Origin of the sequence: Planktothricoides sp. SR001 (assembly GCF_001276715.1) — a bacterium.
GTDB lineage: Bacteria > Cyanobacteriota > Cyanobacteriia > Cyanobacteriales > Laspinemataceae > Planktothricoides > Planktothricoides raciborskii.
Window position 1 is genome coordinate 18,554 of record NZ_LIUQ01000002.1, and the last position, 57,671, is coordinate 76,224.

Below are 57,671 nucleotides of genomic sequence, written 5' to 3' on the forward strand. Positions count from 1 at the left end.
ACGATCTGCCATTGGGCGATCTCCTCCATAGCGATCGCTAGAAATAGAATAAGATCCAGACTCATTCCAAGAACTGCGAGAATATTCTCGGTAAGTTGACCCACCTGGGTTGATTTCATAATCATCATAAGGGTTCCTTTTCCGGGAGCGTTCCAGTTCATCCCCGGAAAATGCTCGCCGCACAGAACCGAAGAAATCATCCTCCTCTGCCTCCTCCCGCGATCGCTGATAAACCTCTCGGTTCAACTCATAAATCGCATCTTGTAAATCCGACTGGGCCAAATCCATCCCGCGCTCATCATTGCGCTGTAAACTCTCGCGTAACTCGCGAACCAACGCCTCAATCCGGGGTCGATAAGAACTGACAAATTGAATCCCATAATCCAGAGTCGCTTCGCGTAATTGCCGTTGGGCACTCAAGATTAACCCTTCAATCCGATTGCGCTTTTCCACTCGTTCGCGGCGTTCTCGGTCAGTTTGGGCAAACAGCGAAGCATCCTGAATCATCCGATTGACTTCTTCCTCACTCAGAGTGGAAGCCCCTTGAATCACAACACTTTGCTCCCGCCCGGTCATTCTGTCCAGGGCGCTCACCTGCAAAATTCCATTGGCATCAATATCAAACGCCACTTGAATTTGTGGCACCCCTCGTGGGGCTGGGGGAATCCCGGTTAACTTAAAGCGACCCAAAGACTTATTGTCTGTCGCCATCTCCCGTTCTCCCTGTAAAATATGAACCTCCACCAGGGTTTGATTATTTTCTGCCGTGGAAAAGATATCAGAACGGCGCACGGGAATCGTCGTGTTGCGGGGAATCAATTTTTTCATCACCCCACCAATGGTTTCTAACCCCAAAGATAAAGGAGTCACATCCAATAGCAACACATCTCTGACTTCACCGCCGAGAATTCCCGCTTGAATAGCCGCACCGACGGCGACCACTTCATCCGGGTTAACGTTTTGATTCGGCTCGCGATCGATTAAGCTGCGGACTAGCTGCTGTACCAAAGGAATTCGCGTCGAACCACCGACTAATACCACTTCATCAATTTGCATCGGACTCAAACCCGCATCGGTCAGAGCTCGTTTCACCGGACGACGTAAGCGATTAATTAAATCCCCACATAAGCCTTCAAATTCTGCCCGGGTTAATCGGGTTTCTAAATGTGTGGGGCCTTCAGCGGTAGCGCTAATAAAAGGTAAATTAATCTCGGTGACAGGAACCCCGCTGAGTTCAATTTTCGCTTTCTCCGCCGCTTCCATCAGCCGTTGCAGGGCTTGGCGATCGCGCCGCAAATCCACCTCTTCTGTCTCCAAAAACTTTTCGGCCAACCAATCGACAATCTTTTTATCAAAATCATTCCCACCCAACTGAGTATCCCCAGCGGTAGATTTCACCTCAAACACCCCATCCCCGACTTCCAGAATCGACACATCAAAAGTGCCGCCTCCCAGGTCAAACACCAAAATCGTCTGACTCTCGTTGCGCTCCAATCCATAAGCTAAAGAAGCTGCGGTCGGTTCATTCAGAATGCGTTTAACCTCTAGACCGGCAATCCGTCCCGCGTCCCTGGTCGCTTGACGTTGAGAATCATTAAAATAGGCGGGCACCGTAATCACCGCCCCTGTCACGGGTTCCCCCAAATAGCGACTAGCTTCATCCGCCAACTTTCTGAGCACCATCGCCGAAATTTCCTCTGGGGCAAAGTCCCGCTGCAATCGAGGACATTTCATCCGAATATTATTTTGCTCATCGCGGCGAATCGTATAAGGAACTCGCTTAGAATCGCCAGACAGTTCTGTGTACTTCCGACCCATGAAGCGCTTGAACCCATAAAAGGTATTTTGGGGATTCAGAACTGCTTGCCGTCTGGCCAACTGTCCCACCAGGCGCTCCCCGTCTTTACTAAAGGCAACCACGGAAGGGGTCGTCCGCATTCCCTCGGAATTTGCGATTACCACTGGCTTACCGCCTTCCATCACTGCCACTACTGAGTTGGTTGTTCCCAAGTCAATGCCGACTACCTTTCCCATGTCGTTCTAATTACCTTTTACTGTTTCCTAAACGTTCGGAGCGCGATCGCATCGTCAGAATGCGTTGCACATCAATTTTATTTTTGTCTGGCTACATTTAGCGCCTAGACATTGAACTGATCCGCGAATTCTGAAAGCTCTGTGCATCCATAAGACTCGCGATCGATTTTTTATAGACGCTGATTTGATAATTATTGTATCCTGCCGTAGAAGTGTCATCTATTTCAAGAAGTCACTCTTGAGGGCAGGGGGGGTCAGATGTACGGCGATCGCTACCTAAACTTAACCAACATGGTGGGTAATTCCCACTCTCAGGCCATAGAAATTCTAGGATCCCGATGACAATCAGACCCCTGAATTACCCAAAATCCCCGCAGCCATGTTGTTTGAAACATCTTTACCGCTTTCATTCCACCATTGATTCCACCATTCATTCAGCGACTAAAAGACTAAAACATTGATTCTACTACCTCAACGCGCCATTCCTTATGACTCAATATGATTCAACATCTCAATATATTTTCTCCTAAATCGAAATCCTTTAAAAAATTCAACTTATCTTATTATCTTATGTAAAAAATGTAATATTTATTATGAAGCAGCAAAAATCATAATAAATATTATATCTTATGATTTAATCAAGATTCTTTTCATTGGGGCTATCCCTCCCTATTCTTTTATTCTCAGCCAAGGATAAGCACAAAGCACAAAGGATATTCGCGCAGCAAATACCAATCAAAATTAAATAACCAATATATTATATTCTGATCATATAGCTGCCAATCATCAATATATATCAAAAAATAAATGCTTAATTACTATTTTGTTTGTGCTTATTTATGTATGTCAAATATTAGTTTAGTAAAAAACAACCATGACCGACGATAAATTACCAAACCATAATATATATAATAGTTTTTGAGGTTTACGGTCAAACATGATTTTGATCGTAAACCTGATTTCTTGAATCTTGATCAATTTTTAAAGGTAAAATTAACTGATATCATTGTCAGAGTAATAGAATTTTCATCTAATTACCTAAACAATTTAATAATTACCCACAACAGCCTCCTTAAAAACTATTTTTTTAGCAATTGCTTTATAGTGGTCAGCAGTTCTGTAGGCCGAAATGGTTTAGCAATATAGGCATCAGCTCCTTGTTTCATACCCCAATATCGATCAAAATCCTCACCTTTACTGGTACACATAATCACGGGAATACTTTGAAATTCCGCAGTATTTTTAATCCACCGACACAGTTCATAGCCATTCATTTCCGGCATCACAATATCGGTGACAACTAAATCTGGAACTTGCTTTTGAATTTCTTTTTTAGCTTCGTCGCCGTTGATTGCCTCAATCACATTGAGGCCACTCTTTTTCAATATTTCTGATACCATTTCGCGTACCGTTGCACTATCGTCTACAATCAGAATTGTATTCATCTATTTCTCCTTAATTTACTGTTTGTTTTGGAAAATTTACATTGGCTAGAAAATGTATTATGATTTCTGCATCAGTATTTCCATCTCCAGTGATCCATCATTGCTATAAATTTTTATAGTTTTGGTAAGCAAGATGCCTAGGTTTCATTCCTCAATGATTAGCAGATATACAGGTTTTCAATGCTATCATATTTCTCAGCATGATTATGCTTCAGCCGTTTAATTTGGTTGGCTCTTGGTTCTGTTACTCAATGACTATTTATTTGATTTTTGATTGTTTTTCGGGCAATCATTGTTTGATCTTTTCTCCTTTTAATTGCAATAGATTAGTTATAAAAATGATAAATCTGACTCAATGTTAAACCTAGCCTTACTTAATTCATTTTCCTATTTTTTATTTTAAAAATCAAATAAAATCAGCAAATTTTATAAAAAATCAATACTTAAAATAATTCAAGCGTACCTCCGGCCTAGGAAATCTCATTACTAAAAGTGTATCAGTGATTAAAAAAAAACGGTCATCGTTTGGGTCCAGATGGTTTCAGAAAGTGATCGCCTCCAGAAAAATGCCGGATTGATGGATCCTAAATCAGTCACCCCCTGAATTCGGGGGCATCCATCAGAATGGCTTTCCGCAACAAACGCCGATGAGAATCTTTTGGCATGGATCCGGTGACAGAAGGGCGAGAATCTGGTCTCTCAGGGGTCTGACTCCGGTGGATTTTCCGTGAGTCTGAGATTTTTTGAGGAAAATCCTAAAAAAATCTGCAAAATGTAACGGATTGTAACATATAATAAAAACCGGAAAAATTAAAAAAATTTAAAAGGCAGTACCATCAAATGCGAGTTGCGATCGCGGGAGCAGGGTTAGCAGGACTTTCCTGCGCTAAATATCTCACAGACGCTGGTCATACCCCCATTGTCCTGGAACGAAGAGACGTATTAGGCGGCAAAGTCGCGGCATGGAAGGACTCTGATGGCGACTGGTATGAAACTGGTCTACATATCTTCTTCGGAGCCTATCCGAATATGTTGCAGCTATTTAAAGAGCTCAACATTGAAGACCGGCTGCAATGGAAAGAGCATACCATGATTTTTAACCAGCCGGACAAGCCAGGAACTTACTCTCGGTTTGACTTTCCGGATATTCCAGCCCCCTTCAATGGGGTCATGGCGATTCTCCAAAATAACGATATGCTCACCTGGCCGGAAAAAATTCGCTTTGGCATCGGTCTGATTCCAGCGATGATTCAGGGACAGAAATATGTCGAAGAGATGGACAAATACAGTTTCTCCGAATGGTTGAAAAAACACAACGTGCCGCCCCGGGTAGAGACAGAAGTCTTTATTGCCATGTCCAAAGCACTGAATTTTATCAACCCAGATGAAATTTCCGCCACGGTCATCCTCACAGCGCTCAATCGCTTTCTTCAAGAGAAAAATGGCTCTAAGATGGCATTTTTAGACGGATCCCCCACGGAAAGACTTTGTGAGCCTCTGGTGGATTATATTACCCAGCGGGGCGGGGAAGTGCATTTAAACGCACCCATCAAGCAGTTTTTACTCAATGACGATGGCACAGTGCGAGCCTTCGAGATTAGAGGCTTGAATGGTGCAGCGGATTATCAGGTGACTGCTGACCTGTATGTGTCGGCTATGCCGGTGGATCCACTGAAAACCATGCTGCCAGAACCGTGGCGGGGGATGGAGTTTTTCCAAAAGCTTGATGGTTTAGAAGGAGTGCCGGTAATCAACCTGCATCTGTGGTTTGACCGCAAACTGACGGACATCGATCATTTATTATTTTCGCGATCACCCCTACTGAGTGTTTATGCGGATATGAGCAACACTTGCCGAGGCTATGAAAATCCAGACCGATCGATGCTCGAACTGGTCTTAGCCCCAGCCAAAGAATGGATTAGTAAATCCGATCAAGAAATTGTTGATGCCACGATCGCCGAACTGGAAAAATTATTTCCAAATCACTTTGGGGGAGAGAAACGGGCGCAATTATTGAAATATCATGTAGTAAAAACTCCCCGTTCAGTGTACAAAGCCACGGCGGGACGACAAGCACATCGTCCTTCCCAGGTGACACCGATTGCGAATTTCTATTTAACCGGCGATTACACCATGCAACGCTACCTCGCCAGTATGGAAGGGGCGGTACTTTCTGGTAAGCTAACAGCGCAGGCAATTTCCAGCGTTCAGCAACCGAAGGTTAACCACCCTAGATCCGCTGATGACGATCGCCCATCAGGATCCGATAGTCAATCCTTAGTGGTCAATCGTTAAATATTGATTGTTGGTCGTTGACTGTGTACTGTTAAAAGTCAAGCGTTAATAGTCTACTGATCACGGATCATCGACAACGGACAAATAGAGACGCCATAATCAAGCGTCTCTTTCATAGCTGATAGCCTTCACCCTTCCAGCCTGCAATCAATGCTCCAACTGTCTCAAAGCCCTCGCATGAAAACTCTGGCTGCCCGAGAGGACGCCTACGAACTCTGTCGTCAAATTACTCAGACCTACGCGAAAACGTTTTATCTGGGTACTTTACTGATGTCAGAGTCGAAACGCCGAGCCATTTGGGCCATATACGCTTGGTGTCGTCGTACTGATGAACTGGTGGACGGTCCTCGATCGCGATTAACAACCCCCGAAACCCTTGACCAATGGGAACACCAGTTAGAATCTGTCTTTGCTGGTGATCCGGTAGAAGATACCGATGTGGCCCTAGTCGATACTCTGGAACGCTTTCAGATCGAGATTCAACCCTTTCGGGATATGATTGCGGGGATGCGTATGGATCTATCCCGCAGTCGCTACCAGACTTTTGAAGACTTGGAACTCTACTGTTACCGGGTGGCCGGGACAGTGGGATTAATGTCCCTGCCGGTCATGGGGTTGGATTCTTCGCCTCGCTCGGCGCCTTGGTCTGGGAGCAAAGAACTGTCTAATCCCGCTGAACGGGCGATCGCGCTTGGGATTGCCAATCAACTCACAAATATCCTGCGAGATGTGGGAGAAGATGCTCGTCGGGGTCGCATCTACCTGCCTCTGGAGGAGTTAGCTTTATTTGACTACACAGAGCAGGATTTATTGAATGGTGTAGTTGATGAGCGTTGGCGGGAATTGATGCGGTTTCAAATTCAACGAGCTCGTAAGTTCTACGTTGAAGCCGAAAAGGGGATTAGTACACTAAGTCGGGATGCTCGTTGGCCTGTTTGGTCAGCGACGATGCTTTATAGCAAGATTCTTGATGCGATTGAAAAGAATCAGTATGACGTTTTTCGGAAGCGAGCCTTTGTTCCTACTCCAGGCAAAATTACTTGTTTACCCGTGGCTTGGTTAAGAGCACAAGCGCTCTAAGCTGACAAACAAGCTGACAAACAAATGGTTTGATCTATCTCGCATTTTTGAAAATCAGAGGGTCGGGTTTTTCCGGTAACTCTTTAGAAGAGTTGCCAACAGAAAACCACAAAAACCCCTCAAATCGGCAAACGGTTCCTGTTTCAGGATGTTTTTATCATCATCACCAAAGTAGCGCTTAATCACCTAAGTCTTTGAATAGTCTTAGCTGATTAAGCGCTACTTATTGCCTGGAAGAAATCACCCTCGTGATGGGAAAGTTCTGGTGGCGATCGCGGGTCTTGTCCCCGATGAATCTTGACCGATAGAAAAATTAGGGATTCATGGCTTGAGCCGCTAACATTTTTTTGAGTTTTTCTAGGTCAGCAGCCCAGCGGGGATCCGGCTGAATGGCTTCAGGTTCAGGAGTGGTCTGAGTATTTCGCCGAGTCTTGTTGTTGTTTCCGCCCCGACGAGAAGAAGAAGAAGCAGAAGAACTGGCCGGTGCTTTATTAGCCCGTGGCGCTGGTTGTTCTTCTGCTTCGCTTTCATTCTTTTTCTTGGCACGCGGTAATGCTTTCTCAATTTTCAGCGCACTGTCTTGAAAGATATGCCCGTTAAATTGTTCAATAATTTTATCGGCCTCTTCATCGTTTTTCACGGTGACAAAACCAAAACCGCGACATTTACCAGTTTTGCGGTCTTTAATGACCTTAGTGGTGACAGCGGTGCCGCAATCTGCAAAAACTGCCTCTAACTCTTGGCGTTCTATTTCCTTGGGCAAATTGCCAACATAAAGACGAATTGACATAAAAGTTATCTCCTTTGCTTGGATTTTGATTGATTTAGGGAAAAAACTTTAACCATTACTTGGGTGTAAGTCAGTGAATTTAGTCCTTTTTCTTGTAAAAATTTCCCATACACAGGCACCCCTCTTATCTATAAGAACATAAGGGGGATAATTTTCGCAAGTGGCGAATTTTTATGGTTGTAATAATACATTGAAAATTAAACGATCGCAAAATTTCTGTGCTTGATTTGCTTGACTTCACTCTGGAGCATTCCCGGCTGGTGAAAGGGCAAGATTCGGGATTAAGAATAGGAGTGAGTTGGTTCACAACTATTCACTGATTTGGTCACATACCAGTAATTTTATACCAGTAATTTTAGCAGTCAGGTTTTAATAAACCTATTCATTACTGCAATAGATGCTGGTGAAAGAAATCTATTGTTATGAGGCAATAGACTTTTGTAATTATAACAGAAATGAGCCTATTTTTTCCTTTGAGCTTTTTCGCTCATTTTTGGCAAATGCTGTTCATATTTTCAACTGAAGTCGTGTAATTATTACCACACTTAAGACCCAGAGAAGCATATTCTCCGATTTTTGATCCAGTTTGAAAAAATGATACAAGAATGTTTAGCCATCACAAAAGCAGCCTTGAATTTTTTTTTCGGTGTTTAATCATAAATCACTGAAACCCAGGATTTTTGTGTTCTGGGGCTGTCGCTATACGTTGCTTAGTCACTTAGCCTCAGAGATGACCACTCATCTGTCTGAGTAATGAGCCGGTTTTTTCCCAATCGACATCTTACCTTTGCGGTGAATGATGGTTGATGGATAATTTTGTGAATCAGCGGACTTGGCGAGTATTTGACCATGTTTAAACTTATCACATTATTTGGGAATTTTTCTAGGGATGATGCATATTTTTTGCCTGGGTGCGGAAAAATTTTATCCTGGATCGGCGTAAAAACCCAACGGATTCGTTAATTTCTCATTTTAATTGTGGGTAAACACTTAACCTGTAATTGTGGATCTGTGATGGATATGTAAACAGCCAGTCTTGACTGGTTATGGCTTCTAATCGATGTTTTCCCATAGGCTAATAATCAATGGTGCGATCCTGAATTGGCTGCAAAAGCTTTGATATCTGTACTCTTCGAGCCTAGATTTAGGCATGGGGGGACACAGCGGGGAATTTTGTTAAAAATTGTAACACTGTTTGGGAAAAAGTTAGTATTTTTGCTTGAAGTTGAGGGACAACTGGCCATGATGCTTAGAAGACCGCACCCCCTTGCAGGTTGAGATAAACTCCCCAAATAGCGGCTATCGCGGCTAAAATCGTAGACCAAATCGGATGTCCCCCTGGGAAAGACAATCGTGAGCGTTGACTTTCAGCGATCGTTTCCATATTTTCCACATCAACCCAGACGGTGGCGCCTCGGCGAAACCAGCCGGTGATTTTTACCTGAGAACCCACCAGGTCAATGGGACGATTTTGCAACGGCCAAAGATAGGCAAATGGGCCTAATTTGGCGAAACAGTGCAATTTGATCAGTCCCTCGGATGATTGCAAGATTAAATCTTGAGCTAAAGCATTGCTAATCCCAGAGCGCCCTAATAATTTCCCTTCTAGGTAAATAGGTTGACTATCGATGGGTAAGCTGGTGGGATTAGTCAGTAGTTCTGATAATTCAGGCAAAGAAGATGTGGGTGGGGGTAGATCGGGAAAGAATTGATTAATCCGCAGTAAGATTCCCATACTGATGCCAATGGGCAGACAACTGAGTAGAGTTATCCGATCGCCCCATAGCCAGGTGACTTGCTCTATGCCCAAAATCCCACCGATCCCACCAATTGCCCAAAAACCTAAGCCGATCGCCAAACCCAAGGGTAAGCCAAAAAAGGGGATTACTTGGAGGATAAACCTTTGAATTGCGGATTTTTCCAGTTTTCCTTTGGGGGAAGCCACAAAATCTAACTCCGGTTCTAGCTGCCAAAACTTAGCATATAACGAAAGAATATAGAGGCGATCGCCCAATAATAAATGAGAATTATTCAGGGTCATCCAGGGGCGCCAAGGGTTAGACCGCTCCCATGTGAGCAGATTTTCCCAAGAAGTCCGACCGGCACAACTGCCGAATGTCACCGCTTGTCGGACACCCACTGGGGTCAGCAGTTCCCATCCTTCTAATAACCCACTGGTTTCTCCGACCGTTTGAATATTTTCTGCCATACCGATGGCAATTTTTAATAAAGCTCTGGATAAGCCGTTGGGGTTGCCGGTGAGTTGGGCGGCTGCGCGATCGCTATGATACAGTCGCAACCGGGAAAGCCATAAAACTGGCCAACGCAATAGCCAATAAAACCCATAAGCAACGGAAGAAATTAGGGTGGCACAGACCGTCATAAACTGACCTTGAGAGGTGGAGACTTTTTCCCAGGGTTGACCATCCTTAGCCACTTGGAGATAAATACTGTAAGGAATCTGTAACAATAACATGGCCAAGGACATCAGGGGTAAAGTGCCACTGAGAATATGTCCTAATTCCCCGGCATAGATGGCGGCAATTTCATCCGGTTCTAGTTTTTCTAATAGTCCCCGACTGACGACGATTCGCGCAAACCGGGGTAAGCAACCTAATGAGATGGCCATTGGTGCATCGGTGGGTAATAGCCCCAGCTTGCATTGGGGAATATTTTGCTCACGGGAAAACTGGAGCAGTAATTTGGAGGCTTCGGGACTGCGATCGCTTAAAGTTTTCCAGGACAACGGTTGCAGACCGTAGCACTTTTCCAGCAGTAAATCCATCAACCAGGGAGATGCCATGAATAACCCGATTAGACCGAGCAAAACTGTCCAAGTCTGGTCTTGATAAAACCATTGCACTGGCGAAAGCAAGGGCATTTTTAATAAAACATCATTTATTAGTAAGAAAGAAAACTCGACGAATTGGACCATGAGCCAAAATAGAGCGATCGCCGTGGTGACTTGCACTAGAAACAGTTGCCCTTGCTTCACTGGCTTCATTTTGCGCCAATTTTTTGCCCGTCCTGCTTGCCGCCAAGTAATTTCAGGGCTGGGGGCTGGGGGCTGGGTCTGGGTCAGACTCTGGGTCGGACTCGGATCCGCAGTCGGCGAATCCGATCCGTTTTGCATAAATCTGGGTTGCTGGGGAATTGGTGCCGCCGGTCGTGCAGGGGGCGGTGGGGGCGCCACAACCGAGACAGAATTTGGGGGCATATTCATCTTTGGCGGTAGGGGCGGTTTGGCCGGTCTTACCCCATTCGATAATCCTTGCCCCTTGAGTAAAGGAGATTTTGGCGGCGCTGGCGGTTTGGGAGGTCGCTTGACCCCAGACCCAGGGTTTTTAGGGGGCTGATTTTCTGTGGTGGGTTGAGATTTAGTTAATTTTCCCGAATTTGCCGGTCTGGGTAGGTTGCTGGGTTGAGGAGGTTTAGGGGTTACTGGCGCCGGAGATAAGGGGACAAAACCTGTCGGGTCTGCGGTGGGTGACGGGTTGACTGGGTTATTTGCCGGACTATTTGCCGGACTCTCAAAAGGCATAAAACCTGTGGGATCATTGATTAAGCCCGGATTCTTGTTTCCTGAATTGGGTGGCGGGGGGGATGCCGCTACGACATCCTGAGATGGGCTTAATTCCCGTAACTTGGCCATTGCCCATTTTTTCGCTGGGGCATTGGTTGTCGATTGGGTGTGAATCAGGGTTTGACAAAGTTGGCAAGCTTGATAGCGATCGCCTATCTGCTGATAAGCTTGCACCAAAGCGATCTGTGCCCGTAATCTTGTGGACTCGTGCAGTTCTGTTTCACAGATATTTTCTAAAGTGGCGATCGCGGTTTGGTAATCTCCTTGTTTTAAGGCTGCCAAACCAATCTCTAGATTAGAGTTGCCCATGATAATTAAGTTTCAGAATAATTAACAATTGATAATTAACAATTGTTAATTAAGAAATCATCAATTATCTTAATTATCAATTATCAATTATCAATTGTCAACTTACAAAGATTCTGGTTCTTGACCTGCCACCACTGGGGCTGTGGCATTCAGTTTTAATTCTGGATGGTCGCCTTGAACTTGATGTAAATTCCATTCATTTTTAAACAGTAGCACGGGACGCCCCCAACTGTCTTTGACCGTAACAGTGTTAAACAAACGGCCTACTTTATTTAAGGCTTCCCAACCATCCGCTACCCAACGGGCTACGGTAAAGGGCAACATTTCGATTCTGGTTTCGACCCCATATTCATTTTCCAGCCGAAACTGTACCACTTCAAACTGTAGCTGACCCACTGCTGCCAAAATGGGATCCCGTTTGGATTCGTCCGTAGAATACATAATTTGTACGGCGCCTTCTTCCCGTAATTCTGAAACCCCTTTGCGGAATTGCTTGAACTTGGAAGGGTTGGGATTTTTTAAATAGGCAAAGAGTTCGGGAGAGAAACAGGGGATCCCTTCGTATTCCAATTTTTCTCCAATATATATAGTGTCCCCAATGGCAAACATTCCCGGATTGTTCAGACCAATGGCATCCCCCGCATAAGCGACTTCGATGGATTCTCGGTCTTGGGCAAAGAGTTTCTGGGGACGAGATAACCGAATGCTTTTGCCGGTGCGAGCATGGCTGACAGTCATGTCTTTTTCAAATTTGCCGGTACAGACCCGCACGAAGGCCACGCGATCGCGGTGTTTGGGATCCATATTAGCTTGCAGCTTAAAGACAAAGCCGGTAAAGTTCGGGTGAGTGGGGGGAACGTCCCCAAGACTACTCCGACGTACCGTTGGTTTCAGGGCATATTCTAGAAAATTATCTAAAAAGAGCTTCACCCCAAAATTGGTTACAGCACTGCCAAAGAATACCGGAGTCATTTTGCCCGCATGAACCGCTTGCAGATCCAGTTCTGCTCCGAGTTCTTCGAGAATTTCCAGTTCTTCTTTCAGTTGATAATACAGTTCTTGTTCTAAGAGGTCTTCAATGCGCGGATCGCCGAGGTTGATTACGGTATCCTGGGCTTTTTTGCTGCCGTGGGCGGTGCGTTCAAATAAGTGAATCTGCCGACGCAGGCGATCGTACACTCCTTTGAAGCGATCGCCCATGCCAATTGGCCAGTTTACGGGATAGGTACTAATCCCCAGTTCTTTCTCAATTTCGTCCAGGAGTTCCAGAGGTTCCCTAGTCGGTCGATCCAGCTTATTCATAAAAGTGAAAATGGGAATTTCTCGCATCCGACAGACTTCAAACAGTTTCCGGGTCTGGGGTTCCAACCCTTTAGCGGCATCTTCCAGCATCACCGCATTATCCGCAGCGGCCAAAGTCCGGTAAGTATCTTCACTAAAATCTTGGTGACCGGGAGTATCCAGCAGATTTATATAATAGTTTTGATATTCAAACTGCAAAACTGTGGAGGTAATGGAAATTCCCCGTTGCTGCTCCATTGCCATCCAGTCTGAGGTAGCTTGCCGCTGGGCGCGTTTCGCTTTCACGGCTCCCGCTTCATTAATTGCCCCTCCGTAAAGCAACAGCTTTTCCGTTAGAGTCGTTTTACCGGCGTCGGGGTGGGAAATAATGGCAAAGTTGCGGCGTCTTTCTACTTCTTGTGCTATTTCTGTAATCAGTTCTTGGGTCATGCGGATACCTAGCTGGACATGGAGCATTACGCTATTCAAATTGTAGCAAAATTTCGCTTTTCGGTAAAATAAATTTTTAGCAAATTTTTTAGAATTAGTGATTTTTCCAAAAAAATTAAATGAATTATCTTTTTTTGCTCGGATTAATTGGTTAAATTTTGATGTTAAAATTCACAAGACACTGTGACAATTATGCTGGAGCATCCATGAATATTATTCCCACGGAAATCCCAGATGTATTAATTATTGAACCCAAAGTTTTTGGGGACGATCGCGGATTTTTTTTTGAAAGCTTCAATGAGCGAGTGTTTGCGGAAACAACGGGCATTAAAACTCAGTTTGTCCAAGATAATCACTCGCGATCGGGCAAAAACGTCCTGCGGGGACTGCACTACCAAATTCAACAAACCCAAGGCAAATTACTCCGGGTGGTTGCCGGTGAGATATTTGATATTGCCGTAGATATTAGAAAAAGTTCTCCCACCTTTGGTCAATGGGTCGGTTGTCTGCTGAGTGGGGAAAATAAACGGCAATTTTGGGTGCCACCGGGTTTTGCCCACGGCTTTTTAGTGGTTTCCGACTCGGCGGATGTGTTGTACAAAGCCACGGACTACTACGCTCCCCAGTACGATCGCTGTATTCTCTGGAATGACCCTGATATTGGCATCGAATGGCCGTTAAATGGTGCCGAGCCAATTTTATCGGCGAAAGACCAAGCCGGTCAACGGTTAAATTCTGCGGAGGTGTTCCCATAAGTCAGGGAATAACCGACATTTATGGACCGCTACGGTAAGGACGAATAAGCAAAAATTAACAAACAAACCGGGACAGAAATGAAAATTTTACTCGCTGGGATTAACGGTCAACTTGGCCAAGAATTACACCCGATGTTGGTGAAATTGGGGGATGTCACCTGGGTCGATCGCGAAACCCTGGATTTATCGCAACCAGACATGATTCGTCAGGTAATCGGTGAGGTCAAACCGGATTTGATCGTCAATGCCTGCGCTTATACGGCAGTGGACAAGGCGGAAAGCGAACCGGATCTGGCGATGGCCGTGAATGGCTCTGGGGTGGGGATTTTAGCGGCAGAAGCCCTCAAACTGGGCGCCCGGTTGATTCATGTTTCTACGGACTATGTGTTTGATGGCAGCCAAAGTCATCCCTACCAAGAAACGGATCCTACTAATCCCATTGGGGTTTATGGCAAATCTAAATTAGCGGGAGAAGAGGCCATTCAGCAAGTGGGGGGCGACTATATTATTGTCAGAACCGCTTGGGTCTATGGTGTCGGGGGAGTTGGCAATTTTGTTAAGACTATGCTGCGTTTGGGCAGTAGTCGGGACGAGTTGCGGGTGGTGACGGATCAAGTGGGCAGTCCCACTTGGACGAAGGATTTGGCTGAGGCGATCGTCTGTATGATTCAAAATTCCCCAGAATCCGGGATTTACCACTATACCAATAGTGGGGTTTGTAGCTGGTATGATTTCGCGATCGCCATCTTTGAAGAAGCCAAAGCCCTGGGTTTTCCCTTGCAAGTGCAACGGGTGGTGCCCATTACCACCGCTGAATATCCCACCCCGGCAAAACGTCCCGCTTATTCCGTTCTTTCTCATCGCAAAATCTCTGCTGTTATCGGTACTCATCCCCCCCATTGGCGGCAATCATTGCGTCTTATGCTGAAAGATTATCAAGATAATTAACAATTGATAATTGATAATTGTTGTTGGGTAGGGATTCTTTTGTTGCTTGTTGGAAAGTTGTTTGGCTGCTCCAAATAACCACCAACTAACAACCACCAACCACTAAGCTGTTTATACTCTTTATTTTGGCAAAAAACATGAAAGCAATCATTCTTTCTGGGGGCAAAGGCACCCGGTTAAGACCGCTGACTTATTCTGGGGCAAAACAACTGGTACCCGTGGCGAATAAACCGATTCTTTGGTATGGAATTGAAAGCATTGTTGCCGCTGGAATTACGGACATTGGGATTATTATTAGTCCCGAAACTGGAGAAGAAGTTAAACAGGTGACTGGGAATGGCGATAGCTTTGGCGCCAAGATTACTTATATTCTCCAAGAACAACCCGCAGGATTGGCTCATGCAGTCAAAATCGCCCAACCTTTCTTAGGTGATTCTCCTTTTATTATGTATCTGGGGGATAACATTATTGAAGGCAGCGTTGACTCGTTTTTGACCCAGTTTAATCAGCAAAATCTTGATGCTTTAATTTTGTTGCGGGCAGTGTCTAATCCCAGCGCTTTTGGGGTAGCGAAAGTAGATGAAAAAGGTCGAGTTTTACAGTTAATTGAAAAGCCCAAAGAACCCCCGTCTAATTTAGCATTGGTAGGGGTTTATTTATTTTCTAGTGCTATCCATGAGGCGATCGCACAAATCAAACCTTCCGCCCGGGGTGAATTAGAAATTACCGATGCGATCCAGCGGTTAATTGACCTAGAAAAACCTGTAGAAGCTTGTACATTACAAGGTTGGTGGCTGGATACCGGGAAAAAAGATGACCTCCTCGAAGCCAATAGAATTATTCTCGATACGCAAATTACTCCTTCTGTAGAAGGGGAAATAGATGACCGGAGTCAAGTAATTGGCCGAGTCAAAATTGGCGCCGGAACCAAAGTAATCAACTCTTCCATCCGTGGCCCAGCAATTATTGGCGAAAATTGTTATTTAGAAAACTGCTTTATCGGCCCTTATAGCAGTATCGCCAATGAAGCAACCTTAATTGATGCTGACCTAGAACATAGCGTTATTTTACGCGGGGCAAAAATCGATCGCATTCAGCAACGTTTAGTCGATAGTGTGATTGGTCGTCGAGCCAATTTAACGGTAGCTTCTCGCCGTCCCAAAGCCTTACGATTTATGATTGGCGATGACTCTCAAGTAGAGTTATTTTAATTGTTGATTGTTGTTCGTTGATTGTTGTTCGTTGATTGTTGTTCGTTGATTGTTGTTGGTTGATTGTTCCTCGTTCCCAGGCTCTGCCTGGGAATGCCTTCCTGGAGGCGCTGCCTCCCGATCTTTAAACAGCCCCCCATTCCTCCAGAGCAAAAAATCCGGCTTCTTCAGGAGGAGGGGGCGTTTCCCCGCATTGGACCCATGACTAATGCTAGAGTAAGTATTAGATGGTTACGGCAGTTTCATTTTAATCACAAAATCTTATGCTCAAACGGATCTACATTGATAATTTTCGCTGCTTGGTCAATTTTGAGCTTAATGTTGATGCAATTAATTTATTTCTCGGTGCTAACGGCTCCGGGAAATCAACGGTTTTTGAAGTATTGCAGAAAATTCAAGCATTTGTTAGCGGCGATCGCAAGATAGAAGGAATTTTTAAATCCTCAGATTGCACTCGTTGGCAAATTGCACCATTACAACGGTTTGAGTTAGAGATTATCGGCAATGGCGGCAGCTATAAATATGAGTTGGGGATTGGACATGAGCGCGATCGATGTCGGGTTGAATATGAGCGTTTGTGGTATGATAACCAGCCTTTACTAAAATTTGAGTTAGGCGAAGTTCAACTGTATCGAGACAATCATTCAGAAGGTCCTCAATACTCATTTGACTGGTCGCAGTCCATGCTGCCTTCGTTGATGCCAAGAAATGACAATACAAAGTTAACTTGGTTTAGAGAAAGAATCCAACGAATTATTATTGTCCGAATGATTCCTAGCTTAATGGCTGATGAAAGCAACCAAGAAGAAATGCGGCTAAATACCCAGATGGAAAATTTTGTTTCTTGGTATCGGTATCTTTCTCAAGACCAAGGCAAAGTCGCTGAAATCAGCAATGTTTTAAAAGATGTTCTGGATGGTTTCAACAGCTTTAAGTTTGAACGAGTTAGCGAACAAAATCAAGTGTTAAAATTACGTTTAGCCGGTGGAAATAATAGTAACCAATTAATTGAATATCGGCTGGGAGAATTATCAGACGGTCAAAAAGCTTTAGTTGCTTTATATACCATGATTTATGGGACGCGATCAGAAGACTATACTTTATGTATTGATGAACCGGAAAACTTTTTAGCTTTGCCGGAAATTCAACCTTGGTTGATTCAGCTTTATGACTTTTGTAGTGAAAGAAAACTGCAAACTTTACTAATTTCTCACCATCCTGAGTTAATTAACTACCTTTTGGCTTCACCGATTGGTTATTGGTTTGACCGGCAAAGTAATGCCCCTGTAAGATTAAAAAGAATTAGTATTGAAGTGGCTGATAATTCTGGATTACCTGTTTCAGAATTAATTGCAAGGGGATGGTTGAATGAGCCAGCATAGAGTTCAAATCGTTATCCTGTGTGAAGATAGACAGCAGGAAGTTTTTGCTCGTCATTTCCTAAAAATGCGAGGTTTTACTGGTATCATCAGAGCTAAAATTTGCCCTTTAGGTAGCCAATCAGGAGAACAGTATGTACGCAGTCAATACGCAGCAGAAGTCAAAGCCTATCGTCAGAATAGAAACCGGGTTGCGATTGGCTTAGTCGTGTTAATTGATGCAGATAAGGGAACATTACAAGAACGACTTAATCAGTTAGCAGATGCTCTTAGCGCAGATGCCCAACCAGACCGTCGATCAGATGAGGCGATCGCTATCTTTATTCCTAAACGCAATATTGAAACATGGATACATTATTTACAAGGAGAATTTGTCAATGAGGAGGATAGTTATGCAAAATTTGAGAATAATGAGGCTTTTTGTAAACCAGATGTTGAGCAGTTAGCCGAGGAATGCCGCTCTCATAAATTATCGACAAACGCACCGGAGTCTCTCCAGGCAGCTTGCGGGGAATTACAGCGTTTATTAATCCTATTAAAATAATAATTGGTCAACCATGAATTAAACCAAGATATAAATAAAAACAATAATAATTTAATTTATTATTACAACTTTATTGATATAATTTATGACTGAAAATAAGGCAGAATTAAAACCATTTATCTACTTTTTGACCGTTAACTATTACTCATCAAAGTTAATTACCAATCTTTTAAAATCCCTGGAAACACAAGCCAAAATACCCTATAAACTAATTATCGTAAATAATTCCCCGGATGATGCCGAAATTGAAGCATTAAATCAGGAAAAAACGGTAATTTTGCAGGCTGGGGAAAATCTAGGATTTGGTAAAGGGTGTAATTTAGGCATCCACTGGGTTTATGACCAAGACCCAGAAGCTATTATTTGGCTGATTAATCCCGATACCCTGATGCTGACGGATTCTTTGGCAAAAGTGCCGGACTTTTTTAGCAATCATCCCGAAGTTTCTATTTTAGGCACAATGGTTTATGAACCCAGTGGGGATGTTTGGTTTGGGGGAGGGGAATTTAATCGCTATACTGGGTCGATTATTATTAAAGATAATTTATTTTTGCACAATCCCGATGCTGAATATATTTCTTGTGCTTGGGTGACAGGCTGTAGTTTTTTACTGAATTTAAGAAAGTTTGATACTTGTCCCGAATTTGACCCAGATTATTTTTTATATTACGAGGATTTTGATTTTTGTCAGCGTTATGCTCAAAAAGGTCATGTTATAGCCATGACGAATCATCTGGCAGTGTTTCACCAACCTTCGCAAATTACTAATCAAAATTTATTCCATAAGTATTATCATAGTACCTATAGTTATTTATTCACGATTAACAAGTATTGTCATCCAGTTGTTTTCTGGTTGAGATTGCTCAGATTAGGGTTAAATGGTTTATGGTTTTTGCTGCGCGATTCGCTAAAGCGATCCGCCTTGCGGAATCGCGCAGTTGGGTTAGGTAAAATTAAGGGAATTTTGAGTTATCTTAAATCCGATAAAAATTACTCAGATAATCACCACAGAGACACAGAGAACACAAAGTAGTGGTAGGTTGCGTTAGGCGTGGTGTCGCTGCTAACACTACCACTACTTTATATGAGATTCCGCGATCGCATTTTAGTCGGAAATCAAAGCAGCCACAGAAATTTTGACATCGGGAAATGCTAATGGGGTAATTTCACCGTCGGTTAAGGTCATTTTTGAGGCATATTCCCCATGTCTGGGTTCGCGAAATACGATGAGTTCCCCACGCTTTAAATTCACTAACCAATATTCAGGAATTCCCGTTCCGCATAGATACGATATTTTAAGGTTGAGTCTTTTTCTAAACTGCTATTGGCATATTCAATTAACCAAAAAATATTTTCAGGATAGGGATGGTGGTTGAGATATTCTCGTCCCAAACGTTGCACAATAGCAATGTCTGGTTCGGGTTCGGAGTCGTTGGGCAATGTGATGGGTTTAGCTGGACTGACTAAGGCGCGGTAAGCGTCAGCTATGCCGTCAGGCTTATCGCCCAGTAAACGGGTCAAATATTCGCCAGCTTTAGTGCTGAAATAAGCGTGAGGAACTCCTTCTGGGGACATTTCTACAATTTCTCCATTGAGTAGTTCCACGGGGCGATCGTCGAGTAAGCCAGTTTCGACGATCTGGTGATAGTCTTCCATTGTCCATTTGGCCAAAGATATAGTCATGTTCGTTAACCATTGGAGTGGGTATTAATAATATAGTAGTCTACTGGGCAACGATGTATCCCATGAGTCGTTTCTTTATTCCATTAATTCGCGCAATCTAAGGGTAAATCCAGGCAGGGATTTAAATCCGTGGCTACAAGAACCAAGTCCGCTTTCTGGCGGACTAAAAACAATATAAAAGAGGATGGTAGATGAAACTACTGGAGAAATTTTTTGGTAAATTCTAGGATTTTTTATTGTTAATCTGCACTTGGGATTGGGCGATCCTTACAGCATTTAATTCTCCATAATCGCCAGTATTTCTTAAATCTTGGGCATCAATTACCAGACGATGAAATTCCTTCGGAACTATACCGCTTTTGACAAATTCCCGACCAAAAGCAGAAATCACGGCTGCATGACTCGAAAATGATAAATCTTTCTGTAAAAGAATGGCTTCAACAGCATAAAACATACTGTAATAAGCGCGAGATGCCGCATAATCTGGAAATTCATTAGTTTGGAGAATTTTGGCTGCTTCTAAGCTGGTGATAGATTTTTGCAGTAAGTTTTCTTGTTCTGGGGTCAAAATGTAATTCCCTCTTTTCTGATATTGAGCAGTAATGGAGTATTGGCTGTAGAGAATTTTTCCGAATCCATAAATAGACGACTGATTGTGAGATCATATTGCAGAGATAAGTCAGAAATCAAATGTCCCGTTCGTTTGATTTCTTCCCCCGGATTAACTTGACCTTTGAGGATAATCAATACATCAATATCGGAATTTTCTGTGGCAGTTCCCCGCGCTTGAGAACCAAATAAAATTAGGCGATCGAGTCGAGTTCCATATAATTCCAATAAATCTGATCGCAGTTGCTTTAGCAGGATTTGTAATTGTTCGGACATAGGGCGTAATCACAAATAATTAATTTACTGTAAAATTTCCACTACAAATACAGCGGTTTTCAGGGCGGCGTTGCATTCCGTAGGGGCGAAGCATTTCGGCAGTCCATTTAGTGTTCTAAGCAATAGGTTATCTGCCGAAATGCTTCGCCCCTACAGGCACTTGTGGTAGATCCAATATAAAATTGCTGTAATTAGCAGTTAATCATTAAATATAATCGCCTCCTACCCCAAAATCAACCGGGCAAGCTTTTTACATCAGGCAATGGCCAAGGGGTAATATTACTTTACTAAAAATGTATCCCATGAATCGTTCCTCTATTCCATTAATTCACGCACTTTCTCTAAGGGTAAATCTAGCACTTCGGCAATTTGTTCTGCGCTTAAACCCAGTTGGATTAATTTGGATAAACTATTTAATTTGGTTTCGTATAAAAGAGTTTCAAAGGCGCGTTCGCGAAGCGTTGCGGATGCAACATCGCGAAGCGGCGCGGATGCAACATCGCGAAGGGGTTCCGATGCGCGATCGCGAAGCGTCCGGGAATCGCCACTGGTTTTTGTCTTGTCTTGAATTAATTCTTGATTTCCCGCATCTTCATTTTCTAATCTTGGGCGATCGGAATTAGGACAAAGATTAATATTACCAACACGAACACGATTTCCAATGAGAGTAGACTGATAATTTGCGAATCCTAACCGTTGAACTGTAGCGCAAAAATTCGACCTATTAACATCTTCCCCAAAAGTCTTTGACAGAACTTGCCAAAGTTTATAGGCTTCATCTTTAACATGACCTTTGGTGCATTTATACTGTTTGGCAATTTCGGGATACTTCTGACCATTGAGCACTCCCTTCAAAATTTCCACTTGCAGACTATCAAGGTGTTTCCTGGTTTGTTTAAAGACCAATTCATCAATTGACTGCAACACAGTTTCCCAGTCCATTCCTTTATGATGACTCCTCTGAAATTTTACCCGCCATTATCCGCCATTATCCGTCATTATCCGCCCGCTTAACATTTTTTAATAAAAGTCCCGTCTTTATCAGTCTTTTTCCGCCCTTTTCCGTCTTGTCGATTGTGTCTGTGTCAGATGACAATAGAGATTATGTGAGCGTATAGCATTTTTCAATCAGACAGATAATTAATCTGTCATTATTTTTGATTGTTGATGCAGAAATCCAAGGAAAATCCAGAATATGCAACCTGTCTAGAAAAATATTGTTAGAAAATAGAAGGGGGTGCAGAAAAACTCGCCTAGATACCCAAAGATTAAAGTAGCGCGGGACAAGGCTCATAACTTATGATCTTATCATAGGTGATAACGGCACTGGGAGAGAAGATATCTTACAGGATATCGTGCTGCCATTGGCATTGGTGACAGGTCGAATTTGAGATATTATACCCGATTTTGACTGGAATGGTTTTCTTTCTGGTCGCGATTAAATCTGATTATAATAGTCTAAACTGCGGGCATCCCATCTTTGTAAAAAGACTTATTCTTACTCTTTTCTCTATCCTCTCTCCTCTTTCTTACAATACAGAAAATGATCCGGTCTAAAATCAAACTTACAGGGTAGTTAAATTAATGAATATCGAATTTGGTCAGGTTCAGGAATATAATGGAAGAGGCTTTGGCTTTGTAAGCCGCACCCTTAAGAAAACAAATCAACGCAGTAGTAAAGGTGTTTGGTTTCACATAAGTAAAATTAAGTATGATTATCCACAACTGGCGGAACAGTTAGACTCTGGGTGTGTAGAAAATGTTAGCTTCTGGTACGAAATCGAGCATACCGAACGCGAAAAAGTTAGTCTAATTTGGCTAGATGCTAAGGATATCCCCGAACCTCATAAAACTGATTTAGTTGCCTATATGGAGAAAATTTGGTGTGATATTGACAATTCGGCACCAGAATGGCTAGGTGAAATTACAATTGCTTTAGTTGGAGAAAATCAAAAAAATGAGTTAACTCAGAAACGTAATGACCTAATTAATCAGCGGCAAGAATTAGAGCAAAAAAATCAAACAAGCCAGCCATCTATACTTGAAAAAATTAGAAAATATAGACTTGAGGCAAGGAGCAATGAAGAACCTCAACGGGTTTATATTGGTTTGCCAGAAAATTTTGTCAATCGTGTATTTTGGGTTGCAGATATATATCGAACAAATATTCAGTCACATGAACCTGGTGGTTATGATGTGGTTGTCGAATATGATAATGAAGTGGTACGTGGCTATGATCGGATTAAAACGCCATCAGCTTATATTGCCAGCTTTTTTTATGGAGAAATAGTGAAAGTTTATGCTAGAAAAACCGCAGACGAAGACGAATATTCTACTGCTTCTTTTGAGGAAGTCTGGAATATTGAATCTTCTAAGGAAGATCCTTGTGAAGCATTAAAAATTTTTCAGCAAAAACAAGAACAAAAAAATAAACCTTCTCTCTTACAAGTTTCGGGAATCTTTGAAAGTCAGGATGAATTTGAAACATTCGATTCGGGAGATGTTTGGGAAAGTTGGTACAATGAAGACGAGGGTCAGTGGTATTTTGGAGAATGTCCTGAGTGTAATATCCCAGATAGAGATTGATTTACATTGGGGTTTATAACGGTTTTTAAGTAATGGTAGGGTGCGTTAGGCGGGGATAATATTTTGCGGAAAATAAATAATCTCTAAGTCCGCCTAACGCACCAAATCATCGGCATAATCATCGACCCATTATCGAAAATTTTTATTGATTAAATTATCGGATTAATATTATATAATTAGGTGCGTTACGGCGCGATTGTAAATTATTGGTTGAAGTTTGAAATTATTTCGCGCCTAACACACCCTACGCTGAATTATCGCATTTATTTTTAGAAGAAAATATGGTGCGTTACGGCGCGATTTTCAAGGGTTGGTTTGAGTTAAAGATAGTTTCGCGCCTAACACACCCTACCCTGAATATGTGCGATCGCCTCTTTCCCCCCAAACAGCGATCGCCTGATGATATAATTTAATCAAAGCTTAATCAAAGCCCTAATTTTTACTATGAAAACATTAACTAGAATTACTCTTAATCCCCAAGTTATGGGTGGTAAACCTTGCATTCGAGGGATGAGAGTAACCGTAGGAGCGATCGTTGGTCTAATGGCCTCCGGTCACACCCCCGCTGACATTTTGAAAGCCTATCCTTATTTAGAAGAAGCCGATATATATGAAGCCCTAGCTTATGCAGCTTGGCGAGTAGAAGAACAAGAAGTACCCCTGATGGTGACATGAAAATATTAATAGACATGAACCTATCACCGGATTGAGTTGGGATTTTTGCTAAATATTCAATTGAGTCAGTTCACTGGTTAAATGTGGGAGATCCAGCCGCCATAGACCAAATAATTATGAATTGGGCTAATACTAACGGCTATATTGTTTTCACTCACGACCTGGATTTTGGCATACTTCTAGCCACTACCCAAGCTACCGCTCCAAGTGTAATTCAAGTAAGAACGCAAGATATCTTACCTACTACCTTGGAAAATATCGTAATTCAAGTTCTGCGTCAGTTTGAATCCGAATTAGATCGCGGTGCTTTAATTACGATCGATCCCGCTCGTTCTCGAGTTAAAATTTTGCCGATTATTCCATCTAAGTCATAATTATGATGTGCGATTCCCGTCTCTGGATCCGCTGCGCGGAATCGCCTCTTTTCCCACAAGGAAAGAACCGGGTTTTTTCGATAAATTTTGTTAGTTAATCCCTGCAATGGAATAAAAACCCGGTTTCTCAACTAAACAGCGATCGCCTCTTTTCCCACAAGGAGAGAACCGGGTTTTTTCGATAAATGTATGCTTGTCAACCTAGATGTTGGGTAAAAACCCGGTTTCTATTCGTGAGCGATCACCCTTTCACGCTCTATTTTTCTCCAACTGACTCAAGTCATATCGACTTTATAACTATCTTCAGCAGTCAGCTATTAGCCCCTGATACCTGATCGCTGACTGCTGATAGCTAGAATGAATTAGTGAATCACCACCAAAAAGCTTTAGACCCTTTAGAAGACCCTTTAGACCAGTTGCGCGATCGCACTTTCAAACAGTTGCAAAGCTCGATCGATTTCTGCGGCAGAAACAATTAACGGAGGAACAAAGCGCACCACTTTCGGGCCTGCGGGAACTAACAGCAATCCTTGAGAAATTGCCGCTTTCACCAGGTCAGTAGAAGCGATCGGGCTATCTGCCTTTAATTCCAAACCATTAATCAAACCCCAGCCGCGCACTTCCTCCACCAGAGTGGGATATTTAGCGGCGATCGCCTGTAAACCTTGGCGCAACTGTTGCCCCCGGTCTTGGACATTCGCCAGTAAATTTTCGCTTTCCAAAGTATGACAAACCGCCAAAGCGACCGCACAAGCAAAGGGGTTGCCGCCAAAAGTGCTGGCATGATCCCCCGGTTTAAACACATCACAATGGGATTTGCACAACAGCGCCCCAATGGGAATGCCACCGCCCAACCCTTTGGCAGAAGTAAAAATATCCGGTTCAATGCCCAGATTTTCATAACCCCAAAGTTTGCCAGAACGTCCCATTCCCACTTGGACTTCATCCAAAATCAGCAAAATGCCTTTTTCATCGCAAATTTGGCGAATTGCTTGGAAATAAGCCACGTCACCGGGACGGACACCCCCCTCTCCTTGCAAAGCTTCCAGCATAATGGCCGCCACGCGCCGTTTTTCGCCCCCGTCGAGTTGGGCGATCGCGGCTTTAATCGCTTCCAAGTCATTAAACGGCACATAGCAAAATCCGGGCACCAGGGGATCGAAATTCTTCTGATATTTAGGTTGACCCGTAGCTGTAATAGTGGCCAAAGTCCGCCCGTGGAAACTCGCATGGGCAGTTAAAATCACTGGGTCGTCAATATTTAACACCGTATGGGCGTATTTGCGGGCCAATTTAATCGCCCCCTCGTTCGCTTCGGCCCCGGAATTGCAGAAAAAAGCGCGATCGGCGCAAGAACGATCCACCAACCACTGAGCCAACTGACCTTGTACCGGGATATAGTACAAATTAGAAACATGGTGCAATGTTTGCATTTGCTGCGTCACTGCCGCCACCATTGCCGGGTGAGCGTGTCCTAGGGTACAAGTAGCAATTCCCGCCACAAAATCTAGATATTCTTTCCCGTCCGTATCCCATACGCGACAGCCGTCGCCTTTGGTCAAAGCAATGGGAAAACGGCCATAAGTTTCCATCACCGCATCGTCAAATTCAGCCGCACTAAAGGAGTTAAACTCCTTTGAAGTCGAGGTGACAGAAGGTTTTTGAGTTAAAGTTTCTGGAGTCACCGGCAGTTCCTCTCATCATAATTTCAATGCCTTATTCGGATTTAGTATAGTGAAAAGCGATCGACAAGACTGTTATGTGCGATCGGACTCTCACGAATTATTTTGTTATTGGGTAGGGATTCTTTTGTTGCTTGTTGTTTGTTGTTTGTTGTTGGTTATTTGTTATTTGTTGGTCGTCGCTGATAGGGAGAGAAACGAAACACTCACCACGAATCAGTCATCACCCATAACCATCAAAAATTGGAGAAAATCCTGTTAAGAGTTATAATGATTCCAGAGTAAATGCTTTGGTATTTGGCAGCATCCCATATTTGCAAATCAGATAGTAGGGGCGAAGCATTCGGGTAATTATCTTAATGGTGAAAACCGAGAATTAACTGCCCGTAGGCGAAGCTTTATCGAAGAGTATGCTTCGCCCTTACAGACCCGGACAAAACAATCATTTTTCCAGTCAACAATATTATTTTGCGGAGGCTTGAACATGACTCAAGTTACTAACCATCAAACGAATAGTCAAAAATTAACCCAAATTGTCGAAACCTTAATTAACAATAATCCGATTTACCAAGAAAACTTGGATCGCCAGGAAATGATTCTGATGATTAATCAAAATTTTAATCCGGTAGCCATTCCCGACCTGAATAGTATTTCAGAGGAAGAATTAACCAAACGGATTAAAAGTATTTTGTCTTTAAATTTAGTCTCAGGAATGCTCAATGATTTTACTCCAGAGCAAATGCGACTTTTTGATGAATCAGTTAAGCGAGGGTAAATGGGTTATTTATTAGATACTAACATTGTTTCCGCTTTTCTCAAACAAAATCCAGAAATCGGATTAAAAATCAGAGAACTCAGGTATCAAGGTCAATTTATTGGTATTAGTGGGATAACTTACTATGAAATCCAAAGAGGTCTGCTCAGAACTAATGCCACCAAAAAACTGGCTTTATTTGAACAATTTTGTCAAGATTATCCCATTTTATTTTTAGATGATCTGAGGATTTTTCAAAAAGCATCAGAAATTGATGCAGATTTAACCCGTCAAGGGAGGATTATTCAAGATGCAGATATTTTGATCGCCGCTACTGCGATCGCTCATGGATTAATTTTAGTTTCCCACGATTCTGACTTAACTAGGGTTAAAGACTTACAGCTAGAAAATTGGTTAATAGCGTAAACCTGTAGGGGCGAAGCATTCCGGCAGATAAATTATTGGTTAAAAGCAGAAACTTTATCCCGGAATGCTTCGCCCTCACTGCGGTAATGCTTCGCTAACGCCCTACCAATATTTGTGATTCAGGCAATAGAAAATTTCTGTAATGCGATCAAAGAAGGAATAAATACTTTTATTTAAATCATATTTAACCAGTAGGGGCGAAGCATTCGGGTAACAACTACTGTGAAAACCCATATTTATTGCCCGGTAAGCGAAGCTATGCCGTCAGGCTTTATGCTTCGCCCCTACATTTACGGCAAAAATTATTGAGTAAAACAATAAAAAAATAGATTAATTTAACTTAATTTAACAAAGTAAAAACATAAATCATAGTAAATTTTATTCAGAATAAAATTTACTATGATTTAAATATGTAAAATAGTATGTAGGATGTACAGCTATTATAATTGTTGGTAAAAATATTAATTTATAATAGCTGCACACCCTACGGCTGACTTTCTTGATTACTAGACAGAAGCTCCTCCGTCTCCGCCCAATCCGCCAAGCGCTGCTCCTTTTGCGGCTCCAATCTTAGCACCCACAACCGCCCCTGCAGGACCTCCGAAGAAAAATCCAACAAGTCCGACTGTTGCAGCTCCTACCACTGCGGTTGTAACAACTCTAGCAGTTGTTTTTGCAACTTCTTTTCCAACTTCTTTGGCCAAATCATCACTCTCACTCATAATTATGCCTCCAAGTCTAATAAACCTATAATTCCACTGTGAATGCAGTATCCGAATTTTTTCTTAAGCAAATCAGTCAATTTAGGATGATTTGCTTAATATCTGACATTATACTTTGTCATTTTTAGATTGGGTTGAAATTGAAGTGGCATTTAGTGGGAAAATTAGATTGGCGGGATTTAGTGTGATATAGTGGGATTTAGTGGGGCGGTTTAGTTCTCGGTTTACAAAAGTTAAAAATTAGTGGCAAACAGTGGGTTTTGGTGTCAAAAATAAAAAAATGAGGAGGGAAAAACATCTATGGATATTCAAGAATTGTCAAAATGGACGGATGAGCAGGTATTCGCTAAAACCAGACAACATCTTGATTCTTTACAAAAATCTATATTAGAAAGTGTTTTACAATATAAAAATTTTCAAAACATTGCCAACCAAAATGGATATAGTTACGATCATGTCAAAAAAGAGGGGGCAAAATTATGGAAACTTCTCTCTGGCGTTTTTGATGAAGCTATTGAGCAAAGCAATGTGCGGGCGATTTTAGAAAATAAAGCTGGATCTACTATTTACAGTTTTGGGGATTCATCGTTAATTATTAGTAATCATAATATTAAGAAAAATCATGTGAATATTTGTAGGGGGAATCCCCAGATTTTAGAGGATACAGAAAAGCGATCGCCCTCTGTGCCAGTTCCCAATAAAGTTCCGCTTGTGGATCTAACCACCGCCCCAGAATTAAACTATAATTACGGGCGCGATTCAGAAATTTATACTCTGAAATCATGGATGGTCGATGATCGGGCTCGGTTAATTACAATTTATGGCTTAAGTGGGATGGGGAAAACCGCTTTGATTCTTAAATTAATCTCAGAAATTCAGAGAAAATTTGATTATATTATTTATCGGGGTCTTGAACCTTTGCCTAAACTGGGGAAGCTGAAAGACCACCTGACGCATTTTTTGGCTGAATCCTCAGCCAGTCCCTTGCCAGAAATTATTGATTATTTTCGTTCATCTCGTTGTTTAGTAATCCTGGATAACGTGCAGCATCTTTTTAAACCAGGTCATTTAGCGGGTCATTATTTAGCAGAATATAAAGATTATCATAATTTTTTTCAGCAAGTGGCGACCTCCTCTCATCAAAGTTGTTTGATTTTAAGTAGTTGGGAGAAACCTGGAGATATCGAGACTTTAGAAAAGGAAAACGAGTACACAAAATCCTTAAAGATTGAAGGCTTAGGAGCATCGGCTAAAGATATTTTTAGACAAAAAAAGTTACAAGATGAGTCAATCTGGGATGAATTAATCCAGCGATATCAAGGTCATCCGGGTTGGTTAAATATTATCTCGGCAACAATTCTGGAGTTATTTGACGGCAGGGCTGCTCATTTGATTGAAAGAGAGGAGTTGTTTTTAGGTGATATAGAAGCAAAATTAGAGTTTCAGTTAGAGCGGTTATCAGAATTAGAAAAGAAGGTGGTTCACTGGTTGGCAATTCAAGATGAGGCGATCGCAATTTCCCAAACCTATGCTAATCTGGAAGTATCTCAAAGTAAATTTTGGCAGATTATGCAATCTTTAAATAGACGCTGTTTAGTAGAAAAAGTCGCCGGACAAGAACCTGCAAAATTTCAGCTAAATTCTATTGTTAAAGCCTATCTAGGGTTTTCATGTTTGATGTAAAGCATTAATCCGGTGCGTTACGGCGGTGAAATGCCGATGATTCTGGTTGATGCCTAATTTTCATCTCACCGCCTAACACACCCTACATTATTTTTATCTCTATAAACCAAGAACAAAGAACCAATAACCAAGAACATGAACAGTGAAGTAACCGCAGGAATTCTCTATATTGTCGCCACACCGATTGGCAATTTGGAAGATATCAGTTTTCGGGCTGTCCGAATTTTGCAGTCAGTAGATTATATTGCGGCGGAAGATACGCGGCATACAGGAAAATTACTGAATCATTTTCAAATTAAAGTGCCGCAAATTAGTTATCACGAACATAACCAAAAACAAAGAATTCCCGAATTGCTGGATAAGTTAAAAGCAGGGAAAAATATTGCGGTAGTCACCGATGCGGGAATGCCGGGAATTTCCGATCCGGGCTATGAAATGGTGACAGCTTGTATTGATGCGGGGGTGAATGTGGTGCCCATTCCGGGGGCAAATGCGGCAATTACTGCTATCAGTGCGGCAGGATTACCCAGCGAAAGATTTGTGTTTGAAGGTTTTTTGCCGACGAAAGGAAAAGAGCGCCAACAGCGATTAGATTTGCTAGAAACTGAGTCCCGGACGATTATTTTATATGAGTCGCCCCACCGCTTAGAGAAAACTTTGGCAGATTTGGCTAATTGTTTAGGAAGCGATCGCCCGATCGCCCTGGGTCGAGAATTAACCAAACTCCATGAAGAATTTTGGCGCGGCACCATTGGAGAGGCATTATCCTACTATCAATCCGTGCCACCGCAAGGGGAATTTACATTAGTTATTGCCGGGAAAAGTGAAGCAACAGAGGAAATTTCTGACACCACCCTGAAAACCGAGTTAGAAAACTTATTAAAACAAGGAATATCCCGATCTGAAGCTACAAAAATCATGGCCGAACGAACCTCTGTTTCTCGGCGCAAGATTTATCAGTTAGCGTTACTAATCCCAGAAAGCAATGAAGGGGAAAATGATTAGCTAATTTTAGCATTAGCCCAATTTTAGCATACAGCAATTTTCTCCGCGAGTAAACCACAAAGTATTTGTAGGCGCGAAGCATTCCGGCAGAAGTTTGATGCTTAAAATATTAATGTACGGACGTCCTTGCGAAGCATAATCCGTCAGCCCTTATGCCTTATGGCCAGAAAGCCCCTACGGAATGCGCGGGTCCTACCGTGGTTCAGTAGGGGCGAAACCGCTGTAATTATCGGAAAATGCTGAAGATATCCTCCCAAATCAGCCCGTCGGATGATGGCAAAAGTCTATTCAAGGGGGGATATCTCCATAATTAGTTACTTGTACGGGTAATTCCAGGAAGTCGATCGCTTTTAGCCAGAAATAAACAAACACAACAATGATATAATTTACTCCTGAGTATTAATGCGGAACAAAAACCGGAATTTTGGCCGAAAAAAAATATCGTTAACCATAAAAGTTTGGTTTACAATAGTTTTGCGAGGGTAAATTCTTAACCGTCTACCTGAAACGCAACAAACTACAAGGAGATAGAGGCGATCGCGAGTAAATCTTATGAAATTTGGACGAGAAATTTGTGGCAATACCATATTGGCTGAAACAAGGGAATGGCTTGTCACCAATGGCATTGGGGGTTATGCTTCCGGCACGATCGCCGGGATGCTGACTCGACGGTATCACGGGTTACTCATTGCCGCACTCAAACCACCCGTGGAGCGAACTTTATTTCTGACTAAATTAGATGAAACCGTTGAGTACAACGGTCAATTTTATCCCCTGTTTACCAATCGTTGGGCTGATGGCAGCATCAGTCCCCAAGGGAATTTATATTTAGAAAGCTTCCACCTGGATGGAAATATTCCCGTTTGGCGATTTGCTTTGGCAGATGCTTTGTTAGAAAAACGGATTTGGATGCAGCAAGGGGAAAATACCACTTACATTTCTTATCGGTTACGCCGGTCCACTAAACCAATGAAACTGGCGATCGCCACCTTAGTCAATTACCGGGAACACCATCAGCAAACCCATGCCCATGACTGGCAAATGACCATGACCTCTGTAGAAAACGGCGTTTGTATCAGTTGTTCGGCCAATAATGAGATATCTTTATATTTACGCAGTTGTACTTCCTTTGCACCAGAAAAAGCAACCGGGGTGAAAATCGAACCCGTGCATCGGTGGTATTATGGCTTTTGCCTGAATCAAGAACACGATCGCGGACTAGACTATTGCGAAGATCATCTGCAAGTTGCCACCTTTCGGGCGGAACTGCAACCGGAAGAGTCTTTCACTATTGTCGCCAGTACGGAAGAATTCGCGAATTTAGATCCAGAGCAAAGCTTAAAAGCCCAAAAAAAATACCATAAACATCTGATTAGACGTTCTTACCAAAAGCAAGGAAAAAGCAAAGAGACAAAAGCTTATCGTTTAGCCAAAAAAGCCCCGAATTGGATTAAACAATTAGTCTTAGCCGCTGACCAATTTATTGTCAATCGTCCTTTACCAAATGTCCCGGAAGGGAAAACCATCATTGCCGGTTATCCCTGGTTTAGTGACTGGGGACGAGATACCATGATCGCCCTGCCCGGTTTAACCCTCTGTACCGGACGACCAGAAATTGCTCGCACCATTCTACAGACCTTTGCGACCTTAGTTGATCGGGGGATGTTGCCCAATACCTTTCCCGAAGCCGGACAAACTCCCCATTACAACACCGCAGATGCTACTTTATGGTATTTTGAGGCGATTCGCGCTTACCATGAGGCGACGGGTGATATCCAGTTGGTGCGAGAACTTTGGCCGGTGTTAAAGGATATTATTGACTGGCATCGTCGGGGCACCCGCTATAACATTCATGTCGATCCCTGTGATGGCTTAATTTATTGTGGGGAGTCCGGGACTCAACTCACTTGGATGGATGCCAAAGTCGGGGATTGGGTGGTGACACCTCGGATCGGCAAACCCGTAGAAGTAAATGCCCTGTGGTACAACGCCCTGCAAATTATGGTGGAATTTGCCGACTTGATGTATTATCCGGCTGCCGAATATCAGCAAATGGCCGAACAAGCGATCGCCGGGTTTGCCCGATTCTGGAATCCCGAATTAAACTACTGTTACGATGTAGTTGATGGGCCGCAAGACCACGATGACTCTTTGCGACCGAATCAGATTTTTGCCGTGTCTTTGTGTCATAGTCCTTTAACTCCAGCCAAACAACGCGGGGTGGTTGATAGCTGTGCGCGATCGCTCCTGACTTCCTACGGACTCCGCAGCCTCAGTCCAGATCATCATGCCTATAAAGGTTATTACAAGGGCGATGCCTTTGAACGGGATGGGGCTTATCACCAGGGAACGGTTTGGGGGTGGCTGCTGGGGCCTTTTGTCCTCGCCTATCTTCGGGTTTATCACCAGCCAAAACAAGCTCTGATGTTTCTCGAACCAATGGCTCATCATTTAATGGATGCTTGTGTCGGTAGTCTCAGCGAAATTTTTGATGGCAATCCCCCCATGCGTCCCAAAGGGGCGATCGCCCAAGCTTGGACCGTCGCCGAAGTGCTGCGGGCTGCTGCCTATTTGAAAATTAAACAGTCAAAATAGAGCTATTGGTCAAAAGTGAATAGTGAATAGTGAATAGTGAATAGTGATATTTCATTGAAATGCATCACTTTTCACTCTTCACTTTTCACTCTTTAGAGCTATTGGTCAAAAGTGAATAGTGAATAGTGAATAGTGAATAGTGAATAGTGAATAGTGAATAGTGGTATTTCATTGAAATGCATCACTTTTCACTCTTCACTTTTCACTCTTTTCTGTCTCCTCACGAAAAATCGTGAACTATCAATCTTTTAAAGTAGTCTATAAAATATCTCCTAAAATTTTGGCTCTGACCCTAAGAAATAGGCGAAGTTGCATCCGCAATGCTTCGCGATCGCCCTAATCACTCAGTCTCATTTGTCTACGCAATTTTACTGAGATTATTGAAGATTTGAGAGATTTTATCTCAGTAAAATCTCGGAGATGAGATTAGGGAAAACATGGTTATGGGGAAAACATGATTTTGCCGAATATCAGAGGATATACGGATTGGGGCGAATTTTGGTGGGCGATCGCCTCTGAATCAGTCAGGAAAAACAAGTCATAGCCTGATGTGGATCGCACCAAAAACCGAGAAAATGTGTTAAATTATACTGAGAGAGTTTGAGGATTAAATATGTCTAATTTAATTCATTTAAGTCAAAAATATCCTCCAGAAAAAAAAAGTGCTACTTTCATCAGATATAGCCAAAATCATCAAAATTGGCAACAATTGTTTCAATTAATCGATGATATCAAAAACCAAATCGATCACTATAGAGGAGAATACTCCCGTTTATTTGATTCACGAAAATATCAAATATTGCAAAATTTAGAAGCCAAAATAGAAAAACTAAATCAAGAGATATTTAAACATCAAGAAGAAGAACAATATTTACTAGAACTAAATGAAAAATTGCATCGATTTGCGACGATTGACAGATTAACCCAGGTAGCTAATCGGTACTGCTTTGATCGATATCTTGACCATGAATGGCATCGTTTGATTCGCTATCAAAGACCGTTATCATTAATTTTCTGTGATATAGATTTTTTTAAGCAGTATAACGATAAGTACGGACATCCAGCCGGAGATAAATGTTTACAAAAAGTAGCCCAAGCGATTCGCGGGGCTGTCAAACGTTCTACGGATTTAGTTGCCCGTTATGGGGGAGAAGAATTTGTGGTGGTTTTGCCGGGAACCGATCTATCTGGGGCGATTAAAGTGGCTTCAACCATTCGTTCAGCAGCAGAACAACTTCGGATTCCCCATAGTCAGTCGAGTGTAAGTGAATATGTCACCTTAAGTTTGGGTCTGTCGAGTATGATTCCCAATCAGGCATCTTCACCGGAACAGTTGTTAGCGGAGGCAGATGCCAAATTATATGAAGCGAAACAGTCTGGACGCAATTGTGTCAAATATTCTATGAATTGTCAGACTTGTCAACAAAATCAAGGTGAAAAAATTTCTCTCACATTGAAAGAAATCGAAAATATTAACCGCACTATAATGATTCATTGGTCTTTTGAGAAAAAGTCCATGATTAGAATTGGTCGGGCAGCGGATAATGATGTTGTGTTATATCATCCCCTGGTGTCGAGACACCATCTGAAGTTACAGTGGGTTGGCCAGACATGGGAATTACAAAGTTTCGGCCAAAATGGAACCTATATTAATGACAGAGAAGTTGAGCAAGCAGTGGTAAATGGTGGGGAAATTATCAAGTTAGCTCGCTTTGGCCCAGCGCTGCAAATTGATTTAATTAATAGTGAGTGATCGAATAGTGAGTGATGGATTCGGAAACTGGGTTTTTCAGGGGTGATGTAGAAATGTAGAAATCGCCGCTGCCCAGTTGCCGATCCAGTTTGCTTTCTAATGTTCCGAGGCTTCGGGGTGGGGCTTTGTGGTTGAGTTTGTAGTTGGGTTTGTGGTTGGGTTTGTAGTTGGGTTTGTGGTTGGGTTGACAGAAAATTCTTGTTCGAGTTGACGATATTGGGAAATGTTGATGATTTGCTCGAATTGCTGGAAGTTGAGCAAGCGATCGAAGCCCACGGTGGTGCCATGTTCTTTCAGATATTTGTAACAGTCGGCGATCGCTTTGGTGGCAGAAAATAAACCCGCCAAGGGAAATACCGCGATTTTATAGCCGAGGGCTTCTAGTTCCGGGGGCGACATGAGGGGAGTTTTGCCACCTTCAATGGCGTTGGCAAATAACGGGGCATCGGGAAAAGCTGCGGCGATCGCTTTTAACTCCTCAACAGATTGGGGCGCCTCAATAAATACAATATCGGCCCCGGCTTCAAAATAAGCCCGACCTCGGCGAATGGCCTCTTCAAGTCCTAGGGGCGCCCGAGCATCGGTGCGACCAATAATCACTAAACCACTTTCGCCTCTTGCTTTGACCGCTGCTTTAATTTTTTCAATATGGTCCTCTGCCGGAATCACCCGTTTGCCTTGGAAATGCCCGCATTTTTTCGGCCATTCTTGATCTTCTAAGATCACACCAGCTACACCGAGAAGTACCGCTTCGGTGACAGTGCGAATCACGTTGAGGGGATTGCCATAGCCGGTGTCAATATCCGCAACTAAGGGAATTTTCACCCCTTGAACCATGCGACTGACACTGTAAAGCATTTCCGTGGCGGTGAGGAAACCGTAGTCTGGCCGCCCCAAAGTGGAGGCGGAGATGCCAAACCCACTGGTAAAAATTACTTCAAAACCGACTTGTTCGGCGATTTGAGCGCTGAGACAGTCGTGAACGCCGGGACAGATTAACAGTCCGGGTTCTTGGAGCAGTTGTCGAAGTTTTTGGCCGGGAGTCATAAAGCTTGCGGTGACTAAAGGGATGGTTGGATTATGATTGAATATAAAAGCATTGACCATCTATTTTATTGATAAAAGCGTAATCTGTGTTTACCAGTTAAGAGAGGATTGCTTGTGACTACGACGAATACCCCCCAAATTAGAGAAACGATTCGACTGGCTCCTAGTTTTGTGATTCCTTTGGTATTGGCGATCGCAGCCATTCCTCTACTGCTGGTTCAAGTTTGGATTGGCTTGCCCGTTGAGGTATTGGCTGTATTTTTGTTGTTTCAAACCGCCACAATTCGCTTGGAGTTTACTCAAACCGCTTTGGATATTTACCGCTCAAATCAAAGAATTCGCCAGTTTCCCTACCAAGACTGGTCTCACTGGGAAATCTTTTGGCCTCCGGTGCCGATTCTATTTTATTTTCGCGAAGTGAACAGCATTCACTTTCTGCCAATTTTGTTTAATCCCAAAATGCTGCAAACCTGTCTAGAAGAACGCTGTCCGAGAAAAATTAAGTAAAGAATCGGTAAATTCCAAACGGGCAATCGTCAGGGTTTCGAGGGGCAGAAAAAGCGGCGATTCGAGATGAAAATGATTGCTCAAACCTGAGTAATGACTTGCGTATATATAGATGCATCTAGATGCATCTATATATACGCAAGGGTGAGAAATTGCTTAAACTATTAAAGATTTTTACTGTTGACTTATGATTTCAGAGCCAAGTCAAAACCCAGATTCATTGGCAAATAATCTAGATTTTTCCACAGCGGACGTTTGGGCGGATGCCCCCGCAGACGAACCGGGGCCAGAAGTTGTGGTAAAGGCGGCGGAAAACGAGGAAAAGGTTGTGGTGAATTTGACCCCCTCGTCAGAAGTTGAGGCATCAGAAACCGAAGCATCGGTTTCTCCGGCAGAGTCTTTACCGCTGACTGATTTAGTCGAAGACAAAGAGTTGCCGGATGAAGATTTAGGCACAGCTTCGGCGATCGCCTCGCCCTCCGCAGCGGAACCCCCGGAAGTGAATAAGGCTGAACCGATCGCGGCACCCACCCCTGTGGAAGCGATCGCACTTCAGGGGCAATCGCCAGAAATTGCTCAAGGGGAAGCCTATAAAGATATCGAGGATCAAAGAGATCGTTTGGTCAATGATGTGGCGGAATTACAACGGCAAAAAAAAGCCTTGCAAGAAGAGATTTTGCAGTTAGAAGCGAACCGGGGGCGCTTGCTGCAAGAAAATATCGCGGAACTCCAGAACACTCTGGGGCAAATGATCCAAGAGTCTTTAGGTGAGTTGCAACAACGCAAACAGGCTTTACAAATTTCTGTGGAACAACTTGAACGACGGCAAGAACGCATTCGCAAGGAAATGCAGACCACTTTTGCCGGTGTTTCCCAAGACTTAGCGATTCGGGTTCAAGGGTTTAAAGATTATTTGGTGGGGAGTTTGCAGGATTTGGTCAGGGCAGCGGAAGACTTGGAGATGTCTCCGAAACAGCGATCGCCTGAACCAGCTTCTGATGAGCGATTCCGCGAAGCGGATCCCTCAAGGGAATCGCGTTCCTCCGGGCAACCAGCCGCCAGCGGTCCGAATAACCCCGAATTTGGGAATTCGTCTTTTGAAGAACAAGCCCAGCTAATTCGGCGAATTTTAAAGCAATTTCGCACTCAACCGGACTACTACGGCCCACCGTGGCAACTGCGGCGCACCTTTGAACCCATTCACGCGGAACGAGTCTCTAACTGGTTTTTCACCCAAGGAGGACGTGGGGCTTTACGGACAATGGGCAGTCGCTTACAAAATATCTTGGTTGCCTCAGCGGTGATGTCCTGCTTGCGGAAAATCTATGGCAACCGTTTTCGGACTTTAGTCTTAGCGGATAGTCCAGAACGCTTAGGAGAATGGCGCCGAGGTTTGCAAGATTGTTTAGGCATTTCCCGCAGTGATTTTGGCCCTGAACGTGGGGTGGTATTGTTTGAGGATGCGGAAGCCTTAGTTCAAAAAGCCGAAAGATTGATTAAAGATGGTTTAATGCCACTAATTTTAATTGATGAAACTGAAGGGCAAATTAACTTAGGAGTGCTGCAATTTCCTTTATGGTTAGCGTTTGCTGCTGAACCAAAAATGTCAGCCGCCGCTGCTTCTAGTAATTGGTAATATTAGGAGACATTAGTCATATTAAAGGGCAGTCGAGCGATTGCCCCTAGTCCCTTTGTCCTAGTTTTTCCTAGTTTTTTGCTTTTTAGGCGAGCGATCGGCAAACATTGCTGACTTTTGATCTGACCTTGGATCGGCGTCTTCAAAATTTACCAAAAAAAATACAATAGCAAGAAATTTCTCTTGCTATTGTAAATAATTGGATTTAAGCATCTAGCGATACAGTGAATCTTGGACGGCAAAAGGTTGCGGTCTAATTTGGGCTTGTAAATTGGATACGGCTTGCAGATAACAAGGATCTTCGTGAGTACCGAGGAGAGATGTATTAGTGGAAGCCCGCAGTTGTTCGGCACTGTTCATGTCCACCTGAATATCCGGGGTAATTCCCTTGTGGCTAATATCAGTGCCATTAGGAGTGTAGTAGTGGGCGATCGTCACCGCTAAACCGGAACCGTCAGAAAGTTTATGCACCGATTGCACCAAGGCTTTGCCAAAGGTTTGACCCCCAATAATCGTGGCTCTGCCATTATCTTGGAGGGCACCGGCTAAAATTTCACTAGCACTGGCGGAGTTATTATCCACCAAAACCGCTAAGGGCAAGTTGGTTAAAGCTTTACCTTTGGCTGCAAAATCCTCCCCAAATCCATTGCGGTTGACCGTCCGCACGATGTCCCCTTCACTCAGCCACATTTTGGCAATGTCAATGCTGGCATATAATAGACCTCCAGGATTTCCCCGCAGGTCAAGGACAAAGGCGTCCACATTCTGCTGCTGCAAATTTTGGATCGCGCTTTTCATTTGTTCTGCCGCATGGGAACTAAATTCTTTCAAGCGGATATAGCCGATTTTGTTCGATCCTTCTTGTTGTAAGGTATAATGCACCGCTGGCAAGGCAATTCGGGCACGAGTCAGGGTGACTTCAAATTCGTGGGATCCAGGGCGAAATAGTTTTAGTTGAATTTGGGTGCCGACTTCGCCTCTAATCAATTGGGCGGCTTGATCCACCTTCATGTTATCGGTGGATTGACCGTCAATTTGCAGAATGTGATCCCCTGATTTAATTCCGGCTAACATTGCCGGAGAGTTTTCCATCGGTTCTGCTACGGTGATCCGATTGCTCTGTTGATCCAGTTGCAGCCGCATCCCTACCCCAGTCAGTTCCCCAGCGGTCTGGTTGCTCAGGGCTTGATATTGCTCTGGGTCTAAAAATCGGGTGTAGCGATCGCCCAATTCAGCGAGTGCTTGGCGTAATGCGGCATAAGCTTGCTCGGTGGAACTGTATTCAGTATTGAGCAACCGAGTTCTCACCGATTGCCAATCTACTTGATTAAAATCAGGATCGACATATCTTTGGTTAACAATTTGCCACGCTTCATCCAAAACAGTTTTCGGACTATCTTCCAGGGCGGCTAACACAGAACGATTCCAGCCCGAACTCAACGAGGATAAAGTTGCAGTGGTGGCAAGGGTTCCAGTAAATAAGGCAACTTGAAGAAAACGAAAGCCTCTTGAATATTGATTCATGAAAATTCGCTCTGACGGAGTGGACTTGATTAAGCAGTGGGTGACAACACCAGGTAAAACCTAGGAAAACCTTGTAATTTTTGAAACTTCCTAGATTTTTTTAGGGGTTGTGATTTCATCTGGTGATGAGCATACTTTATATTTTCAAAGTCTATCTGGCTTTGGAAAATATAAATTTAAGTTACTAAAAATTTAGCAGTATCATTAATCAAGATTCAAATTTAAACCCAAATTTAAATCAATGACTAAATTTGGCAATGCCGCTCAATGTTTTAAGATTAAATAGATTTAACTTGTCAAACATTGCGCTTGGCTCTTCAGCCCTAGGGTGTGATTTTTGGTACAACCCAGGAGGTGTTTTCAGGCAATATAATTACTTATGAGCGATGAAAGGATTGTTTCAGCCATTTTATTGGGTGGCCTAGTTTATCCTAACTTCAACAGTCAAATCAGATTTTCCGTAAAATCTCCAACTTGACTTAGCAGATTTTTTCGGTTTAGTCTGTGTGAGAAGCAATAGAGTACAGTAAAATTACACCAGAATTACACCAGAATTACACCAGAAATTATGTCCACATAACCGCCAGGGATTTTCCCGGTAGAAATACGGAAAGCTCCAGTCAGTGAATTGGCGCAAGCTGTCAAACACTGGTATTTTTTACTGATTATGGCTGGCGCTGTGAATCGCTGCCCTTGTTTCTAGTGTAGCTAAAATAATCATAAAAAGCAGCAGTCTGAACAAAATTATGATCGGATCACAACTCAAAACGGTTTACCCAAGGTGGTGGGAGGTCGCCAGTAATGGCGCGATTCGCGCAGCGATCCCTTCGGGAATCGCACTAGCAGCCCTTTGCGGTGTAGTGTTTATGCAGCAAAGTCGTTTGGATCGGGCTGCCCTGAACCCTCTGAGCCCACAGCAAGCGGATCAACAAGAGGCGTTACAGATCGAACTGATGAAGCGATCGCCCACGTTAGGGTTTGATAATGCGATCGCCAACTGGGCATTCATTAAGTTTATTGGCTACTTCGGTGACGAGGAACTGCGTGACCAGACTGGGTATGAACTCAATGATGATTATTTTGACTTGCTGACCCAAAGGGATCCACGCTTCATGGAAGCTTACCTATTTATTTCTTCTGCGGTTTCTTTCATGCAAGCCAAGCCGGAATTAGGGGTGAAGTTAATGCAGCGGGGAACCGAAGTGCTTTCCCCAGAAATCAACCCTAGATCCTATCTCCTCTGGCGCTATAAAGGCATCGACCAGTTATTGTTAGTTAATGATATTCCTGGGGCAATTAAATCTCACGAAATCGCCGCCGAATGGGTGAAAGGAACTCCCGATGAAAAATTTGCCTCTATCTACGCACAAACCGCTGAATTTCTCAAAAGTAACCCAGATAATACTGATGTGCGGTTTTGGGCTTGGAGTGAAGTTTATTATAGTACAGTGGATAAAAATGTGAAAGCACGGGCTGAGGCGGAACTCTTAAAACTCGGTGCCAATAAAAGGGTTGACGAAGATGGAAATATATATTTTGCTCTGCCAGTGTCGAATAATAAACAGCGGTAATGAAAGAAAATCCCCGAAAAAAACGCCGTTTTTTTTACTGGCTTAATCATAAGCTTCCTCGGTGGATTTCCTCTTGTAAAATATGGCCAAACCATTATGGATTAAAAAATCAAGGGAAAATCCGTAAGTTAATCCCTAAATTTATTTCGCTTTTATGCAGTTTTTTTCTGGTGGCGATTCTGATTTTGATTGGTTTGGTGGGCAGTTGGTGGTTACTGCTCGATCGCCCAATGTTACGAGAATCAGCGAATAGACCGATTGATAGTATTTTAGTCTTAGGCGGCAGCATTAGTCGAGAAATCTATGTGGCACAACTTGCCAAAAAATTTCCCCAAGTACCGATTTTAATTTCCCGTGGTTCTTCAGATCCTTGTATTTGGTTAATTTTTCAGACAGCCGCCGCCCCCATTCACCACGTTTGGTTGCAAAATTGTGCCACTTCTACTTTTAAAAATTACTATTTTGCTCTGCCGTTATTAAAACAGTGGAATGTGCATCATTTAAAGATTATTACTTCTGCCAGTCATTTACCCAGAGCAAAATGGTTAGCCCAAATTATTTTGGGTTCTCATGGAATTTGGACAGAAGTCGATGTGGTTGAAGAAAAAGGCATACCCGGAAATCGGGAAACATGGCTGAAAACTAGCCTAGATGTGATTCGTAGTCTAATTTGGGCAAGAGTCAGTCAATATTATAATCCTGAATGTTCCCAGTTAAAACATTTACCAGTGGTTGATTTTTCTGCTTGGAAAAAACGGGGATTTAAATGCGAGCATCAGGCAGGCTTAAACAATAAAAATTAATCCGATCATCTTATTTCACGAGTAAAAATTTCCAAATAAAAGAGATATGATAAATATGTATATTTATATAATAAAATCGGTGGGCTATGCCCACCATGAGGAAAAATTAGGGGTTAAATTTACTGCGAATGGCTTCGATTCTTTTCCGGTTGACCCCTAAGTCTGATTCACCGAGACGGGAAGCGGAACGAACTTGAATGGTTGCTGCTTCGGGGTCTAAATAAAATTCTACATCATCGACAAATCCCATTAATTTACTGGTAAATTCGGCATAGATATAGTTGTGTTCAGCGGTAATGATTTTGGCATTTTCGCTCGCTTCTATAATTTCCTTTAGTTGCCCGATCGCCTCTGCGGGAGTTCCTTGATAGGTCAGCGGGGCAATTTGATGTTCCCCATCTCCGCTTTGACTAGACACGCAGTTGGGAGAAGCGGGACAAGTGGCTAAGGCACCATTTTTTACTCCTAAATTTCTGGGGCGATCGCCGGAAAAAGAAAATAGACTAGCCACCATTGTTTCTGGTAAGCGATCGTTGGCGATTGCCGGAAAAGTTGAGCCTAAAAAACCGCCGATGGTCAATACAAAAGCAAGGCAAATCGGCACAATTTTTAAGCGAAATAAGCGAAATAAGCAAAATAATCTTTGCATGGGTGTTCAGTAAAAAACCACGTCAATTTAGATATTAATGGGCGATCGGCAGATTGTAAAGGAATCTTATATCTAAGAAACGCTAAAAAAACCAACCATAACAGATAACAGATAATAAACAACAAACAACAAACAACAAACAACAAACAACAAACAACAAACAACAAACATAAGTAAATTTGCCGATTTCACCAGAGAAAAGGTTGAATGAATCTGGGTGAGGTTATCAGTGCTTTAAGAAAAATGCTACTGTGGAAATAGGGCTGGGAAAAATGTTTCATCAATAGTCTGTGCTGAATGACCCGGAAAATCCCAAACAGATTTCTGGCGCGATCGCACAGCGGGCATCTTGCTTGATGGATTTAGATTGATCCCGGTAATCCCTAAGTAAGTTCCTGATTATGCCTACTGGTCAAGAGAAAAATAACTTATGACTGTGCTAGAAGCTGATTGGCAACACCATTTTATTGAAACCAACCGGATCCGTTTGCACTGTGTGAGTCAAGGAGAAGGTGAATTGGTGGTTTTGTTACATGGATTTCCAGAGTTTTGGTATTCCTGGCGATATCAAATACCAGCCCTGGCTCGATATTTTAAGGTTGTAGTTCCCGATTTACGGGGATATAATGATTCCGATAAGCCGGAAAGTGGCTACGATCTCGATACGTTAACGGCGGATATCCAAGGGTTAATTAAACAGTTAGGTTATGTGAAAGCCCATATTGTGGGACATGATTGGGGTGGGGCGATCGCCTGGAACTTGGCGCAAAAGTTTCCCCAATCTTTGGATCGGTTAGCGATTTTAAATGCCCCACATCCCCAACGGTGGTTAACAGAAATTGGCGGCAATTTCGATCAACTTCAGCGCAGTTGGTTTATCCTCGCTTGTCAATTGCCCGCATTGCCCGAATGGTTAATTCAGTTAAATTTACGCGAATTTGTAAAGAATATTTTTCAAAACGAAGCGATTCGCAAAGGGGCTTTTACTGCTGATTTAACTAAGATTTATCAAGATGCTCTGGCAAAACCGGGTGCTTTATCGGCGGCGTTGAATTATTACCGACAGTTAATGTCTCCGGGGAATTTATTGCAGACTTTGGCGCGATCGCCCAAACCAGTAAAATCCCCTACCTTAGTCCTTTGGGGTGAAAATGATTCTTTCCTCTCGCCAAAGTTTACTGAAGGTTTGGATAAGTTAATTCAAGCGCCGTTTGAATTAAAATTAGTGCCGCAATGTGGGCATTGGATTCAACAAGAAGTCCCCCATTTAGTCAATCGGGAATTAATCTCGTTTTTGCGTCAGTCGGGGAAAGGTTAATCACCACAAAGACACAAAGAACACAAAGACATAAAGAACATAAAGAACATAAAAATATTCCTAGTTCCCAGAATCCAGTAGCCAAAAATTTAAACTTTTGACTACTGGATTCTCGTTTTTTGGCCTGTTCCTGGGCTGAATTGATTAATTGATACCAAATCCGATTCTCAAAACCCACTGATAAAGCTAGATGTCATTCCCGCGAATGCGGGAATCCACAGGCGTTTTAGGGGATTACCATAGTCAATATATAGCGCGTCTAAATCAGTTGGCAAATAAACCCTCACGATGGCGGCCCCCTCTCCCATGCATGGGAGAGGGGAGCCGATTTGTCAAATTCATTTAGACTCGCTATATGAGAACGGGATTTGGTATGAATTATCATAGATATAAACTGTTGAGGCCAGATATGCAAATCAAACAATTTAAATACCCAGTGGAACAAAGTGAACCGCCACGTCCGGCGAGAGAAACTTTGCCCACCATGTATGATTTACCTAGTGAAAATCCGGAGGAACCTGGTTTGCCTGACGAATTCCATTACCTCCAACCTAATTTTCTTAGTTTAACTTTCCGTCCGAGTAACTACTCACCAGAGGAAGTATTTAATATTGGAAATATGAATTTGTACTACGATCCACGACACCCTTACTGGTATAAAAGACCAGATTGGTTTGCGGTAGTCGGAGTGTCCAGACTTTATGAAAATCAGGATTTACGCTTAAGTTATGTGATGTGGCAAGAAGCAGTCCGTCCGACAGTGGTGGTGGAGTTATTGTCACCAGGAACGGAAAAAGAAGACTTGGGTTCAACAGTCCGCTTAAGTAGCGACCCACCGACGAAATGGGAAGTTTATGAGCGGATTTTAGGGGTGCCCTATTATATAGTGTTCGATCGCTACACCGATGAGTTAAAAGCGTTTGTTCTGATGGCTGGATCTTATCAGCAGATTTCGCTACAAGAACCGAAAATTTGGATGCCCCAATTAGAATTAGGTTTGGGTTTGTGGTGGGGAGACTATGAGGGAATTACTTGCCGCTGGTTGCGCTGGTACGATGCCCAAGGTAATTGGATTTTGACTCCCAGTGAACGTGCTGCCGTTGTTCAGCAAGAACTAGAAACCGAACGAGAACGTGCTGCGGTTGTTCAGCAAGAACTAGCAATCGAACGGCAACGTGCGGAAGCGGAACGATCGCGTAGTGAGCGTTTAGCAGAATTATTGCGTACCCAAGGAATTGACCCGGATTCTATTACTTGAAACAACTATTTCATTAGGGGCGATCGCTATAATAATTCCTATTCGATCGGAAATCAAACATAGGGACGGATTTAAACCCGTTCCTATCAGAAGAAAACCCGTTTTCAGGGTGTTTAGCTGTTACGAATTATCAATTATCAACAAAACAAGGATTTTGCGTATCTTGTTGATGTCTAACTTTAACTCGGTCTAGGTCAGTTCGTAGGGGCGCAATGTTTGCGCCATAAAATGAGCGCAGATGAGGGAATCAGTTTTTTTGAGCAGCGATCGGGAGATTCTATGTTTAGAAATAAGTTTCAAATTTTTGATTAATTTAGGGAAACTATGGGATAATATACCTGCGACACCTGCGACTACAGGGCAATGGCAGCTTACTGAGAAACGTGGCTGTAACATCTTCATATCTCAGGAGACACATGAATAAAAATCTCCCCGAAATCTTTGCAGCGGTTGAAAACCGAGTCAACCATTTAGGTCAGTCTTGGCAGAAATTTTCTCAAGAAATTTCTCAGTATTTACCAGAGACTTATCAGCCAGAAATTCAAGAAATTTCGACCCAGTTAGCAAAAGCAACAGAAAAGTTGTTAAATGAACTGCATCATCCTACCCTAGCGATCGCCACCACGGGCACCACTAGCAGTGGTAAAAGCACTCTGGTCAATTTACTTTGTGGGGCGGAAATTGCCCCAGTTGCGGTAAGTGAAATGAGTGCCGGAGTTGTCACAATAGAATATAGTCTAGAAAAATCCTTAGTCATTCAGCAAACACCGGGCGCTACTTGGGAATGTGGGGAATGGCAAGGGATTAGTGAAACAGAAATTTGTCAACGCTTAAATCGAGTAATGACAAGTTATCTCGATCGCAAACAAAGCGACCCTCAGATTGCTTGTCCAATTTCGCTAATTCGTTATCCTTTCCGGCTTCAGTCTCAGTTACAATTACCCCCAGGCACAAAGGTAAAAATCATGGATTTACCGGGTTTAGCTTATGTGGGGGATGAAGGAAATGCTAATTTAATTCGCCAATGTCGTGAAGCGTTATGTCTCGTGACATATAATAGCGCCGAAACCGATCCGAAAAAAATCAATAGTTTATTACAAGAAGTTGTAGAACAAGTCAAAGAATTAGGCGGTTCGCCAGCGCGGATGCTATTTGTGTTAAATCGAATTGATGTGTTTCGGGCTGATAATCATTGGCCTGAATCACAACGAGGATTTATTGAAAAAACTACCGCTAAGATTAAAACTGAATTAAAAGACCGATTACGCGAATATACTCAGGAGATTGAGCATTTACAGGTGTCAAAACTGAGTTCATGGCCAGCGTTATTGGCGCTTCAGATTCAATCTGATAATCTCAATGATAGTAATCAAGCTTGTAAAAAAGCGGATAATCATTTTAATGCCTTAATTGAAGAAGTCTTAGAAGATTTACCCCGCAAGCAAGAAAAATGGTCTGAACACGATCGCCAACGAGTGGCTGATGCTTTATGGGAAAAATCCTATGCCGCAGAATTTGAGCAACATTTGAGGGAACATATTACCCAGCATTTTCCCCAATTAGTGATCCCGCAACTGCTCGATCAGTTTAAAACGACGGCAGGGAACACAATTCAAGAGTGGGCAATACAAACCAGTAGCGCGATTTTGAATAGTTCAGAAGCCCGTTACCAGCAAGAAATTGAGAACCTTAAACATATCAAAATCTATGTTAAAGAATTTATTGAAAATAGTGGAAAACAATTAAGAAATTCTTTTAACAATCTTGAAGAAAAAATTAAGCATTGTTTAAATAAAAAAAAGAACCAAAACTCAGAAATAGTCCCTGAAAATACTATTTCGTAAGCAATACAAAATACTATTCTTGAAATTCAATTCAAGGAATTACTCCTTTTACTACTTTAGAAGAACAGCTATATCCTCTTTATTTATGGCATGACGAATTAGGGAAAGAAATTGATAAAGTCTTAACAGAGATTGCCAATTCTGTAGAAGAAGGCAAAATAAATCTATCGGATCCAATTTTTAACAAAGCAGATTCTCATGCTCGCAGATTACTGGAAGATCACTTAAATCGCTTAGTCAACTTAGGTTATACAGGAGAAATTGCTAAAAATGGTAAAACAGTGAAAGCCAAAACAAATTCTGAAAAAGAACGACTTCAGCAATTAAATAATGAATTTAATAATTTACCAGAACATTTAAATCGAGTGATGAAGAATATTATAAATTCTATTTGTAATCAGGCAGTAAATAAAATTTATGATGCTGTTAATCAACTGTTTAATTGCTATTTAGATTATTTACAAAAAGAATTAGAAACAACCGCCCAGAACTTATCTATCCAATTTCCTCATTATCAACTCAGTCAAGTAGAGCGTGATTTAAAATTTAATTTTGATTTGAAAGCTAATTTTGCGATCTTAGAAAAATTGGAAGAAGAACGGATCCCAATGATGAAACTATGTAGAACTTGGTGGAGTTTATGGCTAATAGAAGTTCCTGTTAGCAAAATTCAATATAAAAAATTTTATATTGATAATGCAAATCTTCCGAGTACACTGGATCTACTAGGTGGCTGGATACTGCAAGCTAAACAAGTAGAAATTGAGATTGTTAATCAACTTGCAGAATGGTTATTAAGACAAATTGATGATTTAATAAAAAATGTAGATAACGTACAAAGAGAAATTGTCGATCACTATGAAGATAGACTAAAAAAAGCATATCAAGAAATTCAATTAGATTATCAAGTACAAAGAGAACTTTATGATAAAATTAGAAGTATCTCTGACCAAATGACTGAAAAACTATTAGATATTAGCTGGGCAAAAATTAACGAATTAGAGGAGTGAATCACAAAAAAATCCAAAAAAATCGATCCAATTATGGAAAAATTTAATCGCATTTAGGGAGTTAAAAAATAGCAACAATGGACTGGAAAACAGCATCATCACATTATGCAGCGCGTCTTAGCGAGACTCTCACCGTTCATCGCCATGCGCTTGATTTAGCCAAATTACCTCAAGCACAGGTTCCTGATAACTTAAAGCAAATTCTGATCGAAGAAGCTGACCCTACGCGGCGTCAATTAGAAAGACTCCAAAAAGGGGAATTTCGCATCGCCGTGGTGGGCTTGGAAAAAGCGGGCAAAAGTACCTTTATTAATGCGTGGCTAGAATGCGACTTGCTACCAGCAAAAGGCGGCAGATGTACCTTTACCACCACTCAAATTTATTCCGTTGCCAACGAGTCTGACCAACGGCTAGAAGTTCAAGTGAGAACTGAAAAAGAATTTCAAAGTTTTTTACAAGAACTCGAAGCAGTGGGTGCTCAAGAGGATTTGAAAACCATAGAAGCTAATCAAGAGACTTTAGAGCAAGTCAAACGAGCAGGCACCCAGACAATTCCCTTTACTCGTTTAGAAGATATTCGCGAACCCTTAAAAAAATATGTAGCTGATGAAAAATATGCTTATGCGGTCTTAGAAGCGCGACTTTATACCAATAAATTAGCCCAAGCCGATGGCATTGTGTTTTATGATGTTCCCGGTTCTGACTCTGGTTTGGCTAAACATAGTGATGAAGCCAAAGCAATTCTTTCTGATTGTGATGCGGTAATTGTCATTCAGCGGTTTCGGAGTATTCGTGAGGCAGAACTAGAGATTATCGAGTTTACAGAAATTGGCGATAAAAATGTCAAGATTGCTGATAAGCTGTTTGTCTTTTTGAGTCATATTGATGCCCTGGGAACTGCTGCCGCTTTACAACAACATATCGCCGAAGCTTCGCAAGATTGGCAGAAACGGGCGAAGTTACCAAAAAAACGGATTGTTGCTGGTTCTGCTGGGGCTTATTTGATTTTAAATAATCTCGCAGGAGAACAAACAAAATTAGAAATTGGCAACCCTGAGACGATTCGCCGCAAGTTACAAGATTTAACCAATATTAATGAGGAAAGTGGGTTAAATACCGAAGCCACGGGTATTCCTGAAATTAAACAGCGGATTGAGGATTATATTAACAATGAACGGGTTCATGTATTAAAAAAACGCTGCGAATCTTCCATTCATAAAATTCTTGACACCTCTGAGGAAATTTATCGCCTAGTGCGTCAAAGATATCCAGAAAATCCTGAAGAAGCCAAGCAACTAGCCGAAGAACATCGGCGAATTGCTTTTACAGAATGGTGGCACCACAAATGGGAAGAGATTAAAGCAGACCTTCAGAATTTTTATAATTCTTCTGTGGTGGGCGGTCAGCAAAAAAATAGCCTTGATTCTTTGAAGAGTCTGGAAAACTTTAAGCAACGATATTTGCAAGTTGTCCAGGAGGAAATGCAAGCACTACGCCAGCAAACTTTAAAGAAAAAAGATATAATTTTTGCGGCCAACTCGAATCCCGTGTTTGACCGAGATAAGGCCAATATATTATGGCGGGAAGATTTATATAATGACTTGACTAAAGTTTTAAATACGATCGCCAATAACCTAGCATTGGAATTACAACAAGAGGCGGTTAAGTTAATTGCTTATATGACTAAGTTGTTGTGGGGCAGCAAGGAAGTAGAAGCCAGACTGAGCAAAAATTCACAAGCATATCTAGAAAAATTAGAGAATAGTTTGAGTGTGCTATTTTTACGGTTTGCCCGTCCGGTGGCTGAAGCGTTAATTCGCGGGCCAGTTAATAGTGATACTCGGAATGAAATCGTGAAAAGTTTGGGGGTTGATATTGAAATTGTTGATAACTACTATACCGGGAAGGAACCGGCTTTTGAGGTTCTAAAACGATATGTTAAATATGGGGTTGAGTTATTGATTAGTTCTCAGCTAAGAAAAGATATTTTAGGGGTGGCAGAAGTCGCCCAACAAGTTGCCGGAATTGCCTTAGAAATTAAAGAGGATATTGCTGAAAGTCAAATCCCTCCCCCAGAGAAAGTTGTGCGGGAAGTGACCACGGATCTGGCGGCGTTTCAGGAATCTTTAATGTTTGCTATTTTTGCTGCTGCGAATTTTGAGTCTTATTGTATTCAAGAGTTGCGCGGTTTAGTGGATAATTTCCGGGAAAAAGAAGGGGTTTGGAGTGGGGTGGCGATGAATGAATGGTATAGAAAAAATCCCGCGTTGTTGTCCCAGTTACCAGAAAGTTTACAACCCCAAGAGTTTAATGTAGAGGTCAGTCATTACCTGCGGCAGTTGGGGGTGGCTTTGAAGCGCGATCGCACATTTGATGATTAGGTTAAAAAATATAAGTCCAAAAAATATCAGGAAACGGCAATGCCAGGACACGGCATTGCCGTTTCCCTACGGGATGTTTTTTAACCATATATAATCGCAAAATTTAATCATCATTTTCGATCTCATCAAAAACTGGCGGCCAAAGTTCCACAATGGGCAACTCCCAACCGGGGAATAATTCGGGGATGGTTAATGTGTCTTCATTACCCAATGTAACAGCTTCTCCCGTCGGACGATAAATAGTTAATGTTTCCTCATCCGGGTCAATCAACATCCCCACCTTTGCCCCTAATTCTATAAAGGAAAGCAATTTTTGTTCTAAGGGTTTTATCCTGTCGCTTTGGGACTTAATTTCTACCACCAAATCAGGAACTAATTCGCCAAAATACCGCACGCTACGGCGCAACCGTTCCGCTTTGACAAAAGAAACATCCGGGGCTTTTAAATTAGCATCTGGCAGAATAAAACCTCCCGCAGAGTCAAACACGCGGCCCAACCGACGCGGATAAATCCAGTTACCTAGCAATCTAATTAATTGAACGCCCACTTCACTCGATATAATATCTGACGGCCCCATAACAGAAATTTGTCCTTTTTCCAGTTCTAATTGATAATCTAATCCGGCTTCCCGTAAGGTTGCTTGAACTTGTTCTAAGTCTTTGACGGTCATCGTGGCCATGACAACAGACTCCAATAATAAAGACTATGCTCATTTTAGCGAGGGATTGACTCGCTTGTTGGGGGCGATCGCCCTGGAAAGCTTCAAGAAATGAGCGCGATCGCTCACTCATCGCTCATTCATCGCTAATTATAAGTATAAACGCCGAGTATCAATACCGAGTATTAACACCGATGAGCGATCGCGGCCAATCCCACCCAGGGGATTTTGTAAAAAAATTTATCGTGAAACTTTAAGTGAGAATTACTAAAACCCAACTTTTGTAAGAAAATAGACCAAAGGATTGCAATTTAAAACGCTGATTATTGATTGATGATTGATTTTATCGAAGCGATCAACGATAGCGCCTACCAGATTGTAGAGAAAAATTTTTATACTAAAGTGTGAATTTATATCACTATAGTATCAAATTAGGAGCAAAATCACAAAAATCAAGGGGAATGGCTTTTCTGATTTAGGATCCGATTTTGATTCTCTCTGGTGTTGGTCGGCCTTGGATCAAACTCCCCAAAAATTAGCCCTGTATTGAGCGATCGGAGTTGACAAATTGACACAAACAAGCTATCTTTACGAAAAAAAGATGAATGTTCGTCGTTGGCCGGTCTTTAAAGGAAAGCTTTTTTGCTGAACGAATAGAAACCGTCAGAAATTCACTAGAAATTGGCGTCGGTTTGCTAACTAAATAGTAAATCTATTTAAAATTTCTGAGTAATTTCCCACGACCAATCATCGGAATGGCTTGTTAAGGTTGAGGGTTTTTTGTGACAATTTACGTTGGCAACCTGTCCTACCAGGCAACTGAAGAGGACTTGAAAACTGTTTTTGCCGAATACGGCTCAGTTAAGCGAGTGGTGCTTCCCACCGATCGCGACACAGGCAAGATGCGGGGCTTTGCTTTTGTAGAAATGACAGATGAAGCTCAAGAAGATGTAGCGATCGAAGAATTAAACGAAGCTGAGTGGATGGGGCGTGTCTTGCGAGTCAATAAAGCTCGTCCAAAAGAGAATAACCGATCGGGTGGTGGCGGTCGTCGCGGTGGGGGTGGCAGATCGTAACTCGTCGATCTGCTTTCGCCTATAAACGCCCATAAATATTTGCTTTGGCTGCCAAAGGTGATTTAATTGTGAGTCGCCGGTTAAAGTGAATAAGCGAGTCATCGCCAAAAGCGATCGCCTCTGGTTGGAGCATAAAACATTTGATTAAATCGTTGAACCCCTCACCCCGATCCGATCTCTGATTACACAGAGAAACTGTACGGGCAGTGAGGGGTTTTTTTATTAAAAAGTATCAGGAACTACCATTTCCATCATCAATTCTAAAACTTAATTTATGTCTGCGACGATTGCATTAATTGCCCATGACCGGAAAAAAGACGAATTAGTCGCTTTTGTGAAAAAATATTCAGCCGTCTTTGCTCGGTATAAATTGATCGCCACAGGAACCACCGGACAACGCATTCAACAAGGAACAGGGTTAGAAGTTGAGCGATTATTATCCGGGTCAATGGGAGGGGATATTCAAATCGCCGATCGCCTAGTCACAGGACAACTAGCCGCCGCGATCTTTTTAATCGATCCCCTCTACGCACAACCCCACGAACCAGATATTCAACCATTACAGCGGCTGGCAGCGGTTCATAATGTGCCATTGGCGATTAATTTAGCCACCGCAGAGGCGATCGCTTCCGCCTTAGCCAAATCTTATGTCGCCCACTTAATTTATAACCCGATTGCCGGTCAAGGCAATGCGGAAGAAGACTTAAATTTAATCCAAAAAATATTAGAACCGCAACTCCATTTAGAAGTTCACTTAACCACCCCAGAAATTAGCGCCGAAGAATTAGCTAACCGGGCGATCGTGGCTCAACCGGATATCATCATTGCCTCTGGAGGAGATGGCACAATTTCTGCGGTAGCAGGCCAATTAATTAACACCAACATCCCGTTAGGAATTATTCCCAGGGGAACCGCCAATGCCTTTGCCGCAGCCCTAGGAATTCCCACCACAATTACCCCGATTAGAAGTGCTTGTGAAGTTATTTTAGCCGGCAAAACTGTGGTCGTTGATGCCGCTTACTGCAACGATTTACCCATGATATTACTGGCCGGTATTGGCTTTGAAGCAGAAACCGTTGAACGGGCTTCGCGGGAAGCCAAAAACCGCTGGGGGCCATTGGCTTATATTATCGCTGGTTTTCAACAGTTAAATCAGCAACAACTCTTTGAAACAGAAATAGAAATCAAAGAGGTAGTTAGAACCCTTAAAGCAGCGGCAGTCACCATTGCCAATGCAGCGCCCCCCAGTTCAATTATGGCACAAGGCATGGGCGAAGTAATAGCAACTGATGGCTTATTAAATGTCACCATTGCCGCCCCAGAAAATGAACTAAAAATTGTCAACACAATGGTGGATCTGTTGGGCGCTGCCTTACTGGGAACTCCCACAAATCGCCTAGATATTATTAACTTGCGAACTCAAAAAATTAAAGTGCGGACAAACCCCTCGCAAAAAGTTGTGCTAGATGGGGAAATTATTGGCACCACTCCCATAGAAATCCAATGTATTCCTAATGCATTAACTGTATTGGCCACCCCCAAGAAAGGGGGAGAAATCGTTCCGGTAGAGTAAAAACCATATAATAACAATTTATGCCCCACTTATGCCCCACCATTTCTCATACTAAATTATCACATATGGTGGGGCATAAATTATCGCTGATAATCGCTGATTTTACCTCAAATTAACACAAATTACCCCGATTATTCCGCCACCCAAATGGCATGGAATCCATAAGGAACTCGCTGGGGAATCATCACCCTGGCCACAGGTGCATCGGTCAAATTTTGAGCATCAAAAACCACCAATTCTGATTGCTGCTCATTCTCGTCATGGACAAAAGTGATTAACCAACCATCATCTTCAACCGTCGCACCGGGACGAGGGGCAAATACTGCTTCTCCCCCATAACGACCAGCCCCAAAGTGATGAGTTTCTGACTGACCTTTTTCTAGGTCATACTTAATCAAACCTTCAAACAAAGGCATGGGATTATTGGCCATTTTTCCGGTGTAACCATATCGGTTTTTACGTCCTACTAAGGTTTCATTCATCCGAGGAAACTCTGAAGCCACATCATCAAGCATTTGTTCGCTAACATTGCCGGTTTTGAGATTAAATCGCCACTGATATAAACGAGGAATCCCCGCATCCGGGTCACTATTTGCCTCTGGAATTGGCACAATATTCATCGCACTCATGCGACAGGCGATCAAGATTACTTCATCTCCTGCCTCGTAAGCGTTGAGAATATGAAACAGGAAGCAACTAGAACTTTCAAACCAGCGAATATTATCGTTATCGCCATGACGGGGAACGATGCCAAAACGACTGGGTAAATCCCGTTCAAACATTAAAAAAGGTTGCCCTTTTTGCATCCGTTCGGGGCGAAAAGTCAGGGGCAAGTCCATAAAGATAGTGTAATTTTCAGTAATAGCAAAATCGTGCATCATTACTGGGGTTGGCAACTCAATGGGGACAGTCTGTAACAGTTCGCCAGCGGCAGAAACCACACTATATTTTAAGTAGGGTGGTTGGGCTAATGAATACCCAAAAAACATCATTTCCCCCGTCACGGGGTCTACTTTCGGATGGGCGGTAAAGGCCGATGCTAATTTGCCATTGTAATTATATGCGCCGATGGTGTCTAAGTCTGGTAGCCGAATGGCGTGGGGGGCTCCAGCTTCCCAAAGGGCCAGCAGTTGCCCGGAATGCCAGACTAAGGCGGTGTTGGCGACATTTTTCACCGGGCCATAGGGATTATCCATTTGCGGTGGTTCTAAAAGTCCTGACCAGATGGCTTTTCCGGCTTGATGTTCGATTTGATATCCTTGGGTGCGGACATAGCGGTTACGATAGGAGGCTTTGCCGTTGTGAATTCTCACCCCATGTAACATTCCATCGCCATCAAACCAGTGATATTGCCCGATCGCCGGAAATTGAGGATTTGGGCCATTGCGAACAAACATCCCAGAAAGATCCGCAGGCAGTTCACCAATGACTTTGAGGTTTTCTGCCGTAATTTCTTGGTGAATTGGGGCAAAATTGCCGTCCAGATAAGGATTGACTAAAGTTGAGACCATGATTTTTTCAGGGATACCAGTCAGTTGAATCACTTTTATGATTAATTCAGCCTAACGCAATTTTCTATCGGCTGAACCAATGCCCGCCCATTTTTGACCAAATTTATCGGACAAATCCGCCGCCCCAAGCCAAAAATGCGCGGGAAGAGAGTCCCACTTCCCTATTCCCTACACTCATTCCCTACACTCCTTTTATTCCCACCTTAAATGTAAATGCTAAATGTAAATGCTATATTTATGATTCTTAATAAAATATCTTTAATTCATTTGGACAGTTTAAGTAAATGCAGTTAAAATATAAGGGTTGATAAATCATTCAAATAAAACCAATGAAGACGTTAAAAATTGACTTTAGTGCTTGCAGGCGTTTTTGGGCGGTAGCCAAACCATACTGGTGGGATTCTCAAGAAAGATGGAAAGCCATTGGGTTACTGTTATTGTTGATATTTTTATTAATGCTCCAAGCCAAGATGAATGTTCTCCAAAATGCCCAAAGAGGAGAGTTCACATCAGCCCTGGCTGAAAAAAATGCAGGCAGATTTTGGCAATCTGTCCTGACATATCTCGTGGCTTGTATGATTTTTGTGATTCTGCAAACTTTTGGTCACTATTTAGAAGATAAGATTCGCTGGTTTTGGCGCGGTTGGCTGACGAATTTATATCTTCAGAAATACATGAATAATCGCAACTTTTATTGGTTAGGAGATTGGAGGGCAAAAATTGATAATCCCGATCAGCGAATTTCTCAAGATATTGAAAATTTTTGCTATATGTCTCTGGTTTTGTTTATGCACTTTAGCTCATCTTTGGTTAATCTTATTGCTTTTGGGGTCGTTCTCTGGTCAATGTCTCACAATCTGGTGATTTTACTGATCGTTTATGCGGGTGTGGGAATGCTGATCGCGACGGTGGGATTTGGCCGGATTTTAATTCCCCTAAAAACCGAGCAACTCAAACGAGAAGCTAATTTCAGATTTGGCTTGGTACGCATTCGGGAAAATGCTGAGGCGATCGCCTTTTATGAAGGAGATAATCGGGAGTTAAATAATGTTAAGCAGATATTTAAGGCGGTTTTAAGTAATTACAACAAAATTATCCTCTGGGAGAGAAACTTAGAATTTTTTAGCAGTGGCTATCAGGTAATTACTTGGATATTACCGGCGGTAATTCTCGGTCCGAGGATCTTAGCTGGTGAAACGGAGGTAGGAATTTTGATCGAAGCAGGAGGGGCTTTTATCACTGTATTTAACTCTCTCATTGTGATTATCAGAGAGTTTGAAAAAACGACTCAGTTTGTGGCAGGAATTGAGCGTTTAGAAAGCTTGGAAAAAGTCCTAGAAGAACCAAAAGTATCGCCCAGTGATGGCAATCCAGCGATTGATACGATTGAAGATGCCAGTTTAAGTCTAGAACATCTGACTTTGCAAACTCCCAACTATCAACGGACTTTAGTTAAGGATGTATCTGTAGAGATGCAACCGGGAGAAAGATTGCTCATTGTCGGGGTAAGTGGTTGCGGTAAGAGTTCGATTTTACGAGCGATCGCCGGTTTGTGGAACTCTGGAACTGGGGCAATTCACCGACCGAAATTAGGGGAGATTCTTTTCTTACCCCAACGTCCTTATATGATTTTAGGTTCTCTGCGCGATCAACTGCTTTATCCCAGCACAAACCTGAATATTTCCGAGGAAGAAATATATCAGGTATTAAAACAAGTTAACTTGCCAGAGTTAGCGGAAAGGTTCGGTGGTTTAGATGCGATCGAAGACTGGGATCATGTGTTGTCAATGGGAGAACAACAGCGGGTGGCTTTTGCTCGTTTGTTGCTGACACATCCTCGTTATGCCATTTTAGACGAAGCTACGAGTGCGCTAGATGTGAAGAATGAGCAAAGTCTTTATAACCATTTGCAAAAGCTATCTACGATTTATCTTAGTGTGGGTCACCGTCCGACTTTGTTGCAATATCACCACAAAGTTTTGGAAGTCCATAATGATGAAACATGGCGCGTGATTTCTGCCCAAGATTACAATTTTATGTCAATGAATTAGTCAATTAATTAATCGGGAGATAACATAAGCGCGATCGCCCCTTTAATTTGCTGAAAATAATACTATTTACAAAAATTCATCCAAGATACCCTAACATTAGCATCCTCTTTCCTCTTTCCTCTTTCCTCTCTCCTCTCTCCTCTCTCCTCTCTCCTCTTTCCTCCCATAAGTGTGGACTTTTGCCCACCCTACAATATAAATACTGATTGTTGCATAATTTTGTGTAAATGGTATTACCGCTGTTTTTGGTTAATAGTTAGCGATCGCCTCTAAACCGGATGCAGTAAACGGGGGATTGGTCAATTTTGATGGTTTTTAACAAAGCCA

At 42.6% G+C, this 57,671-nt stretch carries 46 protein-coding genes and 1 pseudogene (1 of these 47 cut by a window edge); 30 read left to right on the forward strand and 17 right to left on the reverse strand.

All coding sequences use genetic code 11. The features are described from left to right. A partial coding sequence (gene dnaK / locus AM228_RS01315; RefSeq protein ID WP_082348697.1) for a molecular chaperone DnaK occupies positions 1 to 2,034 on the reverse strand: 2,034 nt, incomplete at its 3' end. Between the two features lie 1,079 nt (positions 2,035 to 3,113). Further along, entirely contained in the window at positions 3,114 to 3,479 is a 366-nt protein-coding gene (locus AM228_RS01320; RefSeq protein ID WP_054464306.1) for a PleD family two-component system response regulator, read from the reverse strand. Positions 3,480 to 4,319: 840 nt separating this feature from the next. Here AM228_RS01320 and pds point away from each other — a divergent pair. Then, positions 4,320 to 5,774: a 15-cis-phytoene desaturase gene (gene pds / locus AM228_RS01325; RefSeq protein WP_054464307.1), complete on the forward strand. Its 1,455-nt coding sequence runs from the start codon at positions 4,320 to 4,322 to the stop codon at positions 5,772 to 5,774. A 150-nt stretch (positions 5,775 to 5,924) separates the two neighbouring features. Next, positions 5,925 to 6,854 (forward strand): 15-cis-phytoene synthase CrtB, encoded by a 930-nt coding sequence (gene crtB, locus AM228_RS01330; RefSeq protein ID WP_054464308.1) that lies wholly within the window; start codon positions 5,925 to 5,927, stop codon positions 6,852 to 6,854. A gap of 313 nt (positions 6,855 to 7,167) precedes the next feature. On the opposite strand, the gene AM228_RS01335 is transcribed toward crtB, so the two are convergent. From AM228_RS01335 to prfC, 3 genes are all read right to left on the reverse strand, one after another. Further along, positions 7,168 to 7,644, reverse strand: coding sequence for an RNA-binding protein (locus AM228_RS01335; protein WP_054464309.1), 477 nt, complete (start codon positions 7,642 to 7,644; stop codon positions 7,168 to 7,170). 1,249 nt (positions 7,645 to 8,893) lie between these two features. Continuing rightward, positions 8,894 to 11,536: a M48 family metalloprotease gene (locus AM228_RS01340; RefSeq protein ID WP_054464310.1), complete on the reverse strand. Its 2,643-nt coding sequence runs from the start codon at positions 11,534 to 11,536 to the stop codon at positions 8,894 to 8,896. A gap of 102 nt (positions 11,537 to 11,638) precedes the next feature. After that, a complete protein-coding gene (prfC, locus tag AM228_RS01345; RefSeq protein ID WP_054464311.1) occupies positions 11,639 to 13,267 on the reverse strand; it encodes a peptide chain release factor 3 in 1,629 nt (542 codons plus the stop codon). A gap of 206 nt (positions 13,268 to 13,473) precedes the next feature. On the opposite strand from prfC, the gene rfbC reads away from it, so the two are divergent. From rfbC to AM228_RS01375, 6 genes are all read left to right on the forward strand, one after another. Continuing rightward, a complete protein-coding gene (gene rfbC, locus AM228_RS01350; RefSeq protein ID WP_054464312.1) occupies positions 13,474 to 14,022 on the forward strand; it encodes a dTDP-4-dehydrorhamnose 3,5-epimerase in 549 nt (182 codons plus the stop codon). Positions 14,023 to 14,100: 78 nt separating this feature from the next. After that, complete coding sequence (gene rfbD, locus AM228_RS01355; RefSeq protein ID WP_054464313.1) at positions 14,101 to 14,970, forward strand: dTDP-4-dehydrorhamnose reductase; 870 nt, start codon at positions 14,101 to 14,103, stop codon at positions 14,968 to 14,970. A gap of 137 nt (positions 14,971 to 15,107) precedes the next feature. Further along, on the forward strand, positions 15,108 to 16,181 hold the full coding sequence (locus AM228_RS01360; RefSeq protein ID WP_054464314.1) for a glucose-1-phosphate thymidylyltransferase: 1,074 nt from the start codon (positions 15,108 to 15,110) through the stop codon (positions 16,179 to 16,181). 263 nt (positions 16,182 to 16,444) lie between these two features. Beyond that, positions 16,445 to 17,563 carry an AAA family ATPase gene (locus AM228_RS01365; RefSeq protein WP_054464315.1) on the forward strand — a complete coding sequence of 373 codons (1,119 nt, stop codon included), beginning with the start codon at positions 16,445 to 16,447 and terminating at the stop codon, positions 17,561 to 17,563. Continuing rightward, entirely contained in the window at positions 17,550 to 18,104 is a 555-nt protein-coding gene (locus AM228_RS01370; protein ID WP_054464316.1) for a hypothetical protein, read from the forward strand. The genes AM228_RS01365 and AM228_RS01370 overlap by 14 nt, the downstream gene beginning before the upstream one ends. 85 nt (positions 18,105 to 18,189) lie before the next feature. Then, positions 18,190 to 19,137 (forward strand): glycosyltransferase, encoded by a 948-nt coding sequence (locus AM228_RS01375; RefSeq protein WP_054464317.1) that lies wholly within the window; start codon positions 18,190 to 18,192, stop codon positions 19,135 to 19,137. A gap of 72 nt (positions 19,138 to 19,209) precedes the next feature. Here the strand turns inward: AM228_RS01375 and AM228_RS01380 are convergent. The 4 genes and pseudogenes from AM228_RS01380 to AM228_RS01395 all read right to left on the reverse strand — a co-directional run bounded on the left by AM228_RS01380 (position 19,210) and on the right by AM228_RS01395 (position 21,614). Next, positions 19,210 to 19,787, reverse strand: a pseudogene (locus AM228_RS01380) (Uma2 family endonuclease). A 223-nt stretch (positions 19,788 to 20,010) separates the two neighbouring features. Next, the gene (locus AM228_RS01385) at positions 20,011 to 20,355 is read right to left on the reverse strand and encodes a HEPN domain-containing protein (protein WP_054464318.1); all 345 of its coding nucleotides are present in this window, start codon (positions 20,353 to 20,355) and stop codon (positions 20,011 to 20,013) included. After that, positions 20,352 to 20,672, reverse strand: coding sequence for a nucleotidyltransferase domain-containing protein (locus tag AM228_RS01390; RefSeq protein WP_054464319.1), 321 nt, complete (start codon positions 20,670 to 20,672; stop codon positions 20,352 to 20,354). Before AM228_RS01390 ends, AM228_RS01385 begins: the two co-directional genes overlap by 4 nt. 315 nt (positions 20,673 to 20,987) lie before the next feature. Then, positions 20,988 to 21,614: a hypothetical protein gene (locus AM228_RS01395; protein WP_054464320.1), complete on the reverse strand. Its 627-nt coding sequence runs from the start codon at positions 21,612 to 21,614 to the stop codon at positions 20,988 to 20,990. Between the two features lie 642 nt (positions 21,615 to 22,256). On the opposite strand from AM228_RS01395, the gene AM228_RS01400 reads away from it, so the two are divergent. From AM228_RS01400 to AM228_RS01410, 4 genes are all read left to right on the forward strand, one after another. Then, positions 22,257 to 23,258 (forward strand): hypothetical protein, encoded by a 1,002-nt coding sequence (locus tag AM228_RS01400; RefSeq protein WP_054464321.1) that lies wholly within the window; start codon positions 22,257 to 22,259, stop codon positions 23,256 to 23,258. Between the two features lie 281 nt (positions 23,259 to 23,539). Further along, entirely contained in the window at positions 23,540 to 23,671 is a 132-nt protein-coding gene (locus AM228_RS35900; protein ID WP_255353128.1) for a hypothetical protein, read from the forward strand. 31 nt (positions 23,672 to 23,702) lie between these two features. Continuing rightward, on the forward strand, positions 23,703 to 23,933 hold the full coding sequence (locus tag AM228_RS01405) for a DUF433 domain-containing protein (protein WP_054464322.1): 231 nt from the start codon (positions 23,703 to 23,705) through the stop codon (positions 23,931 to 23,933). 59 nt (positions 23,934 to 23,992) lie between these two features. After that, positions 23,993 to 24,307 (forward strand): DUF5615 family PIN-like protein, encoded by a 315-nt coding sequence (locus AM228_RS01410; protein ID WP_255353134.1) that lies wholly within the window; start codon positions 23,993 to 23,995, stop codon positions 24,305 to 24,307. A gap of 407 nt (positions 24,308 to 24,714) precedes the next feature. On the opposite strand, the gene AM228_RS01415 is transcribed toward AM228_RS01410, so the two are convergent. Next, a complete protein-coding gene (locus tag AM228_RS01415; RefSeq protein ID WP_054464324.1) occupies positions 24,715 to 25,992 on the reverse strand; it encodes an aspartate aminotransferase family protein in 1,278 nt (425 codons plus the stop codon). Positions 25,993 to 26,473: 481 nt separating this feature from the next. Here AM228_RS01415 and AM228_RS01420 point away from each other — a divergent pair, with 481 nt between their 5' ends. Continuing rightward, positions 26,474 to 26,764, forward strand: coding sequence for a hypothetical protein (locus AM228_RS01420; RefSeq protein WP_054464325.1), 291 nt, complete (start codon positions 26,474 to 26,476; stop codon positions 26,762 to 26,764). Beyond that, the gene (locus tag AM228_RS01425; RefSeq protein WP_054464326.1) at positions 26,765 to 27,169 is read left to right on the forward strand and encodes a type II toxin-antitoxin system VapC family toxin; all 405 of its coding nucleotides are present in this window, start codon (positions 26,765 to 26,767) and stop codon (positions 27,167 to 27,169) included. A gap of 506 nt (positions 27,170 to 27,675) precedes the next feature. Here AM228_RS01425 and AM228_RS01430 read toward each other — a convergent pair. Further along, positions 27,676 to 27,891 (reverse strand): hypothetical protein, encoded by a 216-nt coding sequence (locus tag AM228_RS01430; protein ID WP_054464327.1) that lies wholly within the window; start codon positions 27,889 to 27,891, stop codon positions 27,676 to 27,678. A 300-nt stretch (positions 27,892 to 28,191) separates the two neighbouring features. Between AM228_RS01430 and AM228_RS01435 the strand changes: the two genes are divergently transcribed. The 4 genes from AM228_RS01435 to AM228_RS01450 all read left to right on the forward strand — a co-directional run bounded on the left by AM228_RS01435 (position 28,192) and on the right by AM228_RS01450 (position 34,927). Beyond that, positions 28,192 to 29,574 carry an ATP-binding protein gene (locus tag AM228_RS01435; protein WP_054464328.1) on the forward strand — a complete coding sequence of 461 codons (1,383 nt, stop codon included), beginning with the start codon at positions 28,192 to 28,194 and terminating at the stop codon, positions 29,572 to 29,574. 135 nt (positions 29,575 to 29,709) lie between these two features. Next, positions 29,710 to 30,579 carry a 16S rRNA (cytidine(1402)-2'-O)-methyltransferase gene (rsmI, locus tag AM228_RS01440; RefSeq protein WP_054464329.1) on the forward strand — a complete coding sequence of 290 codons (870 nt, stop codon included), beginning with the start codon at positions 29,710 to 29,712 and terminating at the stop codon, positions 30,577 to 30,579. Positions 30,580 to 31,131: 552 nt separating this feature from the next. Then, positions 31,132 to 33,174: an amylo-alpha-1,6-glucosidase gene (locus AM228_RS01445; protein ID WP_054464330.1), complete on the forward strand. Its 2,043-nt coding sequence runs from the start codon at positions 31,132 to 31,134 to the stop codon at positions 33,172 to 33,174. A gap of 613 nt (positions 33,175 to 33,787) precedes the next feature. Then, on the forward strand, positions 33,788 to 34,927 hold the full coding sequence (locus AM228_RS01450; RefSeq protein ID WP_054464331.1) for a diguanylate cyclase domain-containing protein: 1,140 nt from the start codon (positions 33,788 to 33,790) through the stop codon (positions 34,925 to 34,927). 96 nt (positions 34,928 to 35,023) lie between these two features. Here the strand turns inward: AM228_RS01450 and AM228_RS01455 are convergent, their stop codons facing one another. Next, on the reverse strand, positions 35,024 to 35,974 hold the full coding sequence (locus AM228_RS01455; RefSeq protein WP_082348706.1) for an oxaloacetate decarboxylase: 951 nt from the start codon (positions 35,972 to 35,974) through the stop codon (positions 35,024 to 35,026). 114 nt (positions 35,975 to 36,088) lie between these two features. Here AM228_RS01455 and AM228_RS01460 point away from each other — a divergent pair, with 114 nt between their 5' ends. Then, positions 36,089 to 36,481, forward strand: a complete 393-nt coding sequence (locus AM228_RS01460) for a DUF3119 family protein (RefSeq protein ID WP_082348698.1) — start codon at positions 36,089 to 36,091, stop codon at positions 36,479 to 36,481. A 619-nt stretch (positions 36,482 to 37,100) separates the two neighbouring features. Then, positions 37,101 to 38,117 (forward strand): DUF3086 domain-containing protein, encoded by a 1,017-nt coding sequence (locus AM228_RS01465; protein WP_369817660.1) that lies wholly within the window; start codon positions 37,101 to 37,103, stop codon positions 38,115 to 38,117. A 213-nt stretch (positions 38,118 to 38,330) separates the two neighbouring features. On the opposite strand, the gene ctpB is transcribed toward AM228_RS01465, so the two are convergent. Then, complete coding sequence (gene ctpB / locus AM228_RS01470) at positions 38,331 to 39,641, reverse strand: carboxyl-terminal processing protease CtpB (RefSeq protein ID WP_054464333.1); 1,311 nt, start codon at positions 39,639 to 39,641, stop codon at positions 38,331 to 38,333. Positions 39,642 to 40,387: 746 nt separating this feature from the next. Between ctpB and AM228_RS01475 the strand changes: the two genes are divergently transcribed. Next, positions 40,388 to 41,212, forward strand: coding sequence for a hypothetical protein (locus AM228_RS01475; protein WP_199317270.1), 825 nt, complete (start codon positions 40,388 to 40,390; stop codon positions 41,210 to 41,212). A 170-nt stretch (positions 41,213 to 41,382) separates the two neighbouring features. Beyond that, complete coding sequence (locus AM228_RS01480) at positions 41,383 to 42,015, forward strand: YdcF family protein (RefSeq protein WP_231636531.1); 633 nt, start codon at positions 41,383 to 41,385, stop codon at positions 42,013 to 42,015. Between the two features lie 106 nt (positions 42,016 to 42,121). Here AM228_RS01480 and AM228_RS01485 read toward each other — a convergent pair whose 3' ends face one another. Next, positions 42,122 to 42,664, reverse strand: coding sequence for a DUF1499 domain-containing protein (locus tag AM228_RS01485; protein WP_156331457.1), 543 nt, complete (start codon positions 42,662 to 42,664; stop codon positions 42,122 to 42,124). A 430-nt stretch (positions 42,665 to 43,094) separates the two neighbouring features. Here AM228_RS01485 and AM228_RS01490 point away from each other — a divergent pair, with 430 nt between their 5' ends. The 5 genes from AM228_RS01490 (at position 43,095) to AM228_RS01515 (ending at position 50,475) form a co-directional block, all read left to right on the forward strand. After that, on the forward strand, positions 43,095 to 43,982 hold the full coding sequence (locus tag AM228_RS01490) for an alpha/beta fold hydrolase (RefSeq protein ID WP_054464334.1): 888 nt from the start codon (positions 43,095 to 43,097) through the stop codon (positions 43,980 to 43,982). A 409-nt stretch (positions 43,983 to 44,391) separates the two neighbouring features. Further along, positions 44,392 to 45,240: a Uma2 family endonuclease gene (locus tag AM228_RS01495; protein WP_054464335.1), complete on the forward strand. Its 849-nt coding sequence runs from the start codon at positions 44,392 to 44,394 to the stop codon at positions 45,238 to 45,240. 416 nt (positions 45,241 to 45,656) lie between these two features. Next, positions 45,657 to 47,084 (forward strand): dynamin family protein, encoded by a 1,428-nt coding sequence (locus tag AM228_RS01505; RefSeq protein ID WP_054464337.1) that lies wholly within the window; start codon positions 45,657 to 45,659, stop codon positions 47,082 to 47,084. Between the two features lie 281 nt (positions 47,085 to 47,365). Then, complete coding sequence (locus AM228_RS01510; protein ID WP_054464338.1) at positions 47,366 to 48,094, forward strand: hypothetical protein; 729 nt, start codon at positions 47,366 to 47,368, stop codon at positions 48,092 to 48,094. Between the two features lie 77 nt (positions 48,095 to 48,171). Next, the gene (locus tag AM228_RS01515; protein ID WP_054464339.1) at positions 48,172 to 50,475 is read left to right on the forward strand and encodes a dynamin family protein; all 2,304 of its coding nucleotides are present in this window, start codon (positions 48,172 to 48,174) and stop codon (positions 50,473 to 50,475) included. Between the two features lie 103 nt (positions 50,476 to 50,578). On the opposite strand, the gene AM228_RS01520 is transcribed toward AM228_RS01515, so the two are convergent. Continuing rightward, entirely contained in the window at positions 50,579 to 51,154 is a 576-nt protein-coding gene (locus AM228_RS01520) for a Uma2 family endonuclease (RefSeq protein WP_054464340.1), read from the reverse strand. Positions 51,155 to 51,915: 761 nt separating this feature from the next. On the opposite strand from AM228_RS01520, the gene AM228_RS01525 reads away from it, so the two are divergent. Then, positions 51,916 to 52,209 carry an RNA-binding protein gene (locus tag AM228_RS01525; protein WP_054464341.1) on the forward strand — a complete coding sequence of 98 codons (294 nt, stop codon included), beginning with the start codon at positions 51,916 to 51,918 and terminating at the stop codon, positions 52,207 to 52,209. Between the two features lie 274 nt (positions 52,210 to 52,483). After that, positions 52,484 to 53,782 carry a methylglyoxal synthase gene (mgsA, locus tag AM228_RS01530; protein ID WP_054464342.1) on the forward strand — a complete coding sequence of 433 codons (1,299 nt, stop codon included), beginning with the start codon at positions 52,484 to 52,486 and terminating at the stop codon, positions 53,780 to 53,782. A 131-nt stretch (positions 53,783 to 53,913) separates the two neighbouring features. On the opposite strand, the gene AM228_RS01535 is transcribed toward mgsA, so the two are convergent. After that, the gene (locus AM228_RS01535; protein WP_231636532.1) at positions 53,914 to 55,326 is read right to left on the reverse strand and encodes a carotenoid oxygenase family protein; all 1,413 of its coding nucleotides are present in this window, start codon (positions 55,324 to 55,326) and stop codon (positions 53,914 to 53,916) included. Positions 55,327 to 55,622: 296 nt separating this feature from the next. Here AM228_RS01535 and AM228_RS01540 point away from each other — a divergent pair, with 296 nt between their 5' ends. Continuing rightward, a complete protein-coding gene (locus AM228_RS01540; protein ID WP_054464343.1) occupies positions 55,623 to 57,344 on the forward strand; it encodes an ABC transporter ATP-binding protein/permease in 1,722 nt (573 codons plus the stop codon). 256 nt (positions 57,345 to 57,600) lie between these two features. Here the strand turns inward: AM228_RS01540 and AM228_RS01545 are convergent, their stop codons facing one another. Continuing rightward, positions 57,601 to 57,671: the 3' end of a WD40 repeat domain-containing protein gene (locus AM228_RS01545; protein ID WP_054464344.1), read on the reverse strand. The gene runs 781 nt beyond the window's last position; only the last 71 of its 852 coding nucleotides appear in the window; its start codon lies off the right edge, out of view; it ends in the stop codon at positions 57,601 to 57,603.

Excerpts from the sequence above, each read along its gene's own strand:
- AM228_RS01320 (WP_054464306.1), bottom strand. The coding sequence starts at position 3,479 with ATGAATACAATTCTGATTGTAGACGATAGTGCAACGGTACGCGAAATG.
- pds (WP_054464307.1), top strand. The coding sequence starts at position 4,320 with ATGCGAGTTGCGATCGCGGGAGCAGGGTTAGCAGGACTTTCCTGCGCT.
- crtB (WP_054464308.1), top strand. The coding sequence starts at position 5,925 with ATGCTCCAACTGTCTCAAAGCCCTCGCATGAAAACTCTGGCTGCCCGA.
- AM228_RS01335 (WP_054464309.1), bottom strand. The coding sequence starts at position 7,644 with ATGTCAATTCGTCTTTATGTTGGCAATTTGCCCAAGGAAATAGAACGC.
- AM228_RS01340 (WP_054464310.1), bottom strand. The coding sequence starts at position 11,536 with ATGGGCAACTCTAATCTAGAGATTGGTTTGGCAGCCTTAAAACAAGGA.
- prfC (WP_054464311.1), bottom strand. The coding sequence starts at position 13,267 with ATGACCCAAGAACTGATTACAGAAATAGCACAAGAAGTAGAAAGACGC.
- rfbC (WP_054464312.1), top strand. The coding sequence starts at position 13,474 with ATGAATATTATTCCCACGGAAATCCCAGATGTATTAATTATTGAACCC.
- rfbD (WP_054464313.1), top strand. The coding sequence starts at position 14,101 with ATGAAAATTTTACTCGCTGGGATTAACGGTCAACTTGGCCAAGAATTA.
- AM228_RS01360 (WP_054464314.1), top strand. The coding sequence starts at position 15,108 with ATGAAAGCAATCATTCTTTCTGGGGGCAAAGGCACCCGGTTAAGACCG.
- AM228_RS01365 (WP_054464315.1), top strand. The coding sequence starts at position 16,445 with ATGCTCAAACGGATCTACATTGATAATTTTCGCTGCTTGGTCAATTTT.
- AM228_RS01370 (WP_054464316.1), top strand. The coding sequence starts at position 17,550 with ATGAGCCAGCATAGAGTTCAAATCGTTATCCTGTGTGAAGATAGACAG.
- AM228_RS01375 (WP_054464317.1), top strand. The coding sequence starts at position 18,190 with ATGACTGAAAATAAGGCAGAATTAAAACCATTTATCTACTTTTTGACC.
- AM228_RS01390 (WP_054464319.1), bottom strand. The coding sequence starts at position 20,672 with ATGTCCGAACAATTACAAATCCTGCTAAAGCAACTGCGATCAGATTTA.
- AM228_RS01395 (WP_054464320.1), bottom strand. The coding sequence starts at position 21,614 with ATGGACTGGGAAACTGTGTTGCAGTCAATTGATGAATTGGTCTTTAAA.
- AM228_RS01400 (WP_054464321.1), top strand. The coding sequence starts at position 22,257 with ATGAATATCGAATTTGGTCAGGTTCAGGAATATAATGGAAGAGGCTTT.
- AM228_RS35900 (WP_255353128.1), top strand. The coding sequence starts at position 23,540 with ATGGTGCGTTACGGCGCGATTTTCAAGGGTTGGTTTGAGTTAAAGATA.
- AM228_RS01405 (WP_054464322.1), top strand. The coding sequence starts at position 23,703 with ATGAAAACATTAACTAGAATTACTCTTAATCCCCAAGTTATGGGTGGT.
- AM228_RS01420 (WP_054464325.1), top strand. The coding sequence starts at position 26,474 with ATGACTCAAGTTACTAACCATCAAACGAATAGTCAAAAATTAACCCAA.
- AM228_RS01425 (WP_054464326.1), top strand. The coding sequence starts at position 26,765 with ATGGGTTATTTATTAGATACTAACATTGTTTCCGCTTTTCTCAAACAA.
- AM228_RS01430 (WP_054464327.1), bottom strand. The coding sequence starts at position 27,891 with ATGAGTGAGAGTGATGATTTGGCCAAAGAAGTTGGAAAAGAAGTTGCA.
- AM228_RS01435 (WP_054464328.1), top strand. The coding sequence starts at position 28,192 with ATGGATATTCAAGAATTGTCAAAATGGACGGATGAGCAGGTATTCGCT.
- rsmI (WP_054464329.1), top strand. The coding sequence starts at position 29,710 with ATGAACAGTGAAGTAACCGCAGGAATTCTCTATATTGTCGCCACACCG.
- AM228_RS01445 (WP_054464330.1), top strand. The coding sequence starts at position 31,132 with ATGAAATTTGGACGAGAAATTTGTGGCAATACCATATTGGCTGAAACA.
- AM228_RS01450 (WP_054464331.1), top strand. The coding sequence starts at position 33,788 with ATGTCTAATTTAATTCATTTAAGTCAAAAATATCCTCCAGAAAAAAAA.
- AM228_RS01455 (WP_082348706.1), bottom strand. The coding sequence starts at position 35,974 with ATGACTCCCGGCCAAAAACTTCGACAACTGCTCCAAGAACCCGGACTG.
- ctpB (WP_054464333.1), bottom strand. The coding sequence starts at position 39,641 with ATGAATCAATATTCAAGAGGCTTTCGTTTTCTTCAAGTTGCCTTATTT.
- AM228_RS01475 (WP_199317270.1), top strand. The coding sequence starts at position 40,388 with ATGATCGGATCACAACTCAAAACGGTTTACCCAAGGTGGTGGGAGGTC.
- AM228_RS01485 (WP_156331457.1), bottom strand. The coding sequence starts at position 42,664 with ATGCAAAGATTATTTTGCTTATTTCGCTTATTTCGCTTAAAAATTGTG.
- AM228_RS01490 (WP_054464334.1), top strand. The coding sequence starts at position 43,095 with ATGACTGTGCTAGAAGCTGATTGGCAACACCATTTTATTGAAACCAAC.
- AM228_RS01495 (WP_054464335.1), top strand. The coding sequence starts at position 44,392 with ATGCAAATCAAACAATTTAAATACCCAGTGGAACAAAGTGAACCGCCA.
- AM228_RS01505 (WP_054464337.1), top strand. The coding sequence starts at position 45,657 with ATGAATAAAAATCTCCCCGAAATCTTTGCAGCGGTTGAAAACCGAGTC.
- AM228_RS01515 (WP_054464339.1), top strand. The coding sequence starts at position 48,172 with ATGGACTGGAAAACAGCATCATCACATTATGCAGCGCGTCTTAGCGAG.
- AM228_RS01520 (WP_054464340.1), bottom strand. The coding sequence starts at position 51,154 with ATGGCCACGATGACCGTCAAAGACTTAGAACAAGTTCAAGCAACCTTA.
- mgsA (WP_054464342.1), top strand. The coding sequence starts at position 52,484 with ATGTCTGCGACGATTGCATTAATTGCCCATGACCGGAAAAAAGACGAA.
- AM228_RS01540 (WP_054464343.1), top strand. The coding sequence starts at position 55,623 with ATGAAGACGTTAAAAATTGACTTTAGTGCTTGCAGGCGTTTTTGGGCG.